56 protein-coding genes (1 of these 56 cut by a window edge) are annotated in these 56,707 nt (G+C 58.9%); 22 read left to right on the forward strand and 34 right to left on the reverse strand.

Features of this window, described 5'->3' with window-relative positions; genetic code table 11:
- Both ISN74_RS05340 and ISN74_RS05345 read right to left on the reverse strand, forming a co-directional pair.
- Nucleotides 1–45: the 5' end (the start) of a hypothetical protein gene (locus ISN74_RS05340; protein WP_188798079.1), read on the reverse strand. The gene continues 123 nt to the left of window position 1, outside the view; 45 of the gene's 168 nt are visible here — the first part of the coding sequence; its start codon is at nt 43–45; the stop codon falls past the left edge of the window.
- A gap of 345 nt (nt 46–390) precedes the next feature.
- Nucleotides 391–546 carry a hypothetical protein gene (locus ISN74_RS05345; protein ID WP_188798081.1) on the reverse strand — a complete coding sequence of 52 codons (156 nt, stop codon included), beginning with the start codon at nt 544–546 and terminating at the stop codon, nt 391–393.
- 155 nt (nt 547–701) lie between these two features.
- Between ISN74_RS05345 and ISN74_RS05350 the strand changes: the two genes are divergently transcribed.
- The 7 genes from ISN74_RS05350 (at nt 702) to ISN74_RS05380 (ending at nt 9,874) form a co-directional block, all read left to right on the forward strand.
- Nucleotides 702–1,754, forward strand: coding sequence for a hypothetical protein (locus ISN74_RS05350; RefSeq protein WP_203546704.1), 1,053 nt, complete (start codon nt 702–704; stop codon nt 1,752–1,754).
- A gap of 76 nt (nt 1,755–1,830) precedes the next feature.
- Nucleotides 1,831–2,352, forward strand: a complete 522-nt coding sequence (locus ISN74_RS05355) for a DUF1190 domain-containing protein (protein ID WP_188798086.1) — start codon at nt 1,831–1,833, stop codon at nt 2,350–2,352.
- A 9-nt stretch (nt 2,353–2,361) separates the two neighbouring features.
- On the forward strand, nt 2,362–3,522 hold the full coding sequence (locus tag ISN74_RS05360) for a glutathionylspermidine synthase family protein (protein WP_188798088.1): 1,161 nt from the start codon (nt 2,362–2,364) through the stop codon (nt 3,520–3,522).
- 489 nt (nt 3,523–4,011) lie between these two features.
- Nucleotides 4,012–5,070 carry a hypothetical protein gene (locus ISN74_RS05365; protein WP_188798090.1) on the forward strand — a complete coding sequence of 353 codons (1,059 nt, stop codon included), beginning with the start codon at nt 4,012–4,014 and terminating at the stop codon, nt 5,068–5,070.
- Nucleotides 5,071–5,441: 371 nt separating this feature from the next.
- Nucleotides 5,442–6,464 (forward strand): hypothetical protein, encoded by a 1,023-nt coding sequence (locus ISN74_RS05370; protein ID WP_188798091.1) that lies wholly within the window; start codon nt 5,442–5,444, stop codon nt 6,462–6,464.
- A 415-nt stretch (nt 6,465–6,879) separates the two neighbouring features.
- On the forward strand, nt 6,880–8,142 hold the full coding sequence (locus ISN74_RS05375; RefSeq protein ID WP_188798092.1) for a GGDEF domain-containing protein: 1,263 nt from the start codon (nt 6,880–6,882) through the stop codon (nt 8,140–8,142).
- 145 nt (nt 8,143–8,287) lie between these two features.
- Nucleotides 8,288–9,874: a tetratricopeptide repeat-containing sulfotransferase family protein gene (locus ISN74_RS05380; protein WP_188798094.1), complete on the forward strand. Its 1,587-nt coding sequence runs from the start codon at nt 8,288–8,290 to the stop codon at nt 9,872–9,874.
- 87 nt (nt 9,875–9,961) lie between these two features.
- Here ISN74_RS05380 and ISN74_RS05385 read toward each other — a convergent pair whose 3' ends face one another.
- The 11 genes from ISN74_RS05385 to ISN74_RS05435 form a co-directional block, all read right to left on the reverse strand.
- Complete coding sequence (locus tag ISN74_RS05385) at nt 9,962–11,068, reverse strand: alpha/beta hydrolase family protein (RefSeq protein WP_188798096.1); 1,107 nt, start codon at nt 11,066–11,068, stop codon at nt 9,962–9,964.
- Nucleotides 11,069–11,072: 4 nt separating this feature from the next.
- The gene (locus ISN74_RS05390) at nt 11,073–11,498 is read right to left on the reverse strand and encodes a hypothetical protein (RefSeq protein ID WP_188798098.1); all 426 of its coding nucleotides are present in this window, start codon (nt 11,496–11,498) and stop codon (nt 11,073–11,075) included.
- Nucleotides 11,499–11,659: 161 nt separating this feature from the next.
- Nucleotides 11,660–13,234 carry a M56 family metallopeptidase gene (locus ISN74_RS05395; protein WP_188798100.1) on the reverse strand — a complete coding sequence of 525 codons (1,575 nt, stop codon included), beginning with the start codon at nt 13,232–13,234 and terminating at the stop codon, nt 11,660–11,662.
- Nucleotides 13,234–13,608, reverse strand: coding sequence for a BlaI/MecI/CopY family transcriptional regulator (locus ISN74_RS05400; protein ID WP_188798102.1), 375 nt, complete (start codon nt 13,606–13,608; stop codon nt 13,234–13,236). The genes ISN74_RS05395 and ISN74_RS05400 overlap by 1 nt, the downstream gene beginning before the upstream one ends.
- A 158-nt stretch (nt 13,609–13,766) precedes the next feature.
- On the reverse strand, nt 13,767–15,062 hold the full coding sequence (locus ISN74_RS05405) for an MFS transporter (protein ID WP_188798104.1): 1,296 nt from the start codon (nt 15,060–15,062) through the stop codon (nt 13,767–13,769).
- Nucleotides 15,063–15,081: 19 nt separating this feature from the next.
- A complete protein-coding gene (locus tag ISN74_RS05410) occupies nt 15,082–15,528 on the reverse strand; it encodes a MarR family winged helix-turn-helix transcriptional regulator (RefSeq protein WP_188798106.1) in 447 nt (148 codons plus the stop codon).
- Nucleotides 15,529–15,599: 71 nt separating this feature from the next.
- Complete coding sequence (locus ISN74_RS05415) at nt 15,600–15,869, reverse strand: GIY-YIG nuclease family protein (RefSeq protein ID WP_188798108.1); 270 nt, start codon at nt 15,867–15,869, stop codon at nt 15,600–15,602.
- A gap of 20 nt (nt 15,870–15,889) precedes the next feature.
- Nucleotides 15,890–17,254 carry a C40 family peptidase gene (locus tag ISN74_RS05420; RefSeq protein ID WP_229679019.1) on the reverse strand — a complete coding sequence of 455 codons (1,365 nt, stop codon included), beginning with the start codon at nt 17,252–17,254 and terminating at the stop codon, nt 15,890–15,892.
- A gap of 81 nt (nt 17,255–17,335) precedes the next feature.
- On the reverse strand, nt 17,336–17,494 hold the full coding sequence (locus ISN74_RS05425; protein WP_188798112.1) for a hypothetical protein: 159 nt from the start codon (nt 17,492–17,494) through the stop codon (nt 17,336–17,338).
- 228 nt (nt 17,495–17,722) lie between these two features.
- Nucleotides 17,723–18,154: a cupin domain-containing protein gene (locus ISN74_RS05430; RefSeq protein WP_203546705.1), complete on the reverse strand. Its 432-nt coding sequence runs from the start codon at nt 18,152–18,154 to the stop codon at nt 17,723–17,725.
- Between the two features lie 50 nt (nt 18,155–18,204).
- A complete protein-coding gene (locus tag ISN74_RS05435; RefSeq protein WP_188798114.1) occupies nt 18,205–18,807 on the reverse strand; it encodes a TetR/AcrR family transcriptional regulator in 603 nt (200 codons plus the stop codon).
- Between the two features lie 117 nt (nt 18,808–18,924).
- On the opposite strand from ISN74_RS05435, the gene ISN74_RS05440 reads away from it, so the two are divergent.
- The 3 genes from ISN74_RS05440 to ISN74_RS05450 all read left to right on the forward strand — a co-directional run bounded on the left by ISN74_RS05440 (nt 18,925) and on the right by ISN74_RS05450 (nt 21,239).
- On the forward strand, nt 18,925–19,365 hold the full coding sequence (locus ISN74_RS05440; protein WP_188798117.1) for a tautomerase family protein: 441 nt from the start codon (nt 18,925–18,927) through the stop codon (nt 19,363–19,365).
- 643 nt (nt 19,366–20,008) lie between these two features.
- Nucleotides 20,009–20,857 carry a hypothetical protein gene (locus tag ISN74_RS05445; RefSeq protein WP_188798119.1) on the forward strand — a complete coding sequence of 283 codons (849 nt, stop codon included), beginning with the start codon at nt 20,009–20,011 and terminating at the stop codon, nt 20,855–20,857.
- Between the two features lie 187 nt (nt 20,858–21,044).
- Nucleotides 21,045–21,239 (forward strand): hypothetical protein, encoded by a 195-nt coding sequence (locus ISN74_RS05450; RefSeq protein ID WP_203546706.1) that lies wholly within the window; start codon nt 21,045–21,047, stop codon nt 21,237–21,239.
- A gap of 30 nt (nt 21,240–21,269) precedes the next feature.
- Here the strand turns inward: ISN74_RS05450 and ISN74_RS05455 are convergent, their stop codons facing one another.
- Nucleotides 21,270–21,926, reverse strand: a complete 657-nt coding sequence (locus tag ISN74_RS05455; RefSeq protein ID WP_229679021.1) for a restriction endonuclease — start codon at nt 21,924–21,926, stop codon at nt 21,270–21,272.
- A 58-nt stretch (nt 21,927–21,984) separates the two neighbouring features.
- Here ISN74_RS05455 and ISN74_RS05460 point away from each other — a divergent pair, with 58 nt between their 5' ends.
- Nucleotides 21,985–22,167, forward strand: a complete 183-nt coding sequence (locus ISN74_RS05460; protein WP_188798123.1) for a hypothetical protein — start codon at nt 21,985–21,987, stop codon at nt 22,165–22,167.
- 49 nt (nt 22,168–22,216) lie between these two features.
- Here ISN74_RS05460 and ISN74_RS05465 read toward each other — a convergent pair whose 3' ends face one another.
- Nucleotides 22,217–22,741, reverse strand: coding sequence for a GNAT family N-acetyltransferase (locus tag ISN74_RS05465; RefSeq protein WP_188798126.1), 525 nt, complete (start codon nt 22,739–22,741; stop codon nt 22,217–22,219).
- A gap of 31 nt (nt 22,742–22,772) precedes the next feature.
- Nucleotides 22,773–23,198: a type II 3-dehydroquinate dehydratase gene (locus ISN74_RS05470; RefSeq protein ID WP_188798128.1), complete on the reverse strand. Its 426-nt coding sequence runs from the start codon at nt 23,196–23,198 to the stop codon at nt 22,773–22,775.
- A 531-nt stretch (nt 23,199–23,729) separates the two neighbouring features.
- On the opposite strand from ISN74_RS05470, the gene ISN74_RS05475 reads away from it, so the two are divergent.
- A complete protein-coding gene (locus ISN74_RS05475) occupies nt 23,730–24,647 on the forward strand; it encodes an SPFH domain-containing protein (protein WP_188798130.1) in 918 nt (305 codons plus the stop codon).
- 94 nt (nt 24,648–24,741) lie between these two features.
- Here the strand turns inward: ISN74_RS05475 and ISN74_RS05480 are convergent, their stop codons facing one another.
- The 5 genes from ISN74_RS05480 to ISN74_RS05500 all read right to left on the reverse strand — a co-directional run bounded on the left by ISN74_RS05480 (nt 24,742) and on the right by ISN74_RS05500 (nt 31,262).
- Nucleotides 24,742–25,932: an FAD-dependent oxidoreductase gene (locus ISN74_RS05480; protein WP_188798132.1), complete on the reverse strand. Its 1,191-nt coding sequence runs from the start codon at nt 25,930–25,932 to the stop codon at nt 24,742–24,744.
- Nucleotides 25,933–26,032: 100 nt separating this feature from the next.
- Nucleotides 26,033–27,838, reverse strand: a complete 1,806-nt coding sequence (locus tag ISN74_RS05485) for a GGDEF domain-containing protein (RefSeq protein ID WP_188798134.1) — start codon at nt 27,836–27,838, stop codon at nt 26,033–26,035.
- A gap of 220 nt (nt 27,839–28,058) precedes the next feature.
- Complete coding sequence (locus tag ISN74_RS05490) at nt 28,059–29,894, reverse strand: tetratricopeptide repeat-containing diguanylate cyclase (RefSeq protein WP_203546707.1); 1,836 nt, start codon at nt 29,892–29,894, stop codon at nt 28,059–28,061.
- Nucleotides 29,895–29,935: 41 nt separating this feature from the next.
- Nucleotides 29,936–30,274, reverse strand: a complete 339-nt coding sequence (locus ISN74_RS05495; RefSeq protein ID WP_188798137.1) for a hypothetical protein — start codon at nt 30,272–30,274, stop codon at nt 29,936–29,938.
- Nucleotides 30,275–30,482: 208 nt separating this feature from the next.
- A complete protein-coding gene (locus ISN74_RS05500) occupies nt 30,483–31,262 on the reverse strand; it encodes an SAM-dependent methyltransferase (protein ID WP_229679023.1) in 780 nt (259 codons plus the stop codon).
- Nucleotides 31,263–31,373: 111 nt separating this feature from the next.
- On the opposite strand from ISN74_RS05500, the gene ISN74_RS05505 reads away from it, so the two are divergent.
- The 7 genes from ISN74_RS05505 (at nt 31,374) to ISN74_RS05535 (ending at nt 36,529) form a co-directional block, all read left to right on the forward strand.
- Nucleotides 31,374–32,000: a GIY-YIG nuclease family protein gene (locus tag ISN74_RS05505; protein ID WP_229679025.1), complete on the forward strand. Its 627-nt coding sequence runs from the start codon at nt 31,374–31,376 to the stop codon at nt 31,998–32,000.
- A 60-nt stretch (nt 32,001–32,060) separates the two neighbouring features.
- Entirely contained in the window at nt 32,061–32,807 is a 747-nt protein-coding gene (locus tag ISN74_RS05510) for a glutathione S-transferase family protein (RefSeq protein ID WP_188798142.1), read from the forward strand.
- A 70-nt stretch (nt 32,808–32,877) separates the two neighbouring features.
- Complete coding sequence (locus ISN74_RS05515; protein WP_188798144.1) at nt 32,878–33,141, forward strand: DksA/TraR family C4-type zinc finger protein; 264 nt, start codon at nt 32,878–32,880, stop codon at nt 33,139–33,141.
- Between the two features lie 12 nt (nt 33,142–33,153).
- Complete coding sequence (locus ISN74_RS05520; RefSeq protein ID WP_188798146.1) at nt 33,154–33,657, forward strand: cupin domain-containing protein; 504 nt, start codon at nt 33,154–33,156, stop codon at nt 33,655–33,657.
- A 91-nt stretch (nt 33,658–33,748) separates the two neighbouring features.
- Complete coding sequence (locus tag ISN74_RS05525; protein ID WP_188798148.1) at nt 33,749–34,063, forward strand: hypothetical protein; 315 nt, start codon at nt 33,749–33,751, stop codon at nt 34,061–34,063.
- Nucleotides 34,064–34,382: 319 nt separating this feature from the next.
- Complete coding sequence (locus tag ISN74_RS05530; protein ID WP_229679026.1) at nt 34,383–35,219, forward strand: creatininase family protein; 837 nt, start codon at nt 34,383–34,385, stop codon at nt 35,217–35,219.
- A gap of 146 nt (nt 35,220–35,365) precedes the next feature.
- Entirely contained in the window at nt 35,366–36,529 is a 1,164-nt protein-coding gene (locus ISN74_RS05535) for a YncE family protein (protein WP_229679027.1), read from the forward strand.
- A 233-nt stretch (nt 36,530–36,762) separates the two neighbouring features.
- On the opposite strand, the gene ISN74_RS05540 is transcribed toward ISN74_RS05535, so the two are convergent.
- Entirely contained in the window at nt 36,763–37,359 is a 597-nt protein-coding gene (locus tag ISN74_RS05540; RefSeq protein WP_188798150.1) for an NUDIX domain-containing protein, read from the reverse strand.
- A gap of 83 nt (nt 37,360–37,442) precedes the next feature.
- Here ISN74_RS05540 and ISN74_RS05545 point away from each other — a divergent pair, with 83 nt between their 5' ends.
- Nucleotides 37,443–38,198, forward strand: coding sequence for a DeoR/GlpR family DNA-binding transcription regulator (locus tag ISN74_RS05545; protein ID WP_188798152.1), 756 nt, complete (start codon nt 37,443–37,445; stop codon nt 38,196–38,198).
- 134 nt (nt 38,199–38,332) lie between these two features.
- On the opposite strand, the gene fabV is transcribed toward ISN74_RS05545, so the two are convergent.
- From fabV to ISN74_RS05560, 3 genes are all read right to left on the reverse strand, one after another.
- Nucleotides 38,333–39,538, reverse strand: coding sequence for an enoyl-ACP reductase FabV (gene fabV / locus ISN74_RS05550; RefSeq protein WP_188798154.1), 1,206 nt, complete (start codon nt 39,536–39,538; stop codon nt 38,333–38,335).
- Nucleotides 39,539–39,711: 173 nt separating this feature from the next.
- Complete coding sequence (locus tag ISN74_RS05555; protein ID WP_188798156.1) at nt 39,712–41,694, reverse strand: ferritin-like domain-containing protein; 1,983 nt, start codon at nt 41,692–41,694, stop codon at nt 39,712–39,714.
- 231 nt (nt 41,695–41,925) lie between these two features.
- Nucleotides 41,926–42,690: an SDR family NAD(P)-dependent oxidoreductase gene (locus ISN74_RS05560; protein ID WP_188798158.1), complete on the reverse strand. Its 765-nt coding sequence runs from the start codon at nt 42,688–42,690 to the stop codon at nt 41,926–41,928.
- 134 nt (nt 42,691–42,824) lie between these two features.
- Between ISN74_RS05560 and ISN74_RS05565 the strand changes: the two genes are divergently transcribed.
- Nucleotides 42,825–43,727: a LysR family transcriptional regulator gene (locus ISN74_RS05565; protein WP_188798160.1), complete on the forward strand. Its 903-nt coding sequence runs from the start codon at nt 42,825–42,827 to the stop codon at nt 43,725–43,727.
- 124 nt (nt 43,728–43,851) lie between these two features.
- Entirely contained in the window at nt 43,852–45,291 is a 1,440-nt protein-coding gene (locus tag ISN74_RS05570) for an alkaline phosphatase family protein (protein ID WP_188798161.1), read from the forward strand.
- Between the two features lie 91 nt (nt 45,292–45,382).
- Here the strand turns inward: ISN74_RS05570 and ISN74_RS05575 are convergent, their stop codons facing one another.
- The 9 genes from ISN74_RS05575 to ISN74_RS05615 all read right to left on the reverse strand — a co-directional run bounded on the left by ISN74_RS05575 (nt 45,383) and on the right by ISN74_RS05615 (nt 56,631).
- On the reverse strand, nt 45,383–46,210 hold the full coding sequence (locus ISN74_RS05575; protein ID WP_188798163.1) for a helix-turn-helix transcriptional regulator: 828 nt from the start codon (nt 46,208–46,210) through the stop codon (nt 45,383–45,385).
- Nucleotides 46,211–46,315: 105 nt separating this feature from the next.
- Nucleotides 46,316–47,308: a diguanylate cyclase domain-containing protein gene (locus ISN74_RS05580; protein WP_188798171.1), complete on the reverse strand. Its 993-nt coding sequence runs from the start codon at nt 47,306–47,308 to the stop codon at nt 46,316–46,318.
- Nucleotides 47,305–47,874: a chemotaxis protein CheB gene (locus ISN74_RS05585; RefSeq protein WP_188798173.1), complete on the reverse strand. Its 570-nt coding sequence runs from the start codon at nt 47,872–47,874 to the stop codon at nt 47,305–47,307. The genes ISN74_RS05580 and ISN74_RS05585 overlap by 4 nt, the downstream gene beginning before the upstream one ends.
- On the reverse strand, nt 47,871–48,722 hold the full coding sequence (locus ISN74_RS05590; protein WP_188798175.1) for a CheR family methyltransferase: 852 nt from the start codon (nt 48,720–48,722) through the stop codon (nt 47,871–47,873). The genes ISN74_RS05585 and ISN74_RS05590 overlap by 4 nt, the downstream gene beginning before the upstream one ends.
- Nucleotides 48,723–48,732: 10 nt before the next feature.
- Nucleotides 48,733–52,377, reverse strand: a complete 3,645-nt coding sequence (locus ISN74_RS05595) for a response regulator (protein WP_188798177.1) — start codon at nt 52,375–52,377, stop codon at nt 48,733–48,735.
- A gap of 166 nt (nt 52,378–52,543) precedes the next feature.
- Nucleotides 52,544–53,941 carry an FAD/NAD(P)-binding protein gene (locus ISN74_RS05600; RefSeq protein ID WP_188798179.1) on the reverse strand — a complete coding sequence of 466 codons (1,398 nt, stop codon included), beginning with the start codon at nt 53,939–53,941 and terminating at the stop codon, nt 52,544–52,546.
- A gap of 54 nt (nt 53,942–53,995) precedes the next feature.
- On the reverse strand, nt 53,996–54,616 hold the full coding sequence (locus ISN74_RS05605) for a cysteine dioxygenase (RefSeq protein ID WP_203546708.1): 621 nt from the start codon (nt 54,614–54,616) through the stop codon (nt 53,996–53,998).
- Between the two features lie 298 nt (nt 54,617–54,914).
- Nucleotides 54,915–55,424, reverse strand: coding sequence for a peroxiredoxin family protein (locus ISN74_RS05610; RefSeq protein WP_188798183.1), 510 nt, complete (start codon nt 55,422–55,424; stop codon nt 54,915–54,917).
- A gap of 103 nt (nt 55,425–55,527) precedes the next feature.
- A complete protein-coding gene (locus ISN74_RS05615; protein WP_188798186.1) occupies nt 55,528–56,631 on the reverse strand; it encodes a transporter in 1,104 nt (367 codons plus the stop codon).
- Between the last annotated feature and the right edge of the window lie 76 nt (nt 56,632–56,707).

The following is a 56,707-nucleotide window of genomic DNA, read 5'->3' on the forward strand; positions in this document are numbered from 1 at the left end:
ACGGGGTGCCTGGTTCGCGTTGGACTTTGAAGCATAGCTATTCATAGCGCAGACTCCTTGGTGGTCAAACGAGATGCCTCCCGTCGAAGGGGAGGTTTGTCGAGTCTACGTTTGTCTTGATCACGCAGCTAGTAGCGTCAAAGGGGAAATGTGCAAATGCAGTGGCAATTTGGTGATGTCGTTGCGGTGGTTAGTAATGTGAAGGATATGTGTAGATTACGGTCTGATTATTTTTGAAACGATTTCTAACGAAGTGATTCTGCTTTTCGTAAGTAATGTTGTCGCAGGACGAGCGCGGCTAGATGGTGTGCTAACTATTTCGCCGCAAGACTGGTTCGATCATGCGCCAGCCTTGCGGTAACGATTGCGTGGATGAGTAGGCCATGCGGCTTACGCCTTCTGGCTGGCGGCATGTGCTGCAACGGCGTGGCTGGCGATCAGGCTGGGGGCCGGGGAGTGTGCGCTCACCATGGCACCGAAGGTCATGGCACACACCAGCAGGCAGGAGGCGAAAAGGGCTTTCAGAAGCAGGGTCTCGAATTTCATGGCTGTTCTCCGCAAGTGAGGAATGAAGCTTTCGAGATATAGATGGCAAACCCCGTGCCAAAGGTTTAAATGCCAGCAAACCCGCATGGTTGAGCCATTTTTCCGGGCGTGTGCGGCGATAGCTGCTTGTCCGCGGACAGATCTGCTGTCCGGACATGTCCGTGCGTGGACAGTCGTTTGCCTGTCCCCGGCATCTGCCTCAACGCCAAGCTGATAAAGTGCAATCCGACCGGCGCTCTGCCGAGGGAGAGCGTGGTCGGACTTTTTTTCGGATTGCTGCAGTTATCCCAGGATGTGGGATCGACCCCTATGCCTCAAAGGTGGTGTCGATGGACTTGCAATCACGTGAAGCCGAGCATGCCGTGTCCCAGGACGGCGAGCGTTCTGGGCAGTCTGTCGAGGTGTCGCTGTTTCACACACCTTACCTTGGCGTGATCAATGTCTTTTTCTTTTCCGCCTGGGTGGCGGTCTGTTCGGTGGCGCCGGAGTTTATCTGGCAGGGTCTGCTTTCCATCGTTCGGCACTTTGACAGCATTACCGCAGCGTCGGCGTTGCTGGTGGGTTCGATCGTGGCTTTTTTTGTGGAGCCTCTGACCGAAAGGCTGCGTGCGATGCGCTTGCACGTCACGCACCGGCACCGCACACCGGCTCATGCCACCTTGGCCGCATTCGGTTTCGCCGTACTGGCGGTTTGCATGCATGAGGCCATCACCAGTTTTGTGGCGACGGCTTCCGCTGATCATCGAGCCGAAGACAGTCTTTTCTATGCACTTTCAGAGGTGTTTCAGTGGGCCTGGATTCCGTTTGTAACAACGGTGGCGTGGCTCTATGCAGGGCGCTCGCGCTGGATAAGCTGGCCAGCGCTGTTGCTGGCTGCGCTATCGGTATTGGCCATTGGTTTTGTGTGGCAATGGGCGATCCAGGATACCTTTACCACCATCATTCCCTGCGCATCGATTCTCGTTGCAGGCTACGTGGCGATGCATCGTTCTTCTATCCAGCCCGGCCTGTCTCGCTGCACGCGCCTGACCGCCTGGATCGCCATGATCTGGCTTGCAGTGGCGGGCCTTCTGCAGTTGGGACTCTCCTTGTTTGCGCACCGGAGTGGATACATCTATTCCTGGATGGAGTACGCCATCGACTTTCGTTTCTATGTGGGGTGGGTCATTGGGCTGATGGTTGCGCCGCGGCCCGTACCCCACCATTAGATCGGCCTGGCAGCGGCCGGATTGCGCCGTTTCCGGGCACTGATTATGCTCGTCGTCATACCTTTCAGGGGACGGTATGAAACGTTCAAAGACGGCATCGCTGGTCGTCATGGGGCTCAGTCCGCTTTTCATCAGCGCCTGCGATGACACCCAAAAGAGCCAACAGGAATTTGTTTCGGTCGAGGCATGTGTGCAGGCCGGTGTTCCGGACATAAGCTGCGAGGATGCGCATGATCGTGCCTCATCGGACGCCATGAGGTTTGCGACGCATTACAGCAGCGAAGCACTGTGTGACAACGATTACGATCAGAGCACGTGCGTGGAGACCGAGGACGACAACGGTAATCGTTACTGGTTTCCCGCCATGAGTGCGTTCCTCATTGCACGTGTTATGCACGGTAGCCAAGTCTCGTATTTCCCGGCCGGACCGGTTTATCGCAAACGTGATCACCACGATTACTCGCCCCGTTATGGTTCAGTCTATGCGGGTGGTGGTTCTGGCGGTTGGCACTCCGTGCCGGCGGATGAAGTGGCGGGCGAAGGCGATACGGCCAGCCGCGGCGGTTTCGGTGGCGGCGATGAGGGTGGTCACAGCTGAGAGATTTGAGTGAAACGCATTGCCATTGCACCGCGCCCGGATTGGCAGGCCACTGCCGAGCACTATGGTTTTCTGTTTCATACCATCGATGGCTCGCCCTATTGGGATGAGTCGGCCTACTACGCATTTACCCTTGAGCAGATCGAGCGGGATATCGAAGCGCCGACGCATGAATTGCACATGCTCGCGATGTCCATGGTGGACGAGATCATCGGCAGCGAAGCATTGCTGGCCAAGCTGACCATTCCCGAGCGCTACTGGGATTGGATTGCCGATTCCTGGAAGCAGCGCCAGCCGCATCTGTATGGGCGTATGGATCTGGTCTATGACGGTATCGGCCCAGCCAAGCTTTACGAGCTCAATTACGACACGCCGACCTCCATTTACGAAGCCGCTTTCTTCCAATGGATATGGCTGGAGCAACAACAGCAACGTGGCGTATTACCCAAGCGTGCCGATCAGTTCAATCAGCTGCAGGAGTTGTTGATTCTTGCTTTCGCAACAATAGCCAGGACATTGCCGCGCCCGTTCTACTTTGCTGCCGTGCGAAACAATGCCGAAGACCAAGGCACCATTGCTTACTTGCGTGATTGCGCGTTGCAAGCGGGCTTGCATGCAGAGGTCATGGCGCTGGAAGACATCGGTCTATCCAGCAAGGGCAGGTTTACCGATTTGCAGAACAGGGTGATCGGTTCGCTGTTCAAGCTGTATCCGCTGGAAAGCCTGTTTACCGATACCTATGGGCCTTACCTGCCGGGTTCGCGCATGCAGTTGCTGGAACCACCATGGAAGGCCGTGTTGAGCAACAAGGGGATTCTTCCCCTGCTGTGGGAGCGTCACGCCGGGCATCCTCATTTGTTGCCGGCGTTCTTTGAAGAAAGTGGCGATGTGCCTTTGCCGCGCGGCTGGGTTCGCAAGCCGTTGTTGTCGCGCGAGGGTGCCAATGTGCGCATGGTGTTGCCCGATGGCGAGCGTATCGAATCGCCAGGGCGATACACGCAATGTCCCACCATTCGACAGGCCTTTCATCCGCTGCCGCATTTTGCGGGAGGCTATCCGCTGATTGGAAGTTGGGTGGTGGGCGATACACCTGCGGGCATCGGAATAAGGGAAGACGCCACGCTCATTACACGCGATACCTCGCGTTTTGTGCCGCACATCATCGAGTAAATCACGCTGCGCCGCAGAGCGGTTTGACCGCGTGCACGCGCGTGTGTGCGCAAACTTTTGCGACGCGATTGACGTCACGACTTCTACACACACTGATCAGCATGCTCATCTGGTGGAGCGGGGTGATTCGAATTCATACCATGAAATTCGGATCGCACACGATGCGTCGTGAGGTGCCATGCGTGGTAGTGGCGAACGTGTGAGGGAGATTGATGTTGAGTTCTGCTGAAAGAGTTCGCGCTACAGGGTGGCGCGACAGCGGGGTCTTTTTGTCAAAAAAGCCACGCTTTCTGCAGGCAACCGCATGGAGAGAAGGTATGGCTGGTTCTGTCTGTTGCCGATGATCTGCATCCAAGCAACGAACCGGATGGGCCGTGAGGGGGTGGGGAGACTGTCCGCACGGAAGCAAATTGTTGTTGGACGTAGCGAGGTTTCCGGATGGTCCGGAGCCTTTAACCGATAGCCATTTGCACAATGGGGAGATGTTCAATGCAATCGAAGTTGAAGTTTGTATTCGTGGCTGGCCTTGTGAGCGCCGCGTTTGTTCCCGCCGCCTTTGCGGCGCCGTCCACGAACGTTTTTGGTTCGGCTTCCAGTCAACAAGTGGGTCCGATCGAAGCGGTTGCGCGTCAAGCCTGGCGCCAGGACATCGCGAACGTTGCCGTGCCTTCGGAAGGTTGCTTCGCGGCTTCCTTTCCCAGCATCGTCTGGCATCAGGTCGCGTGCGGCACCGCTCCGGCTCGTGCGACGCCCATGCGGCACTATTACATTTTCGGCGAACCGATGACCGCGGGCAATGGTAACGACTACACCATTCAGACCGGTCAGCTGATCACGAAGGCTGTCGGTAGCTTCCCGACTTTTTCCGGCGTGACCTCTGAGCAGAGCGTAGGTGTGGCCGCGTACGGTGATGGTGGCATCCTCGGCTCGAATGAGTATTCGCTGCAGATGAATACCCAGTTCACGTCGACCACGGCGGCTTGCAAGAGCAAGTCCGGCTGCACCGTGTGGCAGCAGGCCGTGTATGGCACCGATTACGATGTAACCGGTGAAGGCTCGCTCTTCTGGCAGAACTGGCTGATCGGCTACGGCAGCAGCCGTTGCCCGAGCGGATTCTCCAGCGATGGCGAAGGTGACTGCTACGGAAACAGCAGCCTTACCCAGCTTGCGGATATTTCGCCCGAGGATCTGGCCGATGTCACGCTGACGAGTGCGTATACATCGGGTGGCAACGACGTGGTCACGCTGACCTATAACGGCACGGCCTATAGTGCCAGCCAGAAGGACAGCACCCTGGACATCGCGTCCGTGGCCAATACTGAAGAGTTCAACGTTGTCGGCGATGCTGGCGGTTCGGAAGCTGAGTTCAATAGCAGCGGTGTCTCCGCTACGGTGAAGATTGCAGCGACGACCGGTTCCGACTCCACGGTCTCCTGTGTGGCTGACTCCGGCACCACCGGCGAAAGCGTCAATCTGAACCTGGGCACTTGTACCACTTCGGGCAGCGGCACGACCTCGCCGTCGATCAGCTTCCCCGAGTCGAACTGATCGCGTCGTACGTAATCGTTTTCTCGTGATATGAACGCCGAGGGATTTTCCCTCGGCGCTTTTTTGTGATGGTCGCACCGGATTGATTGCTTTTGATCGATACAAGGAGCCGGGGAGGCAACTTCCCGGCTCCTTTTTTTGTTTGCATCGTATGTTTTTGCTGGGTAGGGAAGCGTCGTGGCTGCGCGTCTTACACAGAACGGCATGGCTATCTCGTCACACGAGCAGTGATGTGATGAGTGTGTGAAGAAGCTTTGCTGCAGGGGGAGGGGAGACTGCTTGCATGGAGGCATCGCTGTTCGAAGTGCCGAGACTTCTGGATGGTCCAGAGTCTTTAACCGATAGCCATTGCATAATTGGGGAGATTATCGATGCAAGCCAAGTTGAAGTTTGTATTCGCAGCCGGTCTGGTGGGCGCTGCGTTTGTTCCCGCGGTCTTCGCAGCCGATCAGCAAGTAGGGCCGATCGAGCAAGTAGCACGCGAAGCCTGGCGTCAAGACATCGCGCAGATCGCCACGCCGTCAGAAGGTTGCTTCCATGCCAGCTATCCGAGCATCGTGTGGCAGCAAGTGGCATGCAGAGCGTTGACGCAAGCGGCGCATCCGCTGCCGCATTACTACCTTTTCGCCGCACAGGAAACGGCCGGTAACGGCAACGATTACACCATTCAGACCGGCTCTCACCTGATCACCTCGGCTGTCGGCACCTTCCCGTCGGTAACCGGTGTGACCTCCGAGCAAAGCATCGGTGTGGCGGCTTACGGCGATGGCGGTATCCTGGGCGCCAACGAATATTCAGTTCAGCTTAATACGCAATTCACGTCGACCACCGCAGCGTGCAAGAGCCACTCCGGTTGCACCGTGTGGCAGCAGTGGGTGTATGCGACGGATTACGAGGAACAAGGTAAGGGTGCCATCTTCATGCAGGATTGGCTGATCGGCTACGGCAGCAGCCGGTGCCCGAGCGGCTTTGGCAGCGACGGCGAAGGTGATTGCTACGAGAACAGCAGTGCCGCACTGCCGCCGGATATCTCGCCCACCGCACTGGCCAGCTTGAAGCTGACGGCTACGGCGGCCAAGAGTGGTAACGACACGGCCGTCGTTACGTATGACGGTGAGGCTTACAGCACCAGCCAAAAGGACAGCACGTTGGATATCGCATCGGTGTGGAACACCGGTGAGTTCAACATCGTCGGCAATGCTGGCGGTTCGGAAGCGGAGTTCAACAATGGCGCCTCCATCACGGTGAACCTCGCAGTGAGCGATGGTTCCACCAGCGCTCCTTCCTGCGTGGCCGATTCCGGCACCACGGGCGAGAGCAACAACCTGAACCTGGGCACCTGTACTGCTTCCAGTGGTTCGACCCCGTCGATCAAGTTCACTGAATCGAACTGAGTTCGGCAAGCGTCGTTATTGAGATCGATTGAAATGAAGCCGAGGGGAGCCATCCCCTCGGCTTTTTTGTTGGGTCATGCGCGCAGCTGAATACACTTCGCTCGCGGGGCATGCCAGCTAAAGAAATATCCGGCGCTGCCGATCTACTGGCAGATCCTGAACATATGATGGTGTTGCAATCCAGGAGCATGGCCCGTTGGTGTTTCACGCCAATAACGTGATCTGCTTCCGGGCTTTCTATAAGCATGCTTAATGATAACAACGGTCGCTTGGCAGCTCGGAAAGGGCGCATGGCTCGCCAGCGTGATGTTTGGACAAGGCTGCCCATGGCCGGATAAGGACGTCACACAAACCTTTACATTAACGAGCAGCGGTCCATCTTTTATCGGGATCGCAGCAAGCGTGGTCCGAGTAAATGTCCTGGAAAGAGCTCCCAGATCTGTTGGCCGTTGGAGTCCTGATCTACGCGTTTATTTCGGTGTCGCGCCCGGCAGGCAGCACGATGACCCGGCTATGGTTGGCGGGATGGATTTGCGTGGAGTTGCATTTCGCGGCTTATTCTTTCGCTGACGCGCCGGATCTGCTCGGCACAGTCACCGGTATTGTGGGTACGGCCGCGTTGGTGTGGTGTGCGCAGCTTTTCTTTTGGTCGATGGATCCGTTGCCGGAAGCATGGGGCAGCCGATGGCTGTTCTGGGCCGTCTGCGCTGTTTACACGCTTTATCTTGCGCTGGCGTCATTGCCGGCCATACCTCCGTTTGTGATGGCCGCAACCGCGAGCCTGTTTGCCATCGTGCCGCTGGCCATTGTTACGGCGACGCCGCGTGCACAGCGTCCGGTCAGCCGCTGGATCGCGGTGGTTACGCATGTGGCGCTTGCCGCGGCGCTGCTGCATTGGCAGTTCTCCGCGCACGGGCCTGATCTGATGATGGTCATGCCGCTGTTTGCAGCTTATTTCACCTGCTGCCTGCAGTTCGGCTTCTCCAATCAGCGTAAGACCGGCGGCTTCGTGGTCACCATGCTGGGACTGCTCGCCTGGTCGCTGGTCTTCCCGGTGGGCATGGCGTTCGATGTATTTCTGCCCGACGTGAAAGTGGGTGCAGAAGTCTGGAACTTGCCCAAGTATCTGGTGGCGGTGGGCATGATTCTGTTGTTGCTGGAAGGTCAGCTGAAACGGAATCAACATCTGGCCTATCACGATGCCTTGACCGGCCTGCCGAATCGCCGCTTGTTCGAAGATCGCATCAGTGGTGCCATGGAGCGTGCACGGCAACGTAATGGCTGCACGGCCATATTGGCCATCGACCTGGATGGATTCAAGGAAGTGAACGACACGCTTGGTCATCACGCTGGGGATGAGGTGTTGAAGCAGGTTGCCCGGATGTTTGCGACCAGGCTTCGCCGCATCGACACGCTGGCGCGTACTGGAGGCGATGAGTTCTCGGTGGTGCTGGAAGGACCGATTACACGTGGCGAAGCTGCTGAGGTGGCCTCCACCTTGAAGAAGCTGCTGGAAACGCCGTTGACCGTGTCAGGACGCACCATGCAAATCGGCGCGAGCATCGGCTTGGCCATGTTTCCGGACGATGCACCTACGCCAGATCGATTATCGATCCTGGCGGATGAGCGGATGTACCGGGCGAAGCGGAACGGTGGTTGCCAGGTGCAGGCCGGCTGATCGCTACATCAGGACAGCAAGAAGCCTTCAGATGCTGATTTGCCGGCGGGAGCTATGCCAGGCGCGACGCCTGGCGGCTGAATCTGCATAATGGACTGCATAGAGTCCCGCTACCTGATCGTCACCGCTGCTGCAAAAACCATCCATGGCCGACCTTTCCGATCTCCAAGCGCGACTTATTAACGCCTTCAATCGTCAGGACTGGCCCGTCGTCAGGCAGCTGGCGTTGCAATTGCAGCCGCTTGCGCCGTTGGACGCCATGGCTCCATTCATGGGTGGCGTGGCGCATATGCAATTGCAACAGCTGCCGCAAGCCATCGACCTTTTGCGGCAGGCGACGCTGCTCCAGCCGGGGCGTGCAGATTTTGCGGCGGAGTACGCCAAATCACTGGCGCTTGCACGCAGGATGGCAGAAGCGAAAGTTGCTGCCGAAAAGGCGTTGGCGCTGGGGCCGGCCAATCCCATGACGCTGGATACGCTTGGTGTGGTGTTCAGCCAGACCAATGCGCATGAGCAGTCTGTTGATGTTTTTCGCCGTCTCGTGGCCATGGTGCCGAATCATCCGCAAGCACGTTTCAATCTGGCCTACGCACTGACCACGATGGGTGATGCTGTTGCGGCAGAACAGGAACTTGAGGCATGCATCCGGCTTGAGCCGCGCTTCTGGATTGCACATTGGAATCTTGCGCAACTGCGCCGCCAAACGCCTGACGGCCATCATGTGGAGCGATTGAAGCGATTGCAGACACAGTATTCAGCGCAGCCTGCTGCACAGCTTTATTTGAATATGGCCTTGGCCAAGGAATGTGAGGATCTGGGCAATTATCCGGAAGCGTTTGAGCATTACCGCCGCGCGAAGACGGCGGGGCGTCGCCGCGATGAACAGTCGGTCAAGCGCGACGAAGCCATTTTCAAGCGGCTTGTCGAGAGCTTCCCGGTGACGGAGAAGGCGGCCCACTCAGGCGATGCAAGCCGTGCTCCGATTTTCATCATTGGCATGCCGCGTACAGGCACGACGCTGCTTGATCGCATCCTTTCCAGTCATCCGGATGTTCATTCCGCCGGTGAGCTGCAGGATTTTCCGGCAAGCCTGCAGCGCGTATCCGGTAGCACGGTTCCGATTTTGCTTGATCCGGATTTGCCTGCGCGGGTACGCAGCCTCGATTGGCAGGCGTTGGGTGCCAGTTACCTCGCCGCTACGAACGAGCACGCGGAAAAGGCTCCCTACTTTATCGACAAGTTGCCGCATAACTTTCTTTATGCGGGTTTTATCGCACGCGCCTTGCCAAAGGCGAAGATCATTTGTCTTCGTCGTGATCCGCTGGATACCTGCCTTGGGAATTTCCGGCATTTGTTTGAGCAGGAAACGTCTTACTACGACTACTCCTTCGATCTGCTTGATACCGGGCGCTATTACATCGGCTTCGACCGTCTTATGGCACACTGGAACAACGTGTTGCCAGGGCGTGTGTTGGAGGTGCATTACGAGTCGTTGGTGGAATCGCAGGAGGCTGCCACGCGTAAGTTGCTGGAATTTTGCGGCTTACCCTGGAACGATACCTGCTTGCAGTCTGAACACAATGCCGCACCCGTCAACACCCCCAACGCATGGCAAGTGCGTGCGCCGATTTATCGGACAGCACTCGGCCGCTGGCGGAACTATGAGCCGCAGCTGCGCGAATTGCGTGATCTGCTTGTGGACGCGGGTGTACTTGCCGGAACGCAAGGCTAGGCTCTTACAGCCGTGCGCTGTACCTCACTCCTAACTCGATCGACGCAGCACATCGACATGCCGTCCTTGGCGTGGCCTACGATGAGATCAATGCGCTCCGCTATCCACCTTGCTTACCAGCGTGTTGAACGCTGCAGAGGTCTGCTCTTCGGTGAAGTTGCAGTGTCCATTACCGACCGGTGCGAGGACAGTGAGTAATTTGCCGTTACCTGACGCACGTACTTGGTCGGGATAGACGGAATGAAATCGCGCGGGGATGGTTTGGTCAAAGGCGTTCCATTGCATCACCAGTGGTACGTTGATGCGGCCGGTCAAGGTGACGTTGCGGCTGGCATAGGCCATGGCAGCGGGTGAGCCGGCATAGCGATGTACGTTGCGATTGAAGGCATCATCGTCTCCGAAGCCATGATAAAGGGTCTTACGGTTGTCTACCGGCATGCCGCCCGCGCGCTGCTCGAATTCACGCAACGTCATGTAATACAGCGACAGCGTTGGCAGCGTTTCAGGTGTTTCCTGCAGACGCTTTTCCAGTATGGCGGCCTCCTTCGGATGCGCTTGCAGTGCCTTGGCAAAGACAGCCGGAGGGATGAATCGTGGCGAGTCGGGAGCAGCCAGGTCTGGCAGCACACCCGGAATCAATGCATCGAAGGCCACCAAGGGCGTGACGATGGCGCGCGAGACGATGTCGGGCGTTGAGACGGTCGCACCACACGTGATCAGCGCGCCAGCGTAGACATGCTGGTAGCGTTCGATGCTCGCTGCCACCTCCAGGCCACCCAGTGAGAAGCCGTAAATGTAGGTGTGGGCAGGGCGGGCGAAGGTGTGAATGAAATATTGGCGGAGACGTTCATTATCGGCGATGGCATCGCCCACCGCCCAGCCTTGCGATGCATATTGGCTCTGTGCAACGGCATAGCCCTGTTTGAGAAAGATGGACGTGGCGTCAGCTGCCGTCATCGGCGTCTTTATCGGTGCGCCCACGGGCTGGTAGCCATGCATCACCATCACCAGGTCGCCGTTCCAATTTGCCGGGATATCGATGCGGTAGAGCGCGCCCTGTAGCGTGCCAGCGTGGGTGCCGGGCTTCAGATCAGCGGCGGTCGCAGGAGGAGCACCAATGCCGATCAAAGCCGCCAATACAAGCCAAATAGTGATCAGTCGAACGGTGGCGTAGTGTGATGCTGTACGTTTCACGTGATTACTCCTGAACTTTGGAAAAGCTCAAACCAGGTCGGTAAGCATGGAGATGGCAGAGGTCGACATGACGGGTGACGATTCGGCGGCCATCCGACAACACCGTGCGCAGATCGTGCAGGCAGCTACCGTCATCGTGAATCTGAAGCATGACGGCAAGCGCGTCGTCGAATGACGACTCTTGCATCGGGCCCCTGAAATCGATGTTGGTCCAGTGATCAGTCCCGGTCGGTGCGATCGAAAACGAATCGATATGGCTGCGCGTGTCGTTGATAACCTCGAGGGTAAACATCGAATGCGCGCCGGCGTTGGCGTCGGGTTTCAGACCCGCGGCGTGCGCAGGCAGAGAGCCGATGCCGACGCAGGCGAGCAACACAAACCCAACATGGGTCAGTCGAAAACGGGTGCAGTGTGGTGCTGTACGTTTCATGTCATCACTCCTGGGGAAAGTGCGGGCACAGGGGCATCGTTGCGGCCATTGGAAATGGCCACAGGTGGATCACATGCGGGTGAGGCGTGGGTCAGGTCCTCTGCATGAGGACCATGGGGGGAAACCGGCTGTAAAGCGGGCTCAGCTGTGTGGGAAAGCGCTCACCAGGGTTGAGTGCCCGTGTATTGGAGGGCGCTTGCTATGGTTCCATCCTCATCGACTAACAGCATCACCGTTTCCGTACCGTGCTGGCGCCTGACGAGATAGACGTCTGAGCCGAACTTGCTGACGCCCGTGAATGTGTAGGATTCGACCGGTCCGAGCGCGGCGAGAAATTTCCTTCTCGACACTTTGTTTTCGGTACGTACCCGGGCCAGATCGTCACTCATGCCGGTGCCGCTGTCGGGATCGCTGAGGAACAGTCGTATCGCCTTATCGCTGCCCGGGAATGGCCTTTGCACTTTGATGCGGGCGGCGAGTGCGGCATTGATCCGGTCGGCGGTGGTTTTATCGACGCGCGTGACGTCGAGGACATCGCGCCCGTTCTGCTGGGCGACCAGTCGCAAGGCATGGCCATTGGCATCCGTGACGAAGTGCGCGGTGGCATTCGGCACGGTGCTGTCCTGGCCCTCCACGGTGAACCGGTTTTCGCCGAGGGGAACGAGGTGGAGCGGCTTCCGCGCGGCGATCTGCCCGGTGATATTGACGGTGAGGCCACTGCTGTCGCGCGTCACGGTAACAAGAGAGATGGGGCTGATCTGGTAAAAGCCTATGTAGCGGTCAAGCGTGTCGCTGCTCAGCGCGACCGGGGTGTTGGGCGGCGGCGTTACCTGCGCTGCAAAGGCTGCGATGCCCAGCGACGCACACACCAGTGCCGCCGCCGATGCGCGCGCCCATTTCTTCGGCTTACGCAGCATGTGCCGGATGCGCAGTTCGAGGAACGATGCGGAATCGGACATCGCCGGCACCACACCCAGATGACTCGATTGGCGCTGGCCGACGTGGATCAACGTTTCGCAATACGCACCGAGATCATGTCCGCCCAGCAGGACGCGGGCGTCGCAGTCCACCTCGATGGCATGGCGCAAGCGGCGGAATTGCCACCACAGTAGCGGATTCCAGGGCATCAGCATCAGCAGCGCCAGCGCGAATGCGACGAGCTGAGGATCGCGTGCACGCAGATGCGAGCGCTCGTGAGCGATGGTGCATTGTTGCTGCGCCTCGTTGGCCTGCAGCAACCACACGGGCACGACGATGCGTGAACGCATCAAGCCGACGACGGCCGGCCCCGCATCGGGTGCGACCAGAACACGCTCGCCACACAGGCGTCCTTCGCGCCAGCCACGCTTACGCCGATGCAACAGCACGGAGCTCAGGGCGAGGATCAGCGTCATCAGCACCGAGGCCGCCACCCACGTGCCGCGCACCAGCGTATCGATGTGAGCGGATGTCGCGTTCGGCTGCGCACCCTCAAGGTCGAACAGTGCCGGTGGTATCGCTATGGATGTCGTGTTGCGCAGAACAATCGACGTCGACGCAGAACCGGACTTGAGGGCACTGGGGAGCTGAATCGACGCGGTGGCAATCACCGTCGGCAGCACCAGCGAGCAAACCAGCGTTGCTATCCACACCCATCGTGTCGCGGCCCGGCGGACCCTTGCCGCACGCTCGCCCGCAAGTGCCGCTGCACTCAGCGTGGCCGTGACCAGGACGGCATACATCATCCAGGCAATCATCACGGCTGCTCCTTGTCGGAACGTTCGGCCAGCAGTTCCCGCATGCGGCGTATCTGCTCGGGGCTGAGTTTCTGGTCGGACACCAAGTGTGAAAAGAGCAGCTCCGCTGAGCCCTTGAACAGCTTGTCTGTGAGATGTTGCACCGCGTTTTTGCGCGCAGCCTGCTGCTTGATGCTGGCGAAGTAGCGGTGTCCGCGCCCTTCTTCTTCGTGCCCGACGTAGCCTTTGCCTTCGAGCGTGCGCAGCACGGTGAGCACGGTGGTGTAGGCAAGCTCATCGCTCAATCGTTCGCGGACTTCAGCGACCAGCGAGGGTCCGTGGTCCCATAGCGTCTGCATGACATCGGCTTCGCGATCGGTGAGGGAAATCTTCATGGTGTCTGCCCATCCCCTGTCTACTATGGATGTAGTAGATACCCGGACTTCCCGGCTTGTCAACTATGGACATAGTTGATCGGTCGCCTACGGTGCGAGGCGGCATGAGGGTGGGGTGTCGGCTGATGTGTTTATGCTTCCCGGGGTAGTGCATACCCTCAGGCCGCATCGCGCTCCGGTTGCGGGGCGCTGGCAGCGACCTGCGCAGGGTTGATACTCAGGCGCATGCGTCCGGCGCTGACGTGCAGGCGCAGCCCTCGATATATCACCAGATAGCGGATGCCGACTGCTGCGGCGAGGAGCCCTGCGGCAGCGCCGACACCCAGTGCCCAGCGCGGACCGAAGGTATCAGCCACCCAGCCGGCGACCGGTGCACCCAACGGTGTGCCGCCCATGATGATGGCCAGGAAAATGGCAACGATGCGTCCACGCATTGCCGGTTCGGCCGATAACTGCATGAAGCTGTTGGTGGAGGTGGTGAAGGTTTGCGCCGCCATGCCGACGCCGATCAGCGCGATGCCAAACAGCCAGTAAGTGGGCAGCATCGCCGCGATCGCCAGCAGCAGGCCGAACATCCCCGCGGCAGCAGGCAGCAGCGTGAAGCGTGGCATGGCGCGATGTGCAGCGAACAAGGCGCCTGTCACGGTGCCGATCGCCATGGTGGACGTAAGAAAACCGTAGCGACCTGCGCCAGCATGGAACGTGGTAACCGCCATGGTCGAAATGTAGATGGCGAAGTTCAGGCCGAATGTGCCGATCAGGAAGAGCATGAGCAGGATCGCCCGCATATCCGGGCGCTTCCATACATAGCGAAAGCCTTCGATCAAACCGGCGCGGGTGCGTTTGAGCTTGTGCTGGGGCTGAAGTTCGCCGAGCCGCAGCAGGGTCAACGAATAGAGCACCGCCCCGAACGACGCCGCGTTGATGATGAAAACCCATCCGCAACCCACCGCCGCGATAAGCAGGCCGGCAACAGCAGGGCCAATCATGCGTGCCGCGTTGAACGAGGTGGAATTCAGGGCGACGGCATTGGACAGGTTGGCTTCGCCCACCAGATCAGAAATGAAGGTCTGGCGTACCGGGGCGTCGAAAGCGGTGACGCAGCCAAGCAGCAGCGCGAATCCGTAAACATGCCAAAGCTGCACGTGTCCGGTCACGGTCAGCAGACCGAGTGCCAACGCCAGGGTTCCCAGCGCCGCCTGGGTCATGAACAGCAGCTTGCGACGATCCAGATGATCGGCGGCAAAGCCGGTCAGTGGCAGCAGTAAAAGCTGCGGCCCGAACTGCAAGGCCATGACCACGCCGACGGCCGTGGCGTTGTTATGCGTCAATTGGGTGAGTACCAGCCAGTCCTGGGCGATGCGCTGCATCCAGGTACCGATGTTCGATACGAGTGCACCGCCGGCCCAGACTCGGTAGTTATAGCCTCGCAGCGAGCGGAAGGTATTTTTCATGTTGCAGCAAGCGTTCCGTTCACGGTTCTACGAGGCGCTTGAGTAGCTGGACGGCATGCGCGAGCTGCTTTTGCTCTGCCGGCGAAAGCTGGCGCTGAATGCCGCGAGACAGCCAGTCTTCGCGCGCTGCGCGATTGGCTTTGATCCATGCGTGGGAAGCGGGCGTCAGCGTGAGCAACGTTTGTCGCCCGTCCGTGGGGTGGGGGGCGGTGTTGATGAATCCCACCGATTGCAGTGCGGCGACCGTGGTGCTCATGGATTGCGGTCGCACCCCTTCGGCGCGCGCTAGCAAAGTGACGGTGGTGGGGCCGTCGCGGTCCAGACGGAGCATGACCGCTCGCTGGGAAAGGTTGAAGTTACCGGTGCTGGCTTCTTCCCGCAGGCGGCGCCTCAGTTGCCCGAGCAGAACGCGAAGTTCTGCCGCGGTGGTCATGGCCTGGCGCGATGGTGATGTGTCTTTGCCCATGCCGCCATGCTGGCACATATGAAGTAAAACTACAAAGTTTACCTTCGTAATTTATGGCCAACGGACTGAGGTCACTGACTCTGTTGCAGGTAGCCAATTTTCTTGTGTTTGGGGAGCTGCTTGATTTCCCATTCCGCGCGGCTTGCGGTGGACCTGTCTGCATAAGGCCGTGCGCCGATCAATCGGGCAGGCGGATGCGAGCGGGTGTAGCGCGCACCGCGTCCTTCGACATGAGCCTGGTAACGGGCCGTGAGATTGTTGGTGATGCCCGCGTAAAGCGAGCCGTCGCGGCATTCGATCAGGTACAGATACCACGGGCCTTCGTTGAGTTCTGTGCTCATGGCGATCATGGTAATGAAGCTCAGGGCCGGATATGCACGATGCTGGTCATGGCATCGACATAGGAAAGCTTGTCGTCGACGAGCAACGGTAGCAGTGGTGTGACCGACACCTCGTTGGTCTTCGTCCAGCGCATCTTGCCGGTGCTGTCGCGAAACACGAGGCCACCGACGTCCTGGATGACATAGGGCTGTCCGTCGACCCGGCCGAGAAACATCATCACGTGGCCGGGGATGTAGATCAGATCGCCAACTTGCGCTTGGGCAATGGCCTGCATGCGCGCTTCGTGGCTGTCGCTGGCGCTGAATTCACGATGCGGCAGAACCGGACTGATCGCTTGTGCGCCGGTGTTGCGGGGCATCTGCACGCCCATGCTGCGGTAGACATCGGAGACGAAGCCGCTGCAATCGCGACCGTTGTACAGATGGCCCCAGCCATAACGCTCGCCAAGAAACTTGAATGCTTGGCGGATGATGTTCGCTTGCGTCAGCGGCAGGTAATCCGGAGAGCTATCAGCAACCCGCTGCAGCAGCGCGGGCTGGAAATGCAGCGAACCATCTTCGGCGCGAACGGGGAGTTTCAGCGTCCAGGATACATACGGGCCCTGGCCATTGACCGGCTCGTCCGGCGGCAGGTTGTCCAGCGGAATGCGCAGGCCCATGTCCAGCAGTAACTCGGAAACGGCGGGTGCTTCAGGCGTGTAGACCGTGCGCACCTTGTCGCCGGTGACGACGCGATAAGACGCTGGGTGTGCGTACGCAAGCACTTCATCGCGAGTACCTTCGGCGATGGCCGAGCGTTCCACCCACGCGGCATAGCGTGGGCTGACGACGAAATACCATTGGCCGTCGAGACTGGTATGCACGATGGCAACCGGGTCGCCGGGAAACAGCGTGCTTTCCTGGAAGCGCTCGAAGTCCTGCAATCCTTTGCCGGGAAACGCGCGCAAGCGGGTGGGAAAGTTGCGCATCGACACGCGGTGCACGATCAGTCCATAACGCGGTTGCGTGACGGCAGGAATCTTGTCCAGTGCAAGGCCGGCGATCACTCCGTCGATGATTGGTCGCGGAATGAGCTGGTCTTTTTCATCGTAGAGCGGTTTGTCGTCCAGCTTGGACACCTTTGTGATCCAAGCCAGGACCTGATCGCGCGTTACCGCTGTGCCGATCTTGCCGAGGTCATACATGCTCGGATCGTTGTCGAGCAGGCGGCCATTCTGCGCATCGATCTGGGCGCGGGTCAGAATGGCCTGGTCGGGCGAAGCAAGTTTGTTTATCCAATAGTCGGGTGAAAGCATCGCATCTTGCACGCCGATCACGCCTGAAGCAGGAATGGTCATGGAATCGTTCTGGGCATAAGCCAGGTTGGAGATGAGAACCAGCGTCATGCTAGCAATCAAACGTGCAGCGAGTCCCATGAAGCGTCCTTCGTGTATCCAGGCGTGACGAGAGTGATGGATGGTCAGTCTTTAGCTGGCGGTATGAACGGATGCGGCAGCAACCGGCGCATGACTTGCGGCGAAATGCGCAACAGGGGTTTTGGCGGTGAGCATGGAGCCGAATGTCAGCACGCAGATCAGCAACGTGGCGGCGAACAGGCTATGCAGCATCAGGGTTTCGAATTTCATGGCGGTTCTCCGTGAGATCAGTGTTGGAAGCCTTCGATAGGTATATGGCAAGGCTTGTGCCAACTCGCTGGATGCCTGAAAAACCGCATGCTTAAGCCGTTTTCAGTGTGATCGCACGGTCATGCTGGTTGTCCGCGGACGGTCGGCGTGTTTGCCCGGACACGGACGCGGACAGTTTTCTCTTCCCGTATCAGTGATACGTCGTCACATCGTCTTCACGCTCGGGGATCAGGGCACGATGGTGTACGGCTGATTAGCGTGGACGTTGGCGAAGATCAGAAAGCGCAACGGTTTTTGTTTGTCCGCGTTGCGGAAAAGGGTATGCGTAACCTGGGGTTGATCCTGCAGCGTATCGCCCGCGTGATAGAGCTTGGGCGGATCGTCACCATAAGCGGATTCGGCCGTGCCATCGAGAATGTAGTTGAGCCCGGCAACAGGGTGATGATGCAAGGGCGCGGCAACGCCAGGCTGGTAAACGACCAGGATGATTTCCATGGATTCATCCGTGCCGGGAATAGGGCGTTGTTCGAGTACCGTGCGGGTGATGGGCTGGGGCGCTGCGGGCGGTGTTGCATACGCGGAGGTCGTACTCAGCGAGGCCAGCATGATCGTCAGCAAGACGAGACACCGCGACGTAAAGAAGATGCGCTGCTTGTCCATGAACCTTCCTGGTGGTTGGGGGGTGTGCCGCGCCATGCGACGCGTACATGTCATGCCGTCTTCGGCTTCGAAGGGGGCGACGCGGTCATCGTCATGGCCTGCTTGGTGATTGCCTTGGCAATGCGTTCGGACAGTTCGGGGTCAGGCACGGCGCGCGCCAGTGTCACGCCGCCGGAAAGCAATGCGAGCAGGGCAATGGCTTTTTCGTCGCGCTCGCTGCTAAGACGATAAGGCAGGCCCGAAGACACTTCATCGATCAGGCGGAGCAGCTCTGCTTCGTAAGCGTGCCGTGTATCGGCGTCGGCACGTGTCATTTCGGGCGAAAAGGTGGGCAGGGCACAGGCTTCACCGATATCGCAGGTGCGCTTGGGCCCCAGATAAAAGTCGATAAAGGTTTTCACCCAGCGCTTTCCGGCATCGGCCTTCAAGCCAGCGACCGCCTCGCGCAACTGTTCGAGCCCGGCGAGGACGACGGTGCGGAACGCCTCGCCTTTGGATTTGAAATGCCCATAGAACGCGCCGTTGGTCACGCCCGCGGCCTTGGTCAGCCCATCGATGCCGGAGCCGCCAAAGCCTTCCCTGCGAAAGACCTGACTGGCAGCGTCCAGGATCCGGGTGCGGGTTTCTTGCTTGTGTTCGGCTGAGTAGCGCATCGGTCTTCCAATAAAGAGTGATTGCTCTCTTGTAAAGAGAGTGATCGGTATGTAAGGTATAGAGAGCACTTGGTATTTATAGCACGACCGGCCACCACCCAACCCGAGGAATGCATCATGCCGATTACGCTTACCGTGCCCGAAAGCCTGCTGTCCGCCGAAGCCGAAGCCAGGGTTTTCGCCGAGTTGACCCGCGCCTTGCTCGCCGCCGCTCAGCTCGATGGCAACCCCTTCATGACTCCCAATGTGATCGGCAGCTTGAACGTGCTGCCGAAACGACATGTATTCGCCGGCGGTCAACCGGCGCCCGCTGCCTTTATCGAACTCACGTTGCCTGGGATTGCATTGGCGACAGCTGACGCCAAGCAGGCGTTCATCGAAGCGGCCACCACTGCGGTGGAGCAAGCCGCCGAAGGGCGACTGCGGCGAGACCATATCTGGACCAATATCGTTTATGCAGCGGAAGGATCCTGGGGCATCGGCGGGCGTGCTTACGATCATGCGGAGCTGATCGACGCCATCCAGAGTGCCGCTGCACCGGCGCTCGTTGCGTCATAAGTGAAGGCTTCGTTTACGGTCAAAGCGAGGCACGTCATGTTGCCTCGCTTTGATCTTTGCATCGGCGCAGGTGAATCCAGGCGGTAGCTGCTTTGGTCAGCCTCATGCAAAATGAGCGCATTGGGCGTAGGGGATGCGTATGCGAATTGGATTCGTTCTTCGCCATCTGGCCATGTTGACGTGCATGCTCTTGCTTCTGGCGTGTGGTGAACGCGTGGTCAAGGAGCAGGCGGCGGCTTCATTTGTCGAGACATCGCAGAAAGCGGTCGATTCGACGCGGCAGTTTTACAAGGATCTGGTAGACGCCAATACGGCGTACAACAGTTTTCGCTGGGCCGTCGATCCGCAATGTCCCTTGCTCTCGCCGGGCGAGCAGCTGACTGCTCCGGGCGTCGATGATCCCACCGCGCTACCTCTGGCCATCGAGCGCCTGCCACGCGTCGGCGGAGCGCTTCCACGCGCATGCGACGCATATGTTGCGGAAGCCTGTCACCGAGATTCAAACGGTGCATTCCATTGTCATCCTGCTGCGGGATCTGTGACGGCCAATGGATTTTTCTGTCCCAGCCAAGCCGCGCAGGCGTGTGCGCCTGCGTTGAGCTCCGCGGACTGGAAACGTGTTTCCCGATATACGGATAATCCGTTGAACACGAATTTCCAATACGTATCGCTGGCTGCCGGCGATTTTTCAGCCGACACGGCCAGCATTCAGATACTCGCGAAATACCTGGATTCGCTTTCGGCACTGACCAAAAATCCAGATCAGGACATCACGTCCGACCTGCATCAGGACGCCAACAATCTGCAGGCAGTCAGGAACTCGGTCCAATCTGCTTTTGCCCTGCGTGCTGCCAAGTCATCGGTAAAGAAAACGGTCGGCACGAGCGCTTCAGCCGCCGCAGCAAGTGAACAGCCTTTGGCGGGTTCAGCAGACAAGAGTGGTCTGGATGCGCCTCTTTCCTCGCTTGCAGAGGGTATCCAGACGACGATCAGCGATGGCGGCTCGTTATCCGCCATCGCCAAGTTACTGCGACAGTCCCAGCAGGAAAATCGGGTCAGCGACGGGATCGAACAACTTGCCCGGGCGGTGGACAGCCGGTTCTGCACCACTCAGCCGATTGATGCACAGAGCAGTGCATCCGACATCCACGCTTATCTGGGTTTTGGCTATGGTCCCGACGAGCTTGCGGCACGCGAGGCGCTGGTGAATCAGGCGATCGTTTACCAATCGCTGGTGGCGGCGAACTTGAAAGCCTGCGATGACGCGCAGCAGGCGAACGCGGCCGATCCCCACGGTGCATACCATCCGGCATCGCCCGCAGCTGTGTTGCTGATGGGCGTCAAGCGAGCCAATGATGCGCTGATCGAGGAAATCGTGAATGGCCAGCTCAGCGAGGCTGATCGACGTAAAGCCCGGGAGATCAGCTTTGAGGAATTTGAATCGGCCGCTGAAAAGGTAGTCAATATGGTCGTCGGTTTGAAAGGGCTGTGATCATGGGCGACGTCGGTACTGCACGGTAGGAAGCATGATGAATACGCACAATAGTCCAGCACCGGATTTGACCGCGCTCCGCGACCAAGTGGCGATCTGCGCAACCGAGTGCGCAAACGCCGCCGAACGGGCTCAGGATTCACATCTTCAAACCCGCCTTGGCAGTCTTGCCAGGCAGGTGGATGCGATGAAGATACGGATTGAGGCGCACATGGATGGCGGCGGCACCGTGACGTCGTCGGTGGTGGCATCGCTGATGCAGGAAGCCGGTGCGGCCGCCAGCGCCATGAAGGGTGCAACGGGCGATGACAACCTTTATCAGGCAATGCCTGTCATGCAGAGGCTTTGCGGGGATATCTTGAAGGCTTTGCCTGCGCCATAGACACAGGCGATGTCTTCGCGTCCGGCTTGATTACAGAATCGATGCCGGCTGCGGGTTCTCCCGCACCATGGCCAGCAGCGCACTGCCACAAATCAGTTCGATGGGCTTGCCGTTGACGAAGCGCTGCGCATCGTCGGTATAGTTGCCGATGGCGATGATCTTCACCGCATCCGCGTGGTGGTGAACCTGCAAGCCATACATCTCCCGCACCAGCTTGACGTCCACCAGTCGGGTGCGCCATTGCCGGCATTGCACCAAGGTTGTCTGGCCGTCTTTACATAAGATCAGGTCGACGCCGCTATCGGTGTCGACCAATCCCGCTTCACGCACGCTGTAACCCTGCAAGCGAAAGGCGCGGCGGATCAGCATTTCAAACTCACGCCAATCCATCGCACTGAGCGCGGTCAGCCCATTCTGTGCGCCCAGCAAATGTTTGCGGCGGCGGTTGTCCAGGAAGGAAACCAGTGCAGCAACCCAGCAGGCGCCGAGCAACAGCCATGCAATCGGCGCGTAGGCGCCGTCCGTAAGCGCGCTCCCCAGTGCTTGGCTCTCGGGGCCACCAAAGGTCGACATACACCAGCCCAGGCCGTAGCGCACCGCGATATAACCTGTCACACCCAGCATGATGCCGGCTTGCCAGGGCAATCCGGAGATCATTGGGATGCCGCTGTCTTTGCGCCTTGCCACCGCTCCCCCCTGAGCGTCCGATTGCCACATGGTCCTGCCACCTTGCGATTGTCATGGCATGGAATGCCTCTATGAAAAAGGTAAGCAGGAAGCGCGCCAAGCGGCGATGCGCGGCAAGATCGACCGGTTGCCTGAGTCCGTCACTCAGGAGTGCATGGAAGTATCTGTTTTCTCTGGCATGGCCTGGCGAGAAGACAACTGGCCGCCAGACGGTCTGCGAGTGATAACGTTGTCGGCCTGACTCACCGCGTCACATGCGTACCAGGGACTGACGCTGGGTGATCACCGGATCAGGGTGAGGGCAGTGGTGCGTCGAGCCTTCTGCAGTAACACACTTCATGGACCGTGATGCCCCACACCACGTCGGTTCGCTTTCGTGCATCGGGCAGCCAGCCGTCCTTGCGGTAAAAACGTTCGGCTCGTGTATTGCCAGCGAGCAGCCACAGCACGGCCTGGCGAAAACCCTGTTCGAAAAGACAAGTGCGTGCGGCGTTGATCAAGGTTGCACCGATGCCGGTTCCCCAGTAGTCGGGATCGACATAGAGCGCGCACAGTTCGCCGTCTTCCGGCGTGTCTTTATCGCGAGCCGGTGAGGTCGTGGCAAATCCCCGAACAGTGCCGTCTGTGACCGCTACCAGGGTTGCGGGCTTGCGTGGATCTTGCGTCGCAAAGTCATAGCGCTGAGCGCGGTCTTCTGCACGCAGTGCGTCGAGGTAAACGTCAGGGAGTAAGCCCCGATACCCCGCCTGCCATGAACGAACGTGGACGTTCGCGACATCCAGGGCGTCTTCGGGGCGAGCAGGGCGGACAAGCATGCATGGCAGTCTGCCGTATGCAACGCTGTTGTCACAAGGCAGCGTTCAGCCGCCTGAGGGCGATACCCAATGCAATGCGATAGCTGGCCACCGTGTCGCCGTTGATGACTACCGTTGCCAGCGGTCCGTGCCTGGAAAGGTCGGCCGGTTCCAGGGCACTGTCGCAGTCGTCCTGCACTTCGATATACGGCATCGGCAGCGCATCGAGCGCATCGCTAAGCCCAGATTCGGGGTGCGTCTGCGCCTGCTCTGCGAGATTGCCGGGAGCGAGCAGCATGAACTCCGTGGTCTGGGAGCGGGCCGAGCGAATCCGTGCCACGAATTCGCGCATGCCACTGCAGGTGCAGATCTCCACGGTGCGCCCGGCAGACAGGGCCAGTTGCTTCAGATGACCAAGCAGTTCCTTGCTGAGGGAGCGGGTCGTCGTGTGCGGCCCTTGAACAATCATGATGGTCACGTTGGCAGGCTCGTGTTGCCGCGTTGCGGATGACGCATGTTCCTGCTTGTTCCGGTAAAGGGGCTATATGCGCGGATCGGCCACCGCGTAAATTCTTCGCAATTTTTCCGCAGGCGCAGCATGCCTTTCCCTGGAAAGGAGGATAATGGCGCCACTGGAGCAGACGCCGGTCTGCTGGAGTGAAATCGACGTGGAACGTCAATGTGCAGTGCCCGCGCGTGCTCTTCATGACGCAGCCAGGCCAACGTAGCACCCCTTCTTTGGAGTGTGGCGCCCGCCACTCGCAACCCCTTCCTTTTTACGCCAGGATGCTTCTCGACTCAGGGGAGAAAATCATGAATACCTTTGCATGGACATCCATTCCGCATCGCGCGGACGTTGGATGACCTCCCACATGCCCTTGTCCTTGCTGCTGCCTCCGTGCAGCCCGAGATGATTGGTTTGTTCATCGTCAGCGCCCAGGCTGCCAGTACCGGCAGTGTGGTGCCTGCTGCGTCGTATTCGTTCGTTACCGCATAGAGGAGATGATTCATGCTCAACTTGCCTTCCAGAGACCCGCGCAGCGCGCTCGGTCGCTTTGGTATCGGTGGCGCGATTGCCATCCTGGTCGTCGTGGCGTTGCTGTTAAACAGCGTATTCGTGGTTTCTCCCAGTGAGGAGGCCGGTACGCGCTGGATGGGCGGCACGCCGATGACGACCACGCCACTGGGCACCGGCGTGCACTTCAAGGTGCCGTTCTTCGAATCCGTGGACCGCCTGCAGACAAGCCGTTCGGTGTACACACTCAACGGACTGGATGTGTATACCAACGACAACCAGAAAGTGACCATCGACGTCAGCCTGATCTATCAGATTCCCAGCTCAGCGGTCATGAACCTGCTGTATCACGTTGGCCGCGCCGGCTCGTTGGATATCGAATCGACCATCCTGCCCGTCGTCAGGGATCGCGCATTGGCAGCCTTTGCCCAATACAACACGCTGACGATTTCGGACCAGCGCGCGCAGATCACGGCACAGATGCGCAAGGACATCAGCGATGCGCTACGGCACCTGTTCAATGTGGATGTGATCGACGTGCAGCTGGTGGGCATCCACTATTCGCCGATCTTCGACCAATCCATCGAGGAGGCCGTGCGTGCCAAGAACCTGGCCGTGCAGGCGGAAAATACGGTGGCCCAGAAGAAGTTCGAGGGCGAGCAGAAAACCGTCACCGCCAATGCCGAAGCGACTGCTGCGGTGGAGCGCGCCAATGGTGAAGCACAGGCTACGGTGCTGCAGGCGCAAGCGCAGGCCAAGGCGATCGAAACAGTCGGCGAGGCGCTCAAGAGCAATCCGGAGTACGCGCACTTCTACGGCTTGCAGCATTGGAACGGCATTCTGCCCCAGGTTGTGGGTGCGGGATCGATTCCGATGATCGACCTGACCAAAGGGCAGGATGCAGGCAAGTAAATGAACGACGCGAGAGGGAGGTGCCGTCTTGGCGCCTCCCTTTTTTCTGTGCAGCACCGTCGTTCTGTTATCGCGGTGGGGCAACGGGAAACATTTATGCGCTTCGCATGCTCGCCATGATACCGGCGAGTTGCCGTACAGCCGCTTCGGATTCTTCGGGATGGGGCGTCAAATCGCTGTTGTTGAAACTGCCGGTGTCAGCAAATGCCTGCACCAGTAAACCATCGCGACGCGGCACCACATTCAGGCGTGGAGCACTCAGCGCGTAATTGACTTCCGGTTGCGGAATCAGCCGGGCTGTCTGGCCACGCACGGGAATGATCGAGTCATCGCTAAACAGGGCTCTCGCGCCATAGCCGGTGGCGTTGATTAGCGTGCGTTCGGGCAGTTCTTGCAATTCGCGAGGGTGCGTAAATTCACGCACGATGATTTTTCCACCCGCCAGCTGAAAGTCGGACATCAGCATGCGCGCATACGTGGTGATGTTGAACATCATGATGGTAAAGCGCCGCACTGGCTGCGGGAATGGCGTGCTGCCGACAGGAAGAGTGATGGTCTCTGGTGTCAGATCGCGGATGCGCTCGCTGAAGTCGCCGTAGTCGGGTTCATCGGAAACGCTTTCGCCTTGTTGGCTATGAGTCATGTCCGGCAGATGGTAGCCGTCGATCCATTCGATCGGGTCGCCGGGCAGTCCAAGCATGCTTTGGTACATGCCGTAGGACGTACGCGCCATAGTCTCCCAACGGTCACCGAAAGCCTGCGCATGTTGTGCATCGCAGATGCGGGAATCCGGTGTCCACAGACCGGTGGCACGCATCGAAAATACATCGGGTGGCAACGCCTTCGCGTAAATGCGTACGGATAGGCCAGCACGTTGTGCCAGAAGAGCCGAGGTCAACCCCAGCGCGCCGCAGCCGATCACGCCAAGCTCGTGCACACCGGTGCTCTGCGCCATGTGCAAAGCGAGCGTGCTAGAACCCCACGAAAGCGACCAGCCGCTGCCACCGTGCCCGTAGTTATGCACGATGGTCTTGTTGCCAAGCGTCTCCATCTCGATGCGCGGACCGGCTGCACGAAAAGGCCGCGTACAGACATAGATGCCGGTGATCCGGTCCGTTTGCGCCCGGATCGGCGCGAGCCGCGCCACTCCTGATTCCAATTGGGCCGCAAGTGGCGGTTTCGTGGCGGCAGGTACTAGCGTTTGCCGGGCGCAGCCAGCAAGGGCGGCTGTTGATGCTACAGCCAGAGTCGCGCCAGCTTGGCGCAGAAATTCACGGCGTTGCACGAAGACACTCCTTTGCGACATAGGCGATGCGGTCCGCGGGTTAGGTTACCCCGGACTTGATCCGGGGGTAACCCAACGAGCCGGGACAGTGCGCACTTTGTCAGTCTTGTGAATCGGCGGCGCAACTAGACGGTTCGCCATCTTGTGTGGCACCAGGCTTGCCGTGGGATACAGCGAATTTATTGATACATGCCCCGCCCGGGTGCGCTTCGCTGTGGCTGGCGATGTTTATGACGACGCGGTTATAGCCTCCGTACATGGCCTGGTAAAGCGCTTCGTTCGCGGCAGCAAGCAAATGGCGCAAATGGTGGCCGTGATGCGTTGTTGATGCCACGCCGAGGCTGGCCGAAACAGGAGTGCTCTGGTTCTCCTCACGGGATGTGTCATGGATCGCGCGGCGAATCTGCTCGGCCCGTTCGATTGCATTTTCGGCGGTACAGCCGGACAAGAAGATGGCGAATTCCTCGCCACCCAGTCGTCCGAACACATCAGTGGTTTGCAGGTAACGCTGGCATACGTCCACGACACGTGTCAGGACATGGTCTCCCGCGGCGTGGCCGTGCGTGTCATTGATCGATTTGAAATGATCCAGGTCGATAAGAATCAGGCTGGCAGATTGCGCGGAGTCGGTAGCCCGGCCCAATTTTTGTTCGACTTTTTCAAAAAAGTGCTGCCGATTTAAGATGCTCGTTAACCCATCATGGCTCGCCATGCGCATGAAGCGCAATTGAGAGCGTTTGAGCCGATATAACCAAAGGGCGATGGAGCCCAGCAGGACAATAAGCAAGGCGATGTAAAGGCGGCCGGTTTCCACTTCCCTGTGATCCAGCGACTGTTGCAGTTGCAGGATCTGGTTTTTCTTGCTCAGTTCGTCCAGTTCGGCCTTCTTGGCATCTGACTGTTGTTTGGCAACCTGATATGCGAGTGCTTTTTCGTGTATGTCGTCCAGATGAGTGCTGTTCGCCATCATGAACTTCTCGTGATACATCAGTGCGTCGCGGAGATGATCCTCTTGCTGTGCAATCTGGTAAAGCAACTGATAGGCGCTGATCAGCGGCTCCATGAAGTCGCCTTTTGAGGCGAGGTCCACTGTCGCTATCGCGTAGTTTTCTGCTTGTCGGGTGTTTCCTTGCTTCCAGTAAGCTTCTGCGAGCAACGCGTCATATTGAGATGCCAGATCCTGGTACTGCAGTTTAGACATGTCGGCATAGGCGCTTTGCAGCAGATCAATAGCATCGCCTGCTTTGCCTTCATCGATCTTCACGCGTGCCATATCAGCCCGAAGCGTATCGGCTGAAAGCAGGACATGGTTTGCGACACATGTGTCGACGCCGCGTTGGAGCCGTGAAAGGAGATCATCAGCATGCGGATCTTTACGAAATTCTGCATCCAGTTTGATGCTCATGCCTATGCAGCGGTAATCGCTTGCTGCGGGTATGAGGATGAGCTGATCTGCATAATTGATCGCCAGATCATATTGGCCTGCTTCGGTCAGTAGTTGCGAAGCCTCCGCCAGTACATGCTGCCGCGTGCTGGCGCGACTGATACGCGGGAGTTCGTCGAGCGCCTGATCAAGGTTGGAGAAGGCTTCCTGGTAGCGATGGCCAATGCCGAGGATATTGATCAGGGTGGCTCTGGCTTGTTCCCGCAAATCATCATCGGGCGCATGCTCGGCCACGTCTTCCAGCATCGGGCGGGCTTTTTCATTCTGGCCGACGTAAGCAGTTTGCCAGGCTTCCAGATAGAACAAATGCCATTTGTCCGCATCAGACAGCTTTGATGATTGATGTTCGAGCTGATCGATCAATCTGATGTAGGTAGTGTTGTCTGTCATCTTGACGAGATCTGCGCGGGCGAAAAGCTGCGCTGTCTCGTCTGGGGGTGCAGAGGCTCCCGCCGTGCTCATAGACATTGCGATCAGTAGGACAATCCCTGTCGAAATCTTCCGGCATTTACTGCCGTTGCAGAGCATATTGGGGGCTTGAAGAGTGTGCTGCGAGATATGGATTTGGTAGTGTCAGCGGGTGACAATCAGCCGACTTGTGGTCAAGAGCTGGGTTAGTCAAAAGTGGTTGTTGAGTGAGGGCGAACATTCGAATCTGCGCTCGTTGCGGTGCATGGGATGCTCATTTATCGGTGGCGTAGTTGAATGGTTCGCTGCCCGGTCGGGTTTTGGATGTATGGTCAGTCGCTTTGCGCTCATCGGTGCCGGTCGTGTTGAAGCCTGCTCCGTTGTAACCAGAGATGTTTATCACAACTCGGTTTCGTCCATCCCGCTTCGCACGGTAAAGCGCTTCGTCTGCAGCGACCAGAAGACGACGCAAATCATGGCCGTGATGGGCTGTTGAGGCTATGCCAAGGCTGGCTGACACCGGGATGTCAGGGTTTTCATCGCTGGACGCGGCATAGATGGCGCGACGAATTTGTTCAGCACGTTCAATGGCGTCCTCGGCCGTGCATTCGAGCAACAGAATGCCGAACTCCTCGCCACCCAGTCGGCCGAATATATCGTTGGAATTCAGGTAGCGTTGGCAAACGTGCACGACTCGTTTTAGTACATGGTCACCCACGATGTGGCCGTGGTTGTCGTTGATCGATTTGAAATGATCCAGATCAATGAGTACAAGGCTGGCGCAGCGCATGGACTTGGCGGCTTGGCGCAAGGCCGGATCTGCTTCTTCAACAAAATGCTGGCGATTGAAGATATTTGTCAGCCCATCATGACGAGCCATACGCATGAAGCGGAGTTGGGAACGCTTCAGGCGGTACAGCCAGAAAGCGATTGAGGCAAGGATGGTCAGAAGCAGGGCAATGTAGAGATGGCTCGTTTCCATGTCTTTGTGATCGAGCGCTTGTTGCAGCTGTAGGATCTTGTTCTGCTTGTTTAGCGTATCGAGCTCGATCTTCTTGGCATCTACTTGCTGTTTGACGACCTGATACGCGAGCGCCTTTTCACGCGTGTCATCGAGATGCGTGTTGTCGGCGCTCATGTATTTTTCGTGGTACATCAACGCATCACGTAGATCACCTTTTTGTCGCGCGATCTGATACAGCAGCTGATAAGCGCGGCTCAGCGGCTCCGCAAAGTGGCCTTTTGAAGCAAGATCAACTGTTGTTACTGCGTATTTTTCCGCCTGTGCGACGTTGTTTTGTTTCCAGTAGGCTTCCGCGAGCAATAGGTCGTATTGAGATGCTTGGTCTTGATACTGGAGTTTTAGCATTCCGGCATAGCTGCTTTGCAGCAACGCAATGGCTTCATTGCTCCTGTCTTGTTCAATCTTGAGGGCCGCAATGTAGAGTCGAAGCGAGTCGGCTGAAAGTATGTTGTGATCCGCAACGCATGCGTCGGCGGCGCTCTCGAGTCGGGAAAGGAGTTCGTTAGTGTGCGGGCCCTCAAGGAATTCCGCCCCCAACTTTATTCGCATGCCTATGCAGCTGTACTGCTTTGCATCGGGGATGAGCAGGAGCTGGTCGGCGTAATTGATCGCCAGGTCATATTGGCCCGCTTCAATCAGTAATTGCGCGGCTTCACCCAGTACCTGCTGCCGCGTTTGGCTAACGTTGACGTTAGGAAGGTCGTCGAGTGCCTGATCCATGTACGCAAACGCTTCTTCGTAACGGTGGCCAAGACCCAGAATGTTCATCAAGGTCGCTCTGGCTTTTTCCCGCAAATTATCATTGGTTGCTTGCTTTGCAATCGCCTCGAGCATCACGGTGGCTTTGTCGTTTTGACCGAGGTAAGCGGTTTGCCAGGCTTCTAGATAGCGTAAATGCCATTTATCTGCGTCAGACAGGGTTGTGGCTCTGAGTTCCAACTGCTCCATCAGCGCTACATAACTGGCGTTGTCGAGCATCTTGATGGCGTCCGCGCGAGCAAAAAGCTGCGCGGTATCGTCTGCAGGGGCAGTGGCTGCAGCCGTGGCCCCCACAAAAGTGCTCAGCAACAGAATGACTGCTGCCAAGCACATCCGGCGCCTGATGCCGGTAGCGCTCATCGTTCCAGTTACAGCGAGGAACTTGATGAAGGGGAAAACGAGTCGCTGGTACCATTCGGTGCCTTGCTCTCGTCACCAGTCGCATTCTCCTCTTCTTTCTCCTCTTCCTTGCCAGGATCGGGTTGCGGTGGCCGTGGCTCTTCCTCGGGATTCGGAAGCTGATCACCCATCAATTTCTGCTGTCCCAGCAAAGCGTGTACGTCGGCGATGTTCCCGGCAAGAATAGCGTTGCACATAGGCGCGTCGATTCCCGCGTCGGCCAGGGCCAGCTCAATTTCGTCCTGGGGGGCATCACGCCAATGCGCTTCGCTACCCATTCTTTCCAGAAAATCGATAACACTCGACATCGAGTTAATCCCCTGTTTTATTAAGCTATCTTGTAGTGCCCCAACGACCCCGTAGCTCACGTTCGAAAATCGTGGGGTGCGCGCATCATATCTTGCTGGAGCGTCCCACGTGGCAAGGCTTCACGTCCCCTGCCGATCGGCTGGTCGGCACGATGGGCCTTCACAATTATCAAGATCTCTGGCGCGGTAGACCTCGGGCACGGAAGGCTCAGCTCTCGGCCGCTTCGCGATCCAGGGCATCCAGTCGTCTGAGAATGTCCATATCGACCTGGATGCTCCGGGCAGGGGGTATTGCCAGGGTATCGGGGCTGTTTACGTCAGCTTGGGGCAATGCCTGAAGTGTCAGCCGCCTGATGCGAGGTGACTGGATCGGCAGGGTTGCTGCCCGATAGAGGATCACTTCATGATCTAGTGGATAGTTACGTGCCAGGACGTCCACCAATACCTGCCGATAAGCCGGCCCGGTGGCGAAACGACGGTTGGTCTTGTCACCAGCCAAACCCACCTGCCACAGGATCAACCAGGCACTTGGATCGATACAACGCTGGTAAATCATGAACTGGCTTGTTTCAAAATGCTGACAGCCAAAGGTGCCGGGATCGATGCCGACGTCCGCATACAGGCAATCCTCGGCAGAGATGCCGGGCTCCATGTGGGCGGAATAGCCTTCTTGCCGCGCGATCTCGATAGCCTTATGCGGGGCCCACGCGAACACCCCTGGGTGGCCATAGAACACGCCGCATACCCGCTTGCCGATGCGTACCTCGGCCATCATGGCTTCGACCATCTGCCGGTAGGTATCCAGCCGTGATTTGCCTTCGCTGTAGTAGGGCTGCAGGCTGCGGGCGTCCTTGTTCATGCCCTTCAACCACAGCTCCACCACCCCATCGGAAACACCCATGAAAATGACGTCAGCCTGTTCGATATGGCTGCGGGCGAGGGGGCTGATATGCGAGCCGAGCGTGATGCCGATGCCGACACAGACCAAGCTGCCCCTGGATGATGCCTTATTCAATGTCTTATCCCTGGTGCGACTACCGGCGCAGTATTGCCGGTCAGCAAGTGTGGGTCGAGCCACCTTTGCAAGGTCGGAGCGTCCGTGAGTGAGCTGGATGAACTTGGTGATCCGGAACCATGGCGCACCTCGCGCCGCGGACGAACGTTTGTCTACGTGCTGCCGTGTCTCGGGGAAGACCTGACCAAGGTCGGTTTCACTCACGACCCGATCCAGCGTTTTCGCAGCTTTCATCCGCGCTTCTTCGCATTGTTCGATCTGGAGGCCGGCATGCTGATCGAGACGCCGCGCTTGGCCGATGCACGGCGTATGGAGCGGTTGCTGATCGAGCGCTGGCCGGAGCACCGGGCTACGGCGCCGCTGCTGGTGTCGGAGGCAGCGGGTGGTCATACCGAATGGTTTCGCGGCATTGGCGATGAAGTGGGCGTGTTCGCCAGCCGGATTGCTGAGCGTTATGGCTATACCTTGCACGCGCCGTTGCGGGAGTGGTTGCGTCATCGTTTTGCCGAGCGCGCCGATCAGCTTTACGAATGGTCATCGCGGATGCTGGCGATGATTGAATGGCAGGCACTGAATCTTCCGCCGGACGCGTGTGATCCGCGTTATGCGAAGTCGCTCGGCGACACGCTTGATGCCTGTCATGCCGTGGATATGGATCTTGCTGCCCTGGTTCCGCCGGACGTGCTGGCGTGGCGTGAACGGGGCTGCTGACAAGACGTTGTCAGTAGGCGGGGTTCACGCTAAGCCTTCCTTCCTTTGCTGAGCGCTGACATGTCTCTGTCATCCATCACTTTGTATGTCACCCGCCCCGGTTTTCTTATGCCGGAAACGAGCCCTTTCGTGATCAAGACGGAAGTGCAATTGCAGATGGCGGGACTGCCGTATCAGCGGGAATCGACGATTCCTCCGCTGGCACCCAAGGGCAAGGTGCCTTACATCGTCGATGATGGTGAAGTGGTGCCGGATTCCACCTTTATTCGCGCGCATATTGAACGCAAGTACGGCGCGGACCTGGACGAGGGGCTCGATGCGCGGCAGCGGGCCGAATCCTGGGCGATCGAGCGCTTGCTGGAAGATCACCTTTACTTTGCCATGGTCTGGTTCCGCTGGATCGTTCCGGAGAATTTCGCCAAAGGCCCCGCGCATTTTGCGGATCGCGCTCCTGAGGAGGAACGTGAGCAACTGCGTCGCGACATGCAGGCGCGCAGGGACGCTGATTTGCGCTCGCATGGCATTGGGCGGCATACGGCGGTGGAGATTGCCAGTCTGGGTGAGCGCTCCATCAATACCGTGGCGCAGTTGCTGGGCGAGCGTAGCTATTTGATGGGTGAGCGGCTGACTGGCGTGGATGCTTTCGCGTTTGGTGTACTGGCCTCGATCCTGACCCCGTTCTTCGATACGCCTTTGCGACGGATTCTCGTCGAACGGCCCAATCTAGTGGCCTATGTGCAGCGAATGATGCAGCGTTTCTATCCCGATCACGTCTGGGAGCCGCTAAAAGAGCCAGAAACGGTGTAGAGCCGCAGGCTGCCTGCATAGCGAGTAAAATAGGGCGCTTGCCAGTACGAGTAGAGCTTCAGGAGGCCCCATGGCTACCGGTTGGGCCGGCGACGGCGCCGTGCAGGATCAGATTGATGCCACGGTCAGCGATGCGGTTCAGCGTGCGCGGCGTCAGCTTCGCAAAGGCCCTGGACTGACGCATTGCGAGGAATGTGATGCGCCCATTCCCGCGGCACGGCGCGAGGCCGTGCCCGGGGTGCGTCTGTGCGTATCATGCCAGCAAGCACACGATGCCGAGCGCAACACCAGTCTTTATAACCGCCGCGGTAGCAAGGACAGCCAACTGCGCTGAAAGGAGAATGGTGTGACGGAAAAAGCGCGCGTGCTGGCCGAAAAGCTGATTCGCAACGTCAATACCGCAGCGACAGAACACCAGTCGCGTGGTCCGCTTTACGACACGGTTTGTGCGCGGTTGGGTACCGGTACTGCAGCCAGCAAGCTCGGCGCTTCGATCGATACGGTTGCGCCGGGCAAGCGCTCCTGCCCGTATCACTTCCACTACACGCAGGAAGAAATGTTCATCGTGCTGGAAGGGACGGGAACATTGCGCGTCGACGGGGAGATGCTGCTGATCGCAGCGGGTGATGTGATCTTCATTCCGCCGGGGCCGGCGTATCCGCACCAGATCATCAACACCTCGGATGCCCCGCTGAAATATCTTTCGATCAGCACGCGGGAGATACCCGAGCTGGTCGAGTACCCCGATTCTGGCAAATACGCAACGATTGCAGCCGGGCCAGATGGCGCTCGTTTCCAATGGGTTCAGCGATCCGAAAACAGCCTGGATTATTGGGAAGGCGAACCCTGACCGGCACAGCCTGGATTCGACATTTCCATGACATCGTCATGCTGTGCTTGGTGCTAGTCTCGGGCTGTCCCCATCAAGCAAGGAGCCGTCCATGGAAGTCAGCTTCAGGAATTGGGGTGAGGCGGCGGCGTTTATCTCCAAGCGCACCGATATGGCGCTGGAAGGCGTGATGGCGCTGAGCGCGCAACAAATGGTGGATCAGCAGGTCATCGCCGCGCTGCTTTCATCCCACAGCCATCTTCGCGATGCGGCCGATACGTGGCGGCAACTGGCATCTGCCACGTTCCCGATCACTCTGGTGCGCAGTCTGCAGGACGATCAGCCGGAATCCGTGCGTGAGGCCTATTCGGAGCGTGTAGCGTATTGGGAAGAGATTTTCCGCAAGGCCATTCCCGAGAACGAATAAGAGCCTGCCTGCGATCTCCACGTAGCCCGCGTTGTGTCTGAGCGGTCGCCAGGTGGTCGCTGTATGGTCAACCCGCGCGCTGCCGCATGGCGACCGCTCAGACACAACGCGAAGGGCTGGGTCTGTTTGCCCGCCATCCTGCGTCCTCGCTCGGTTACGTATTGACATACGCGCCCTCGCTCCTCCTGGTCTTGCGAGCAAACAGCTTCCGGCGCGGGCCACGTGGAAATCGCAGGCAGGCTCTAAGGCAAAACGCGGGCAAGAACGTCATGGCAGGTGCATGAAAAGAGATGGCGTGTAAACATATCGCGCCACTTAGATGAAGTTATATCTGCTGACCATGCATCATTCATTACGACGTGTTATTGCGTCAGTCGTTTTGCTGATCGCCACGCATGCTTCGCTGGCGCAAGCGCAGCAAACCGTGCAGCTGCAAAACCTGACCTGGACGGAGCTGCGCGATCAGATCCGCGCCGGTAAAACCACCATCATCATTCCCATTGGCGGCACAGAGCAGAGCGGGCCGTATGTCGCTGTGGGCAAGCACAACGTGCGCGCCGAATACCTTGCTGACAAGATTGCGCAGCGACTGGGTAATGCGCTGGTAGCGCCAGTGGTTGCCTATGTGCCTGAAGGCGGTTACGCGCCGCCTACTTCGCACATGCGCTTTCCCGGCACCATCACCATTCCCGACGATGTGTTCGAGAAATTGCTTGAATCGGCCGCCAACAGTTTTGCTGTGCACGGCTTCCGCAATATCGTCTTTCTCGGCGATCACGGCGGCTATCAGAAGGATCTGAAACAGGTCGTGGCCCATCTCAACAAGACCTGGGTCGGCACGAATGCTCGCGCCATCCTACCGCCGGAGTATTACGACGCCTCGTCGGATGGCTTTGCCCAGATCCTGCGCCAGCGTGGTTATCGTGACGATGAGATCGGCACGCATGCGGGCTTGGCCGATACGTCCCTGCAGCTCGCTGTCGCTCCGCAGATGGTGCGGCTGAGCGCGCTTCAAGCCAGTCCGAAGCTGGGCCCTGCAGATGGCGTCTATGGTGGCGATCCGCATCGTTCCAGCGCCCAACTCGGCCAATTGGGCGTGGATGCTATAGTTTCGCGCACGGTCGATGCCATTCGGAAAGACACAGCGGGGCGCTGATGTTGGCCGGTGAAGATAGGTTGGTGCGTTGACGTTCTGGCTTGTGGGTCGTCACTTCGGCTTGTGCCGGGACGACGATTATTGGCGCTAACGCCGGACATCAATGCGTAGTGCTTTTATTGCCCTCTCTACATAGGGAATTTGCTGTGAAATGTAATCATTTTGGGCGTCTTGCCTCGTTTGCCGGTGCTGTGCTCACCGGGTTGTGCGTTTCTGCTGCGGCCTTGGCGCAAACGGTAACCACCGTTCCCGGCATGCCGCCGGTGACCAATCCGCTGGACATGTACAGCAACGCTGGCGCCAACATGTTCAGCCCGGCCGTCAAAGATGCCTTGCCGCGCATCTATGTGCCGAACCTGCGCTCGAACGACGTCTACGTCATCGACCCGGCCACTTTCAAGGTGGTCGACAAGTTCAAGGTAGGCTTCAGTCCGCAGCACGTCGTGCCCTCATGGGATTTGCAGACGCTCTGGGTGACCAACAATGCAGAGGGCCGCACGGATGGCAGCCTTACTCCGATCGATCCGAAGACCGGCAAGCCGGGCAAGGAAGTGATGGTCGACGATCCGTACAACATGTACTTCACGCCGAACGGCAAGGAAGCGATCGTGGTGGCCGAGGCGCATGCGCGCCTGGATTTCCGCGATGCGCACACCATGGCGTTGACGCGCAGTTTGCAGGTGCCTCAGTGCAAGGGCATCAACCACGCCGATTTCTCCATTGATGGCAAGTACGCAATCTTTACCTGCGAATTCGGTGGCAAGGTCGCCAAGATCGACATGGTCAACCAGAAGGTTGTTGGCTATCTCGATCTGAACAAGGGTGGCATGCCGCAGGACATCCGTGTATCGCCAGATGGCAAGGTGTTCTACATCGCCGACATGATGGCCGACGGCGTATTCCTGGTGGATGGCGACAGCTTCACCAAGATCGGCTTTATCAAGACCGGCATCGGCACGCACGGCGAATACCCCAGCCGCGACGGCACCAAGCTGTATGTCGCCAACCGCGGTTCGAACAAAGTGCATGGCCCGCGCAATGGTCCGGGCAGCGTTTCAGTGATCGATTTCGCCACCCGCAAGGTGGTGGCCAACTGGCCGATTCCCGGCGGCGGCAGCCCGGACATGGGCAACGTCACGGCCGATGGCAAGTGGTTGTGGCTGTCGGGCCGGTTTGACGACGTGGTGTATGCATTCGATACCGCCACCGGCAAGGTGAAGATCATCAAGGTCGGCATGGAGCCGCACGGTTTGGCCGTATGGCCGCAGCCGGGTCGTTACTCACTGGGTCACACGGGCATCATGCGCTGATCCAGAGTGGAAGAGGGCGGGGTTGGTCGGGTTTGCCCGGTCAGCTCCGCCCTTTTTTTGTTTGTGTGATGCATGATGCCGCATTCCGTCGTCCCGGCGAAGGCCGGGACCTAGTGACTTTGTTCGTGATCTATGAATTTGAGGCGAGAAACCGTATCGCGCGAAAGTCACTAGGTCCCGGCCTTCGCCGGGACGACGGGAATGGAGTGCGAGGCAGGGCTTGTGATTAACGCTCAAGACCTGCGCTCATTGAACAGATGCAACGCTGCATACTGCAGAAGCATGATGGTCTTGCCATCAACAATCTCGCCACGCCGGATCATGGCCATTGCTTCATCAAAGTGCAGCTCCAGCACTTCGATATCTTCGCCTTCATCCTCGATGCCGCCGCCTTGGCTGACTTTTGAGGTGTCATCGTATTCGGCGATGAAGAAGTACAGCTTCTCCGTCACGGAGCCGGGGCTCATGAACGCCTCGAACACTTTGCGCACTTCGCCGACGCGGTAGCCGGTTTCTTCTTCCGCCTCGGCGCGGATGCGTTGTTCCGGGGTGGCTTGGTCGAGCAATCCTGCCGGCGCTTCCACCAGCATGCCGTCATGGCCGTTGATGTAGGCGGGAAAGCGAAATTGGCGGATCAGCACCACCTTGCGCGTGGTGAGCTGGTAAAGCAGCAAGGTCGCGCCGTTGCCGCGGTCATAGGTTTCCCGTTGCTGGCGCTGCCAGCTGCCGTCCGCGCGACGGAAATCGAAAATGGTTTTCTTAAGCAGGTACCAGTCGTTCGAGAGCACCTGGCTCTCGATGACGCGGACGCGTTCGGTCGTTTCGGCCATGGGTAAGGCTCCAGGCATGCAGGGGTTGCCAAAAACGTTATCGTGCAATATCGTGCAAAGTCAATGAATATCATGCAATCATCATGCTGACCAGCCATCGCAAGCAAGCCATCCTGGCAGCGCTCAAGCGCGACGGTCAGGTCGTCGCCAAGACGTTAAGTGAGGTATTTGGCGTCTCAGAGGACACCATTCGGCGCGATTTGCGCGAACTTGCGGTAGATGGCCTGCTGCAGCGGGTCCATGGCGGGGCGTTGCCGTCCTCGCCAGCCGCGGGCGATTTCGTGCAACGACAGCAGATCAGCACGGACGCCAAATCAGCCATTGCGCGCAAGGCGGCCACCCTGATTGCCCCGGGGCAGGTGGTGCTTTTCGATGGTGGCACCACCTGCGTGGAGCTGGCGCGGCATCTTCCGCCTAGCTTGCAGGCGACCGTGGTGACGCACAGCCCCAGCGTCGCGGTGGCGCTGGTCGATCACCCGGGGATCGAAGTGGTGCTGATCGGCGGCCGCTTGTTCAAGCATTCCATCGTCACGGTAGGTGCAGCGGCGATCGAAGCGATCGGGCATATCCGCGCTGATACCTACTTCATGGGCGTAACAGGCGTGCACCCCACCGAGGGGCTAAGTACCGGCGATCTTGAAGAAGCGTACGTGAAGCGCGCGCTGGTGGCGCGGGCGGCGGAAGTCGTGGTGCTCGCATCCGCTGAAAAGCTCAATGCGGCTTCGCCTTATGTGATTGCGGAAGCGACGGCAGCGACCATGCTGGTCGTGGAAGGTGATACGCCGGAGGCGGTGACCGATCCGTTCGCGGCGCTGGGTATTGCGATTCTGCGGGCGTAAACCTCATGGCCGTCATTCCCGCGAAAGCGGGAATCCATCTTGTATGGCCAACAGAAATGGATTCCCGCTTTTGCGGGAATGACGGCACATGAGATGCACCGCGCACTTATTCGTGACGCGGTGCTTGCGAAGACTTACGACTCGACGACATCAAACCGCACGTCCGGATTTACTTCCGCGTTGTAATCCACATCCTTGCGATCGAAGCCGAACAGGCGCAGGAATTCGTGCTTGTAGCCGGCGTAGTCGGTGTTCTGCCACAGGTTTTCAGTGTTGACCGTCGGCCACAGCGCCTTGCAGGCTTGCTGCACATCGTCGCGCAGTTCCCAGTCGTCCAGGCGCAGGCGGCCTTCGCTGTCGGTTTCCGGCGTCTTGCCATCCTGGCGATACAGGAATTGGTGGAACAGGCGGTTGATCTGCTCGATGGTGCCTTCGTGGATGCCTTTTTCCTTCATGATGCGGAACACCATGGAGACATACAGCGGAATGACCGGAATGGCCGAGCTGGCCTGCGTGACCACGGATTTCATCACGCCGACGTAAGCGTGCAGACCTTCCGCCGCGTAATGCGTGCGTAGTTCGCGCGCGGTGTTGTCCAGATGCTGCTTGGCCTGTCCCAATGTGCCGTGCCAATAGATCGGCCAGGTGATTTCGGTGCCGACGTAGCTATAGGCGATGGTGGTGGCGTTCTTGGCCAATACGCCGGCCTTGCTCAGTGCGTCGATCCACAGCGCCCAGTCCTCACCACCCATCACAGTGACGGTATCCTTGATTTCCTGTTCGGTCGCCGGTTCCACCGTGGCCTGCACGACCGCGTCGCGGTTGGTGTCGACAGACGAAGCCGTAAAGGTGTTGCCCATGGTCTTGAGCGCCGAACGGACCAATTCACCGCTGTCCGGCATCTTGCGCACGGGCGAGGCTAGCGAATAGATCACCAGGTCGATCGGGCCGCCCATTTCGTTCTTGATCAGCTCGATCGCGCGCTGACGGGTTTCATGCGAGAACGCGTCACCATTGATGGAGCGGCTGTACAGGCCTGCCTGCTTGGCGAGCTTGTCGAAGGCGGCGGAGTTGTACCAGCCGGCCGTGCCAGGCTTGCTCTCGCTGGAAGGCTTTTCCAGAAATACGCCCAGCGTTGCGGCGCCATGGCCAAAAGCCGCGGTGATGCGCGATGCCAATCCATAACCGGTCGAGGCGCCGATCACCAACACCCGCTTCGGGCCGGAGGCGAATGCACCGCTCGCCTTGGTGATGTCGATTTGTTCCTGCACATTTTTCTCGCAACCGGTGGGATGCGCAGTGACACAGATAAAGCCACGAACCTTGGGATGGATGATCACGAAGAACCCTCACACGACGACAAGCCGCGTATTGTAATTGGCGAAAGGAACATTCGCTGGCGAAGGGCGGAACGGCATCCAAATGCTGGGTCCGGCTTGGTCCCTCCCCAGCCCTCCCTGCGACCGGAAGGTAATCCCGTGGGACAAGCGGGGAGGGGCTGGGCAAGCAGGTACTAAGCCCCATCCGCCACAAACCCCACCTTGGCATGGCTGCCATCGCAAAACGGCTTGTTCTGGCTATGCCCGCAGCGGCACAGGAAGGCGCTGGTGATGCGTGCCACGACCCGGCCGGTGCCGCTGATGATCTCCAGGTTGCCACGCACTTTCAAAGGGCCGTTAAGTTGCGGATCGATATGCAGCGGCCCATCACGCACGGCCAGCGTATCGGTGGATGTGCCGGTCGGCGGCTCGCCGGTTGCCGTGAAGCCTGCATCGTGATGGGAGCCATCGCAGAACGGCTTGTTTTTCGAAGCGCCACAGCGGCACAACGTCACGCGGTAACCGGCAAACGCACCGTCGATGCGCAGATCGCCACGGAAGGCATATGGACCCGCTTCGCGTGTGCTGGCCAGGTTGACCGGCGGCGCGGACTCGTCCGGTCGACCATCGCGCCGTTGATAGCGGATCGCGCCGGAAGGGCAGGCATGGGCAATATCCACCAGCCGCTCCGCATCCATGGCATCGGGATGAATCCACGGACCTTGCACATTGGCAAGAAACACCTGCGGTGCGCCGGTCACACAGAAGCGTGAGTGAATGCAGCGCTTTGCCTCGAACAGAATGGCGAGTTTTTCTCCTTCGACACGTTCAATGCCATCTTGCGTGGTCGTCGCGGGAGCGTTGGCAGGGGCGGGCGTGCTGGGCGGTGTCATGGCGGCAGTGCTCCAGGGCGGTGGTCTGGAGAGATCAAAACCTTGCTCGGCACGCTGGGCGAGCCTGGAGAGAATCGATGCTGCCTTGATGGCACGCGCGTCATCCGATTCGCGCAAACGCTCTGCCGCTTCGGCCAGTTGTTGGAAGCGTTCGCGAAAAAAGCGCCGCGCGCCCGGGCCGGGCGGCAACGCCGAGGCATCACGCAGGGTGATGAACGACACACCCGCGTGGCAGGTGGGATTCGATGGACCCGCAGGAAGGCGCGCGGCGCGTTCGGCCAGCGGCGTCAACGCGTGCATCAGGCCAATGGCCAGATCCAGCGACACAGCCTTGTCCGGATCCTGGGAAGGAACCGCATAGGTATAAGCCAGCAAGCGTTGCATCAGTCCGTAGGCACTGTTGGCAAGATCAACGGTCGCGATGGCTTGCTCGTCTTCCAACCACACGCGCCCTTCGGGACGCGGCGGGCGGCGCAATACCGGATTGGTCGCCGCCGGAAACGCAGGGACGAAAGACGGATCCTCAGCGAGCAGTTGCTGGTATTCGGTACGTATCGCGGCGAATTTCTGATAGTGCGAGTCCGCCGTATTCTGTTGCGCGCCTTCACCTTGCGTCACGATGGCGTCGAACGCCGCCAATGCGGTTTTCAGGCAGATGACGCGCTTGGTGCCAGGTAACGCGACGTCTTCTGACGACAGTTGCAACGATGCATCACCACACATCGCGCCGCTTTCACCATGCGCCTCGGCAAGCAGACGCAAGGCATTGCTGAGTTTTTCGTAAAACGCACCGACGGTTTCGTAATCCATTCCCATCGGCGTAAGGCGCGGCCCGGCGACGCCACGCACGAAGACATGTTCGGGTGCAAAGCCATCGCCATCGGGTTCGGTGGAGCCCGCAGGGCGTTCCAGATAGACGAAATGCTGCAGCGTCGCCATGTTGAATGGCGCAAGCTTCACCACGACGCCTGCCGGCAGATAACCGGGATCGAGTGGAAAATTTGAGCGCCCTACACGTGGCGCTCCTCCCAACGCAACGGTGATGTTCCACACCGCCATCAGGTGACCCATTTCTTCAGTGGCTACCTGCAGGATGCTTTGACGCCAGCGCGTGACGGCATCCAGTTGCGTGCTAGTCAGCCCTTCGTCGATCGATGATTTCAGCGAGAAAGCGGCGTAGAGATACGTGCACATCAGGCAGTGTTCGAGCTCGGCTGCCTCGTACAGCGCGTGTAGCGTCTGCTCACGGCTTGGAACCGAATGCAAGGGACTGTAGCGAACCACGGCGACTCCCCGGACGATGCCAGACTGTTTACGTTACACCTTTAGGGAGTGGTGTGGGATGTGCTGGGTGCTGCTGTTTTTAACGCCGGATTGGCAAAGGAAGCGTATTCATCCTCGAACGACCGGTCTAAATAAATGCCTTACCGTCATTCCGGCCTTCTCCGGAATGACGGTAAGGTTAGAAGTCACTTCATGTCAGATTGGAATGCAGTGACAGGAGGATGGTCAGGCTCAGATAAACATCCCGCCCGACGCCTCAATCCGCTGCCCATTGATCCATCCACTTTCCTTCGACAACAGTGTCGCCACCACGCCGCCGATATCGTCGGGCAGGCCCACGCGCCCGAGTGCCGTTTGCGAGGCGACGAAGGCATTCACATCCGCGTTGTCGCGCACCAAGCCACCGCCGAAATCGGTTTCGATGGCGCCGGGCGCGAGCGTGTTGACGGCGATGTGCCGTGCGCCGAGTTCCTTGGCGAGGTAGCGGGTCAGCACCTCGATCGCACCCTTCATGGCCGCATAGGCCGAATAGCCTGGCAGGGCAAAGCGGGCGAGGCCGCTGGAGATGTTCAGGATGCGACCGCCGTCGGCAATCAGGGGCAGCAGTGTCTGGGTCAGGAAGAACGTGCCCTTGAAGTGGACATTCACCAGTTCGTCGAACTGCGCTTCGGAGGTTTCTGCAAAGCTCGCATGAACACCGACGCCTGCATTGTTGACCAGGTAGTCGAACTGGCTGCGCTGCCACTGATCCTTCAGCGCCGAACGCAGTTGGTCTGCAAAGGCAGGGAAGGTGGATACCTTGCCGACATCCAGCGGCAGGACCACGGCACGGTGACCAAGCTTGCGGATGGCCTCGGCCACCGCCTCGGCTTCCGCCTTGTTCGAACGATACGTCAGCACGACGTCGTTGCCGTGTTCGGCCAGCTTGAGGGCCATGCTCTTGCCCAGGCCGCGGCTGCCGCCGGTAATCAGGGCGATGGGGGTTTGAGTGCTCATGGGGTGTCTCCGTAGCGGGGGAAGTGAATCAACGATGCCCAGCTTATTGATCTGTACTTGCCGCATAAATCGGCAGATCATGAGTGCTGTGTTCGTGAAAAACGAACAATCGATCCGCTAGCGAAAGGACGGTCATGCATCGGACTGAAGCCATGCACATCTTCGTACGGGTAGCCGAAATGGCCAGCTTTACCCGCGCAGCCGATAGCCTGGGCCTGCCGAAAGCGAGCGCGTCCACCGCCATCCAGCAACTGGAAGCGCAGCTGGGTACCCAGCTGTTGCACCGGACCACACGCCGGGTGCAGATGACCCAGGACGGCCAGCGCTTCTACGAGCGCTGCAAAGAGTTGCTGGCGGATATGGACGAGCTGACCAGCATGTTCCAGCAGGCGCCGCAAATGATCAGCGGCCGCCTGCGCGTGGACATGAATGGCAGCATTGCTCGCCGGATCATGCCGTATCTGCCCCAATTCCTGCGTGAGCATCCACAGCTCCAGGTGGAGCTCAGTTGCACGGATCGCCGTGTCGATGTGGTCGGCGAGGGATTCGATTGCGTCCTGCGCGTGGGCAATCTGGAAGATTCCAGCCTGATCGTGCGGACGTTGGGTGTGTTCCCGATCGCTAACTGCGCCAGTCCGGCATATCTGGAGGAAAACGGCGTGCCGCGCGAACTCAGCGATCTGTCCGGGCACCGATTGATCCACTACGTGTCGAGGCTAGGGCAGCGCCCTCCCGGTTTCGAATATCTGGAAGGCAAGGAATGCCGCTATGTGCCGATGCAGGGCGTGCTGACGGTTAACAGCGTCGAGGCCTACGAGGAAGGTTGCCTTGCCGGGCTCGGCATCATCCAGGGGCCGCGCATCGGCCTGACAGAACTTATCGAGCAAGGACGCCTGATCGAAGTGCTGCCGCAATACCGTGCGGAGCCGATGCCCGTCTCGCTGCTTTATGGGCAGCGCCGCAATCTCTCAGCGCGCGTACAAGTTTTCATGGATTGGTTGAAAGACGTCATGGTGCCGTATCTGGATCTGGCATGAACGACGTATCTCGTTTGCGGAAAATTGTCACAGTGGCCAATTACGTTCGTCGGAAATATCAAGACGACGCCAACTGAACATCGTTTGTGGCGAAATGCGCTTTCATCCATTCACGAGGTGACACATGTCTGCAACGGGTGCCAATTCACTGTCGGCCATCAACCACATCGTCGTGCTGATGTTGGAGAATCGCTCCTTCGATCACATGCTCGGCTTTCTCTACACCGATGCCGGCAATGTGTCGCCGACGGGGCAGCCATTCGAAGGCCTGAAAGGCACCGAATCCAATCCTGGCGCAAGCGGAACGCAGCCGGTGACCGTCTACAAGATCCAGCCGGCAGTCGCCAGCACCTATTACATGCCCGGCGCAGATCCCGGCGAGGGCTATACCGCGACCAACTCGCAACTGTTCGGCAGCAACACTGCGCCGACGCCTCCGGTTGCCACCAATCAGGGCTTCATCAGCAATTTCTCCTACACGCTCGGCTGGGAGGGGAAAGAGAATTATTCGATTTTCGCCGGTACCGTCGCCAACGACATCATGGGTATGCACACGGCGCAGACACTGCCGGTGTTATCTGCGCTGGCACAGGGTTTTGCAGTCTGCGATTACTGGTATGGCTCAGTGCCCACGGAAACGTTGCCCAATCGCGCCTTCCTCCATGCGGGCACATCCCAAGGTCATATGGATGACAAGACCAAAACCTTCACCTCCCCCACGATATACACATCGCTAACCAAGCAGAACATCAGCTGGAAAATCTACGGTTACGATGCGGATCCGCTGACCCGACAGACCTTCACCGATCTGACCAATCTCGCCGAAACCTACTTCGGCGAATTTTCAAATTTCCAGAGCGATGCCGCGAACGGCTCGCTACCTTCCTACAGCTTTCTGGAACCCAGCTGGGGTTCGACCGGTAACAGCCAGCATCCCAACTATGATGTCGCACTTGGCGAACAATTCCTGCATGACGTTTATTACGCCTTGCGCAACAGTCCCACATGGAACCAGACGCTGCTGATCGTCACGTATGACGAACATGGCGGTTGCTACGACCATGTGCCACCGCCATCCGGCGCCATTCCACCCGATTCGACGGCCGGTGAGTATGGCTTCGATTTCAAACGCTTCGGACCGCGTGTGCCGGCCTTGCTGATCTCCCCGCTGATTCCCGCAGGCACCGTATTTCGCGTGCCCGAAGGCAGCATGCCATTTGATCACACCTCGATTCTCAAGACCGTGGAGCAACGCTGGAACGTGCCTGCCTTGACCGCACGTGATGCTGCAGCACCGGATGTCGGGGCTGTACTTAGTCTCGCCACGCCGCGCACCGACGATCCACTGTCAGGTGTCACGGTGCCGGTATCAAGTGGAACCAATCCTTCCGCCAATCGGCCTTCGCATCTGCAAGAGGTGTATGCGGATTTGGTATCGCGCCTGCCGGTGCCGGATGCGCAGGAGGGGACGCATCGTCCGCAGCCGCGATTGGAGACGGGGTACGACTATGATCGTTATATCAAGGAGAGGCTGGCAGCTTGGAAGGCTAGTCGGAACGCGTAAACGTTAGCGCCGTAAGCCATGGTTCCATTGACGAAATCCATCCGCTGTGCGGTGTTGAGTTACTCCGGGATCAAGTCCGGAGTAACCCAACTTACGCAGAAAAAGCGTCCCGGAAGCTTCCAGGCGACCGCCCATAAACCTGTCGAAACGCCGACGTAAAATGGCTATGACTGGAAAACCCAAGATCCACTGCCAGCGCCGACAAATCCTCATACTGCCCAAGCAGATCTAACGCCCGCGCCAACCGCAAACGCAGGTGATAACGGTAAAGCGGAATACCTTCCACCTGCTGAAATACTTGCGTGAGGTACACCGGCGAGCCGCCTATTTCGGCTGCAATATCTGCCAGCGTCCAGCGCTTGCCAAGATCGCTGGCGAGCAACACCTTCACACGATCGGCCAGGTGGCGGCGTGCCTGCGTTGCGCTGGTTTCGTGTGATGTACGTGGCCCAAGACTGCGACATACCAAGGTGAGCAACAGACCTTCGGCTTCCAGTGGTTCGATCGTGTGGTTTTCCAGCCCGTGCCTGAGCAGCGCGACGAGGGCCTGGGCACGAGGATCGATACGCAAGGATTGTCGGCGGAAGGTCAGTGTTCCACCTTTTGCCAGTAACGATGCAGGCGCCAGTTCGTGCAGCATGGCCTCGGATAGGCTGAGTGACAGGTTGGCATCGCCACCTTGCACGGGGTGGCTGACCTGGTAGCCCTGATCCGCATTGAAGAACAGGATGTGATTGGCATCCGCTACCACCTGATCGCCGCCGACGTGGCGCATGTAGACACCGCGATAGGGGAAAACCAGATACGTCTGCGCTGTGCATTCCTCTTCACTGCGATGGCGGCAATGACCGGCGCAATGCACGTTGCGCAGCGTCACGGTGCGGGTATCCAGCAGCGGGCTGATCTGGAATTCAGGCATAGCCTGAGTGCATTAATGAGATGAGAGGCGCTCATCATGCGCCTGTCCAGGCGTTCCCTCAACCGCTGCAAGGCACACGCACCGCCATGCCAGTGGGCCATCGTTTCAGCTTGCCAGCACGCAGCCGTTCTTACCGTTTTCTTTGGCCTGGTAGAGTGCGCGGTCTGCGGCCTGGATCAAGTCTTCGTCGGACTCCAGTTGCGCCTGCCACAGCGCAATGCCGATGCTAGCGCTTACGAGCGCGGTGAATGCGCCGCGCGTGCCGGTGAGGGGATAGGGCTTGGCGAGCACGTCGCAGATTTCCTGACAGCGCTGCGCGACCGGGTGGGGGCCGCTGACATCTTTGAAGATCAGAGCGAATTCGTCGCCGCCTAGTCGCGCCACCGTGTCGCCGGCGCGGACATGGTGATTGAGACGCGCCGCAATCACTTGCAGCAAGGCATCGCCGGCGGGGTGTCCGTGCGTGTCGTTGACGGCTTTGAAGCCATCGATATCGACCAGGGCTAACGCAAAGCCCTTATCGGGGTGCGCCTCGGTCATCGCGCTCCGAAGATGGTCGTGGAACAGCACGCGGTTCGGCAAGCCGGTGAGCATGTCATGCGTGGCCTGATGGCGAACTTTGGCTTCGATGCGTTGGCGTTCGGTGATTTCCACCTGCAGTTGCCGGTTACGCTCGGAAAGTTCTTCCAGTGTCTGTTGTAGTTGCATACGTGCGGAATGCAGTTCCAGAAACACGCGCACTTTGGATTGCAGGATCACGTCGTTGATGGGCTTGGAAATATAGTCCACCGCGCCGGAACGATAACCCTTGAGGCGATTGAGATCATCGGCGTACGCGGCAGTGACGAAAATCACCGGCGTATCGCGCAGTTGTTCGGCTTCGCCGAGCAGGGCAGCGACTTCGAAACCATCCATGTCAGGCATATTCACGTCGAGCAGGATCAGCGCGAATTGCTCATCAAGACATCGGGAAAGCGCTTCGTTGCCGCTGGTGGCTTCGATCAGTTCGGCGCCGCAGTCGGCGAGCAGATGACGCATGGCGACCAGATTGGCACGGGTGTCATCGACGACCAGGATTTTAGGAGGTTGGGTACTCATGGGAGGCACAATCGGTTAATCAATGGGGCAATATCGGAAAGATCGACACAGTGATCGGCGCCGGCTGTATCTAGCGCAGCCTGCGGCATGGTCGATATTTCCGCATTGGATGGCGATTGAACGATGGCTATTCCTCCCAGTTCCCGAATCCTTTGCAGGCCCGAGGCGCCATCGGCATTTCCCCCTGTGAGTACGACACCTATCAGTTTTTCGTGCCACACCTCCGCAGCAGAACAGAACATGACATCAATGGAAGGACGCGCGTATTGGACGCGCGGGTCGATCGACAAGGCGAAGTGGCGGTCTTTCTCTACCAACAAATGGTAACCACTCGGCGCCAGATGGACAGTGCCGCTCAGAACGGGATGGCGTTCCGCCGCTTCGGTCACGGGAAGGGCGGAGGCGCGCTGCAGTACTTCACACAGCAGTTCCACGGTGTCAGAGCCACTGTGGCAGCATACCAATACTGCTTGCGTGAGCCTTGGATCGAGGGCGCCGAGCACGACTTTGAGCGCGTCCAGGCCGCCTGCTGAACATCCGATCGCAATAGCTTGCGGGGTCGTCATGCTTGTTGGCGTTCCGGTTGGTGAGTCAGGCGGTAGATGCGCAGGCGTTCATCAAACGGTGTGAAGGTTGCCGCGGTAGTGGCGTAGTCCAGGCTCTCGCGCATGCCCACGCAAAGGAATCCTCCGCGCACCAGACTGTTACGGAACAGCGAGAGCACGTGATCCTGCAATGGGTTGGAAAAATAGATCATCACGTTGCGGCACAGCACCAGGTGCGCCTCGCAGAACACGCCATCGGAAACGAGGTTGTGCTGTGCAAAGGTGACGTTGCGGCGCAGGCGCTGATCAAGCTTGAGCAGGTTGTAGCGCGCGCTGTAGTAGTCGGCCAGCGAGTGCGTGCCGCCGGCAGCTTGATAATTACGCGACCATTGCTGCGCTTCACGCGCGGGATAAATGCCTTCTTGCGCCTGATGCAGAGCACGCTCGCTGAGATCGGTGGCGAAGATCTGCGTGCGCTCATACAGTCCCGCTTCTTCGAGCAGAATGGCAAGCGAATAGACTTCTTGTCCGTGCGCGCAGCCGGCTTGCCAGATATTGATCTGCGGATAGGAGGCCAGCAACGGCAATACCTGTTCGCGCAAGCCACGAAACATGCTCGGGTCGCGAAACATGTCGGAGGCGGGAACCGTCAGGCCATCGAGCATGCGCGGCAGTAATTGCGGCTCGTGCATGACGCGCTCGATCAGGCCACTGATGGTCCTGGTCTCCAACTGTTCCACCAGCTGCAACACGCGCCGCTTCAGGGATGCTGGCGCGTACTGGCTGAAATCGTAACCATGACGGCGCTGCATCGCCTGAGTGAATAACTCCACTTCGATGTTGTCGAGCTCCTGGGCGTCCACAGTCATCGTCCGTGCGTCAGTTGCGTAGCCATACGTGCATCATGGAGGCAAGTTTGTCCAGATCGATCGGCTTGGATAGATAATCGTTGGCGCCTGCCTCCAGGCACTGTTCGCGATCACCCCGCATGGCTTTGGCGGTGAGCGCGATAATGGGCAGATGATTGAGCGATGATTGTGCACGAATGGCACGCGTCACTTCATAACCGTCCATGCCCGGCATCATGATGTCCATCAGTACCAGTTCCACGTTGCTGTTTTCGGCCAGATGCTGCAGTGCTTTCTCGCCATCCTGCGCCATGGTGATGTTGAGTCCCCAGCCGCGCAGCACTTTGGACAAGGCAAACAGATTGCGCATGTCGTCGTCGACCAGCATCACGTGATGTCCGCTCAGGCCATCGTAGGTCGGTGAAGGCGCTGTGGCTTCGGGGTTGTTGGCCTGTCGGATGCTGTGCAGGAACAGGCTCACTTCGTCCAGCAGGCGCTCCGGCGAGCGTACACCCTTGATCACGATGCTGTCGGTGTACTGGCGGATGTGCAGGTTTTCTTCGCGGCTCAACTCGCGGCCTGAATACACCACGACAGGCGGAATACTGCCGGTGTGCGCGAGTTTTTCCAGCAATTCGAGACCGGAGATGCCGGGCAGGCCAAGATCGAGCACGATGCAGTCGTAGCCGGTATCGGAAATCTTCTGCAGCGCTTCTTCGCCAGAGACGGCTTCATCGATATGAACATCATCCTGATCGAGCAAGGTGCGCACGGCGGCGCGTGCATGCGCGTCGTCATCGACGACCAGCAGGTGGCGAGTACGGCCTTTGGCAAAATGCAACAGGCGCTCGAAGGCTTCGTTAATCGCCTCGCGGGTCACGGGCTTGGTAAGGAATCCCACCGCGCCCAGTTCGCGGCCGCGTGAAGCATCATCGGTGGCGGAAAGGAAATGCACGGGAATATGGCGGGTGGCCGGATCGGCCTTGAGCCGCTCGATCACCGTCCAGCCATCCATGCCCGGAAGCATCACGTCGAGCAGAATGCCGACCGGATGAAAACGGCGCGCCAGCGCAAGGCCTTCTTCGCCATCCACCGAGTGCAGCATGCGATGGCCTTTTTGGCGCACGATATCGGCAAGAATGCGCGCAAAAGCAGGGTCATCCTCCACAATCAGGATCACGCTGTCGCCGGGCGCGATACGCTCGCGATCATCCGCGACACCTTCAGTAGGCATCATCGAACGGGTCACCGGCCGTGGTGTTGGCGTATGGACGTGGCTCGAAGTGGCGCTGGCAGGTTGCTCGGGTTTGCGTTCGGGCAACAGCAACACGAACTCGCTGCCTTGGCCGACTTCGCTGCGTAGCACGATATCGCCGCCAAGCAATTCTGCCATGCGGCGCGAAATGCTCAGGCCAAGCCCGGTGCCACCGAATTGTCGGCTGGTACTGCTGTCGGCTTGCTCGAATGCGTTGAAGATGCGTTCGAGTTTATCGGCGGAAATACCGATGCCACTGTCTTTCACGCTGATCGCCAGCAGGTTCTGATCCTTCACGGCTTCAGGTACGGGAAGATCGCCCGAAGGCCGTCCGATGCGTACGCGCACACCACCCTTGGTGGTGAATTTGAAGGCGTTGGCCAGCAGGTTGTTGATGATCTGTTCGAGCCGGTTGGGATCGGTGTGGATCTCCGCCGGCAGGTTGTCGTCCACTGTTACGTCGTAGTCGAGCTTCTTCTCGCGGGCGACATGATCGAAGGTGCGGCGCAGACCGCGCGCCAGGTTCTGCAAGGGGTAGTCGGTCAGCGACAACTCCATCTTGCCGGCTTCGATCTTGGACAGGTCGAGAATGTCGTTGATCAATCGCAGCAGGCTGGAACCAGCGTCATGGATGATGCGCGCGGACTCGACCTGCTCGCTGTCCAGGTTACCTTCGCGGTTTTCAGCCAGGCTGCGCGACAGGATCAGCAAGCTGTTCAGTGGCGTGCGCAACTCGTGCGACATGTTGGCGAGGAATTCGCTCTTGTACTGGCTGGCGCGCGCAAGCTCTTCCGCTTTCTGCGAGGTCTCACGCTGCAGCGCTTCCACTTGCTGCTTCTGTTGGCGCAGGGTATCGGTCTTCAGGCGCAGTTCTTCGTTGGAGGCCTGCAACTCGTCGGCCTGCACGCGCAGTTCTTCTTCAGATGCCTGCAGGCGCTCCGATTGTTCTTCCAGTTCGTTGGTCTTGGTTTGCAAGGTATCGTTGGCGTCGCGCAACGCTTCCTGCTGTTGCCGCATGGTGACCGCGGAAATGCGTAGCTCGTCAGCCTGTTCGCGTGTCTGCTCAAGCAAGTCCTGCGTGTTGACAGCGCGGTTGAGGTTTTCCAGCGTCAGCGCCGCCATCGGCAGCAGCTCATCCAGCAATTGTTGTTGCAGGGTAGAAGGTGCCGTGAAGCCTGCGAACTCCAGCACGCCGACCAATTGGTCGCGCAGTAGCAGTGGACGGATGGTGATGTGCCTGGGCAGGGAGGAACCACCGCCGGATTCGATATGCAAATAGTTTTCCGGGACATCATCCAGCGTGATGGGTTGTCGCGTCTGCGCACACTGACCGACCAAGCCTTCGCCTGGCATATAGGCGTCGGGCCGGTTTTGTAGCCGCAAGCCATAGCTGCCCAGCAAATCCAGCCGTTGGCGTGATTCGTCGTAACCGTAGAACAACGCCACGCCAGCGTGTAGCAGGGGCGTGAGCGCGGAGGTGAAGCGCTCGGCGAAATCGCGATGATTCACGGCTTGCTGCAGACTGCTGGAGATCGACGTCGCCTGGCTCTTCAACTGTGTCTGCTGCTCAGAGTCGATCACCATCTGCTTGAAGACTTGCAGTGCTTTGGCGATTTCCCCGACTTCATCGCGGCGTCCGATGCCATGGATCTTGATATCATGGTCGTGATCAGCAAGACGTGTCATCAGCTCTGCCAGCAGACGGATCGGTCGGGTGACCAGCCGCGATGTGAGCGCGATGACGATCAGGCCAAGCAGCAAACCGATCAGGGCGCTGATCAGATTCGCGTACATGGTGTTGCGCCGCAGACGTTCGACGTCGTTGGTGCGCTCTGCCAGCAGTTGGCGCTCGGTGGCGCTCATGTCGTCGAGGACGCCGGTGTAGTCTTCTATTCGGATGCTGCGGTGTGCGATGTAGTCGGCTTGGATCTGCGCGATGTGCTGTATGCCGTCAGGTGAACCGGGGTTCGGTACCGCCGATTCCGGGGCGATAAGCATCTTCTGCAGTTCGATATTCCAGTGCGTGACCAGTTCCTTGATGTGATCGATTCGCAGCTGTTGTATGGGATTGTCGGCAGTCAGCTGGCGCAATTGTTCCAACTGTTGCAGAAATTTGGTGACGCCGGTGTTGGTTTGTTCAAGTTCGCTTGCCTTATGGCTGATCAGGAAGCCGCGCAGGCCGACCTGTCCATTGAGCGCTATGCGCTGCAACGACTCGATTTGCAACAACACCTGATAGGTATGGTCGGCCCATCGCCGTGTTTCGGTCTGCCGACTTTGCGAGAAGGCATTGATCACGCTGTTGAAAAGGAACAACCCCAGCAACAGGCCGATCGCGAGGATGATCTTGTAGCGAATCGGCAGATGGGTCAGCCACGAGTACTTTTGGCGTGGTGCTGATGTCGGGGTGGGGCTGACCATGTGGAATCCCGCTGATGTGGCTGTTTGCTACACCCATTGTCATCCATCGATGACAATGGGTGGCGTTGGCGCCAGATTAGCGAGAAGGGGGCAAGTGCGGTAGCGTTCGGCCCGAAGGTGTGGCTATCGCCCGGCGGGGTGTTAGCCCGCCGTGTGCAATCTGTATTCAGGCCGTGGCGGCTGAAATCGGTACGGCGCCGGCGGGGTGGAGTGCAGCCAGGTTCGCTGCCAATGCATGCGCCGCGGCGCGTATCTCCGGCATGGCCGTGCACTCCCAGAGATTGCCGCGCAGCAATGAACCGATCGCATAAAGGCCCGGCTGACTATCGCCACGGGCATTGATGAGCCGGCCGTCGGGGTGGGCTGCTACGCCCAGCTGCAACGGATCGGCCACCGCCAGGCCATCCTCGATCAGCTGCGAAAGCAGCGCGTGTTCGGTGAAGGCCACGGCAGTATCGAGGCCGGTGGCCTGCACCACCAGGTCGGCCTGCAGGGTGGACATCACCTGGTTGGCGCGGGCGCGGACCGTGACATCGAGCGGGCCCTGCCCATCTACGCCCAGTACACGCGCGGCATGGACCTGCAGCCGTCCCTCGTCGCGCAATTGCTGGATGATCTCGGCGGAAGGCGGCGCGATGCGGTGGCGCGAAGCTTCCCAGATCCAGCGCGCATGGCGCAGGAATTGACGGCGCTGGGCCAGCGTCAGCCGTTGCCAGAGCGTGGCGTTGATCGGCCGCATGCCGTCGATAACGCTGCGCCAGTCGAGTTGGGGCGACTCGCGCATGGCCTGGCGGATGGCCCGCACCATGCCTACCGGGTCGTGACAGGCAAGCAGTTGCGCGTTGAGCTGGTTTTGCTGCGGATAGGGTTGGGCCGGCAAGGTTGGATGCACGAAGGGAAGCAGGCCATGGCGCGAGACCGCGACCAGTTCGGCATCGGGCCATTGCGTGGATGCGGAGATCAGGGTGTCGACAGCGGTGAGGCCGGTGCCGATCACGATCATTCGGCGCGGGGCGCGGTTTCGATGCGGCAGATTCCAGGGATTGAGTTCATACGCGCCGCTGGCGAGCGCATCATTGGAAACGGTGCGCAACGGACGTGGCGATAACGCGCCTACCGCCAGGATCACCGCATCGACATGCAGTATCCGCTTGTCGGCGAGCAGCACATCGTAGCCATCGATCTGCGGATCGACGCGCAATGCTTCAGCGGCATGCAGGGCAAATGCCCGGCCGCGTGCCTCAGCAGTCGCGATACGTGCCCGCACCTGTGCTTCGATGAAATCGCCGAACAGACGGCGAGGGAGGAAATCCGTGGTGCGAACACCCGCACGCTGGCGCGTGGCGTGCTGCACGAAATCTTCATCCTGATCCACATACAGGCCCATGCCGGCCGCGCGTACGTTGAGCAGATGATGATCTTCAGGCGTTGCATACGCGACGCCTCGTCCCTGCGTGGATGCTCCGGTGATCCAATGCACCGTGGCGTTGCTATCTTGATTCAGCAGTGCGCCAAACAGTGCCGCACCCGCCGCGCCGCCTCCGATGATTGCGATATCAGCCATAACACTTCCTCGAGCCATGTCAGCGTGGCGGCGACGGATCGCCGGTGGAACGGATCAAACCAGGGCCGGCTCGCGCACCGCCTGGTGCGTGGTGCTGGCCCAGCGTCCCTCGTCCTGCAGGTGATAGCTGCGATACGTGTCCAATGCACCACCATAGACATGCAGCGACACAGCCGGGCGATTGGAGGAAAGATTGCGGCAGCGATGCGCATAGTCGGCGTGTGAAAACGCCAGATGATCACCAATGCCGATCACCGAGGTGCCGCGGGAAACCAGATGCGGATGATCCTGCAGCGAAAGGTCGAACGCTTCCACTTCCAGCACGCCGTCGAGCATGATCTCCATGCCCCATAGGCCATCGTGATCATGAATGGGTGTGGCGTGAGCGGGCGGCCAAATGATCAACAGCGCTTCATAGCCGAGCGTGGCGCTATCGGCCAGAGTAATGCGGCGATACGACGTCGCAGCGGTTGCATCGATGAGGTCTTCCACATGCGGGCAACCCGGCCATAACGATGCAGGCGCGACAACTTTCGCGAGCTCCTGCGCATCGACTCGCTTGTGCAGTTGCAGGCAAGCATCGATGGCGTCGAGGAGACGTTGCGCCCAGAGGGCGGTGGATGGTCTGAGTGCGTCGTGCATCGGGTAACCCTGTGTGATGGCGTACTCGACCATGAAAGAAACATAGCCGGCGTTAAATAACCGCTATGCACTAGTTGCAAGATTTCATGCTGATATGACGAATCTGCCAGTGCATACGACCAGCATCGTATCGGATCGATGCAAAGCGTGGAATTTGCGCGACTTAGGTTGATTAGACGGATTTCGTCTTACAGGTATGGGTGGCGCGAATAAGATGGGTGCAGCATATTGCGAAGCAACATTCGTGGATGGATTTCCAAGTCGATTTTATAAGTCGCTCTGGCAGGTTTTCTTTTTCACTGGAAGCCAAGATGTATGGCCGTCCAAATAATCAGTGAGCGCTTCCTAACAACGGCGTAACGATCTGTTCAAGCCGTTCGAATGTCCATGCCGGTTGCTTGTCTTTCCAGCCGTTATCGGCCAAGCGCCCGTCGCGATCGATGATGAAGCTGACGGGCAGATGCCAAATACGCCCGTAGCCCGGCACGTGAGGATCACCCAGCAGGCCGATCGGAAAGCTCAAGCTGCGTGCCACCGCGCGTACCTGGTCGAGGTCATCCGGCGTATCGAGGCTGAAGCCCAGCACGACCAATCCCTGACTGGCGTGCGCGCGAGCGTAGTTCGAAAGCAACGGCAACTCCTCCCGGCATGGATCGCACCACGTCGCCCAGAACGTGAGAATCACCACCTTGCCATGCAGATCGCGCAGATCAATACGCTTGCCCTCCAGCGTGTTCAGGGTAATAGGTGGAGCGGGTGCTCCGATCTGAAGATCATTGGCAACCACGGGATGTGCGAATAGCAAAGGCGCAATCAACGCGCAGGCATATCGCAGAAACATGGAAAAAGATCGTGGCATTGTCATAAATACAATTGCGCGTTTGAGGTTCGGTGTGACGCATCATGATGCGCCATACGCTGTGACATGCCACGACTGCGGCTCATCAAAGTTTCATACTCACGCCGATTGTGCCAGTCCAGCCAGGGAAAAGCTGATATCCCTGCAAATGGCTATAGATTGGCACCTGCACGAAAGCATACAACTGCAAATTCTTGCTCAGGCTACCGCTGATGCCGGGACTGAGGTAGGCAACGGTGCCTTCCGTATCCGGGTGGTCCGCCAGAAAGCCCTGATCGGCCATCTTGTGCAGCCAGTTGATCTGCAATTGCGGTACCCAGTTGGCGTGCGCTTCATAACGCACGCCAAAACTGATGGTGGTGGTGTTGCCGGGGCGGAAATCGGCACCGTTTTGATCCAGGTTTTCTTTCACCGCCGCCTGGAACTGGCCGTTCACGAACGCATCGAAATTCTGGCTCACTGGTTGGAAGTAGTAACCACCGACGATCAGATCGGTGCTGCCTGTGCCCGTCTGCAAGCTGGTGTCGAGCGATTGGCCGAAGCCCGGTCCGGACTTGAATGTCACAGGATGGCCGACCAAATCGCCGTTGATGTCTTCACCGCCGTAGTTGCCGGTGGGTAGCTTGATACCGAATTGCAAACCCAGATTGTGCGTCGGCAGAAAGCCTTGGTAACTGGCGAGGATCTTGCCGTCGCCGAAGCCAGAGACATGCGCATCGCTGATCTGGTTGGGTGAGGTTTCACTGGGCGTGTATGGCGCCAATTGCGTGCCGTAGGTGGAATGATCACGGATCACGTAGGGCAGCAGGAACGTGATGCCCCAATCCGCGTTGAAGCGGTACGTCGCCGAGACGTTAATGTAACGGTTGATCGTTCCGCGTTCTATTTCGCCGCCACCCAGTACGGGAGCAGATGGGTCATTGACGACCTGCTCCGGACTGGCCTTGCCGCTACCGTGCCGAAGTTCATTCTGGTCGATAAAAGTGTAATCGACATTGATACGCCAGCCGGACGCGGTCGAATAGCCGGTGGCGGCATCCGTACTGAGCGTGCAGCCGCAGGTGGCGCAGGCGAATGCAGCCGAAGGAAACGCACTGAGAATCAGCAGGCCGCTGATCGCGGCCAGCGGCCGGGAAATGACACGTGCCTGGATGGCATGGAGCGGCGGCGAGCATGTTGCAGAAGACATCGCAAACGAGCGTGAGGAGTGCGCGAATCGCATGAATGAGTACCCGGAGTGGTTGCCGCGACCATCGCGGCGCGCA

The sequence above is a fragment of the Dyella caseinilytica genome, from assembly GCF_016865235.1.
Lineage (GTDB): Bacteria > Pseudomonadota > Gammaproteobacteria > Xanthomonadales > Rhodanobacteraceae > Dyella_B > Dyella_B caseinilytica.

What these genes read in the sequence shown, in the direction of transcription:
- ISN74_RS05510 (WP_188798142.1), top strand. Translation starts at nt 32,061, where the DNA reads ATGTCTCTGTCATCCATCACTTTGTATGTCACCCGCCCCGGTTTTCTT.
- ISN74_RS05530 (WP_229679026.1), top strand. Translation starts at nt 34,383, where the DNA reads ATGAAGTTATATCTGCTGACCATGCATCATTCATTACGACGTGTTATT.
- ISN74_RS05495 (WP_188798137.1), bottom strand. Translation starts at nt 30,274, where the DNA reads ATGTCGAGTGTTATCGATTTTCTGGAAAGAATGGGTAGCGAAGCGCAT.
- ISN74_RS05355 (WP_188798086.1), top strand. Translation starts at nt 1,831, where the DNA reads ATGAAACGTTCAAAGACGGCATCGCTGGTCGTCATGGGGCTCAGTCCG.
- ISN74_RS05525 (WP_188798148.1), top strand. Translation starts at nt 33,749, where the DNA reads ATGGAAGTCAGCTTCAGGAATTGGGGTGAGGCGGCGGCGTTTATCTCC.
- ISN74_RS05575 (WP_188798163.1), bottom strand. Translation starts at nt 46,210, where the DNA reads ATGCCTGAATTCCAGATCAGCCCGCTGCTGGATACCCGCACCGTGACG.
- ISN74_RS05605 (WP_203546708.1), bottom strand. Translation starts at nt 54,616, where the DNA reads ATGGTCGAGTACGCCATCACACAGGGTTACCCGATGCACGACGCACTC.
- ISN74_RS05430 (WP_203546705.1), bottom strand. Translation starts at nt 18,154, where the DNA reads ATGGACAAGCAGCGCATCTTCTTTACGTCGCGGTGTCTCGTCTTGCTG.
- ISN74_RS05450 (WP_203546706.1), top strand. Translation starts at nt 21,045, where the DNA reads ATGAAGATACGGATTGAGGCGCACATGGATGGCGGCGGCACCGTGACG.
- ISN74_RS05515 (WP_188798144.1), top strand. Translation starts at nt 32,878, where the DNA reads ATGGCTACCGGTTGGGCCGGCGACGGCGCCGTGCAGGATCAGATTGAT.
- ISN74_RS05460 (WP_188798123.1), top strand. Translation starts at nt 21,985, where the DNA reads ATGGAATGCCTCTATGAAAAAGGTAAGCAGGAAGCGCGCCAAGCGGCG.
- ISN74_RS05370 (WP_188798091.1), top strand. Translation starts at nt 5,442, where the DNA reads ATGCAAGCCAAGTTGAAGTTTGTATTCGCAGCCGGTCTGGTGGGCGCT.
- ISN74_RS05405 (WP_188798104.1), bottom strand. Translation starts at nt 15,062, where the DNA reads ATGAAAAATACCTTCCGCTCGCTGCGAGGCTATAACTACCGAGTCTGG.
- ISN74_RS05380 (WP_188798094.1), top strand. Translation starts at nt 8,288, where the DNA reads ATGGCCGACCTTTCCGATCTCCAAGCGCGACTTATTAACGCCTTCAAT.
- ISN74_RS05465 (WP_188798126.1), bottom strand. Translation starts at nt 22,741, where the DNA reads ATGCTTGTCCGCCCTGCTCGCCCCGAAGACGCCCTGGATGTCGCGAAC.
- ISN74_RS05435 (WP_188798114.1), bottom strand. Translation starts at nt 18,807, where the DNA reads ATGCGCTACTCAGCCGAACACAAGCAAGAAACCCGCACCCGGATCCTG.
- ISN74_RS05425 (WP_188798112.1), bottom strand. Translation starts at nt 17,494, where the DNA reads ATGAAATTCGAAACCCTGATGCTGCATAGCCTGTTCGCCGCCACGTTG.
- ISN74_RS05560 (WP_188798158.1), bottom strand. Translation starts at nt 42,690, where the DNA reads ATGAGCACTCAAACCCCCATCGCCCTGATTACCGGCGGCAGCCGCGGC.
- ISN74_RS05580 (WP_188798171.1), bottom strand. Translation starts at nt 47,308, where the DNA reads ATGAGTACCCAACCTCCTAAAATCCTGGTCGTCGATGACACCCGTGCC.
- ISN74_RS05545 (WP_188798152.1), top strand. Translation starts at nt 37,443, where the DNA reads ATGCTGACCAGCCATCGCAAGCAAGCCATCCTGGCAGCGCTCAAGCGC.
- ISN74_RS05395 (WP_188798100.1), bottom strand. Translation starts at nt 13,234, where the DNA reads ATGATTGCCTGGATGATGTATGCCGTCCTGGTCACGGCCACGCTGAGT.
- ISN74_RS05485 (WP_188798134.1), bottom strand. Translation starts at nt 27,838, where the DNA reads ATGAGCACGGCGGGAGCCTCTGCACCCCCAGACGAGACAGCGCAGCTT.
- ISN74_RS05600 (WP_188798179.1), bottom strand. Translation starts at nt 53,941, where the DNA reads ATGGCTGATATCGCAATCATCGGAGGCGGCGCGGCGGGTGCGGCACTG.
- ISN74_RS05410 (WP_188798106.1), bottom strand. Translation starts at nt 15,528, where the DNA reads ATGGGCAAAGACACATCACCATCGCGCCAGGCCATGACCACCGCGGCA.
- ISN74_RS05595 (WP_188798177.1), bottom strand. Translation starts at nt 52,377, where the DNA reads ATGGTCAGCCCCACCCCGACATCAGCACCACGCCAAAAGTACTCGTGG.
- ISN74_RS05350 (WP_203546704.1), top strand. Translation starts at nt 702, where the DNA reads ATGTCCGTGCGTGGACAGTCGTTTGCCTGTCCCCGGCATCTGCCTCAA.
- ISN74_RS05365 (WP_188798090.1), top strand. Translation starts at nt 4,012, where the DNA reads ATGCAATCGAAGTTGAAGTTTGTATTCGTGGCTGGCCTTGTGAGCGCC.
- ISN74_RS05375 (WP_188798092.1), top strand. Translation starts at nt 6,880, where the DNA reads ATGTCCTGGAAAGAGCTCCCAGATCTGTTGGCCGTTGGAGTCCTGATC.
- ISN74_RS05345 (WP_188798081.1), bottom strand. Translation starts at nt 546, where the DNA reads ATGAAATTCGAGACCCTGCTTCTGAAAGCCCTTTTCGCCTCCTGCCTG.
- ISN74_RS05585 (WP_188798173.1), bottom strand. Translation starts at nt 47,874, where the DNA reads ATGACGACCCCGCAAGCTATTGCGATCGGATGTTCAGCAGGCGGCCTG.
- ISN74_RS05440 (WP_188798117.1), top strand. Translation starts at nt 18,925, where the DNA reads ATGCCGATTACGCTTACCGTGCCCGAAAGCCTGCTGTCCGCCGAAGCC.
- ISN74_RS05415 (WP_188798108.1), bottom strand. Translation starts at nt 15,869, where the DNA reads ATGAGCACAGAACTCAACGAAGGCCCGTGGTATCTGTACCTGATCGAA.
- ISN74_RS05390 (WP_188798098.1), bottom strand. Translation starts at nt 11,498, where the DNA reads ATGAAACGTACAGCACCACACTGCACCCGTTTTCGACTGACCCATGTT.
- ISN74_RS05540 (WP_188798150.1), bottom strand. Translation starts at nt 37,359, where the DNA reads ATGGCCGAAACGACCGAACGCGTCCGCGTCATCGAGAGCCAGGTGCTC.
- ISN74_RS05565 (WP_188798160.1), top strand. Translation starts at nt 42,825, where the DNA reads ATGCATCGGACTGAAGCCATGCACATCTTCGTACGGGTAGCCGAAATG.
- ISN74_RS05420 (WP_229679019.1), bottom strand. Translation starts at nt 17,254, where the DNA reads ATGACGCTGGTTCTCATCTCCAACCTGGCTTATGCCCAGAACGATTCC.
- ISN74_RS05610 (WP_188798183.1), bottom strand. Translation starts at nt 55,424, where the DNA reads ATGTTTCTGCGATATGCCTGCGCGTTGATTGCGCCTTTGCTATTCGCA.
- ISN74_RS05400 (WP_188798102.1), bottom strand. Translation starts at nt 13,608, where the DNA reads ATGAAGATTTCCCTCACCGATCGCGAAGCCGATGTCATGCAGACGCTA.
- ISN74_RS05590 (WP_188798175.1), bottom strand. Translation starts at nt 48,722, where the DNA reads ATGACTGTGGACGCCCAGGAGCTCGACAACATCGAAGTGGAGTTATTC.
- ISN74_RS05570 (WP_188798161.1), top strand. Translation starts at nt 43,852, where the DNA reads ATGTCTGCAACGGGTGCCAATTCACTGTCGGCCATCAACCACATCGTC.
- ISN74_RS05615 (WP_188798186.1), bottom strand. Translation starts at nt 56,631, where the DNA reads ATGTCTTCTGCAACATGCTCGCCGCCGCTCCATGCCATCCAGGCACGT.
- ISN74_RS05475 (WP_188798130.1), top strand. Translation starts at nt 23,730, where the DNA reads ATGCTCAACTTGCCTTCCAGAGACCCGCGCAGCGCGCTCGGTCGCTTT.